General features: G+C 57.4%; 53 protein-coding genes (2 of these 53 running past the window's edge). 32 read left to right on the top strand and 21 right to left on the bottom strand.

Features of this window, described 5'->3' with window-relative positions:
- The 8 genes from aroB to mtnK form a co-directional block, all read left to right on the top strand.
- Positions 1-1,610: the 3' portion of a 3-dehydroquinate synthase gene (aroB, locus tag J4P41_RS01365; RefSeq protein WP_426065842.1), read on the top strand. 73 nt of this gene lie to the left of the window's left edge; 1,610 of the gene's 1,683 nt are visible here — the last part of the coding sequence; its start codon lies off the left edge, out of view; the stop codon is at positions 1,608-1,610.
- A gap of 320 nt (positions 1,611-1,930) precedes the next feature.
- A complete protein-coding gene (locus J4P41_RS01360) occupies positions 1,931-3,076 on the top strand; it encodes an OmpA family protein (RefSeq protein WP_023944959.1) in 1,146 nt (381 codons plus the stop codon).
- Between the two features lie 144 nt (positions 3,077-3,220).
- Positions 3,221-3,784 carry a GtrA family protein gene (locus J4P41_RS01355; RefSeq protein ID WP_034881100.1) on the top strand — a complete coding sequence of 188 codons (564 nt, stop codon included), beginning with the start codon at positions 3,221-3,223 and terminating at the stop codon, positions 3,782-3,784.
- 83 nt (positions 3,785-3,867) lie between these two features.
- Positions 3,868-6,507 (top strand): alanine--tRNA ligase, encoded by a 2,640-nt coding sequence (gene alaS, locus J4P41_RS01350; RefSeq protein ID WP_426065841.1) that lies wholly within the window; start codon positions 3,868-3,870, stop codon positions 6,505-6,507.
- A 116-nt stretch (positions 6,508-6,623) separates the two neighbouring features.
- The gene (locus J4P41_RS01345; protein ID WP_010501191.1) at positions 6,624-7,307 is read left to right on the top strand and encodes a carbonic anhydrase; all 684 of its coding nucleotides are present in this window, start codon (positions 6,624-6,626) and stop codon (positions 7,305-7,307) included.
- A gap of 32 nt (positions 7,308-7,339) precedes the next feature.
- Entirely contained in the window at positions 7,340-8,164 is an 825-nt protein-coding gene (locus J4P41_RS01340; protein ID WP_426065840.1) for an endonuclease/exonuclease/phosphatase family protein, read from the top strand.
- Positions 8,165-8,239: 75 nt separating this feature from the next.
- The gene (locus J4P41_RS01335; RefSeq protein ID WP_426065839.1) at positions 8,240-8,932 is read left to right on the top strand and encodes a hypothetical protein; all 693 of its coding nucleotides are present in this window, start codon (positions 8,240-8,242) and stop codon (positions 8,930-8,932) included.
- Positions 8,932-10,122, top strand: a complete 1,191-nt coding sequence (gene mtnK, locus J4P41_RS01330; RefSeq protein WP_426065838.1) for an S-methyl-5-thioribose kinase — start codon at positions 8,932-8,934, stop codon at positions 10,120-10,122. Before J4P41_RS01335 ends, mtnK begins: the two co-directional genes overlap by 1 nt.
- Positions 10,123-10,196: 74 nt before the next feature.
- Here the strand turns inward: mtnK and J4P41_RS01325 are convergent, their stop codons facing one another.
- The 3 genes from J4P41_RS01325 to rpsD all read right to left on the bottom strand — a co-directional run bounded on the left by J4P41_RS01325 (position 10,197) and on the right by rpsD (position 13,491).
- Positions 10,197-11,744 (bottom strand): peptide chain release factor 3, encoded by a 1,548-nt coding sequence (locus tag J4P41_RS01325; RefSeq protein WP_023944952.1) that lies wholly within the window; start codon positions 11,742-11,744, stop codon positions 10,197-10,199.
- 207 nt (positions 11,745-11,951) lie between these two features.
- Positions 11,952-12,314 carry a hypothetical protein gene (locus J4P41_RS01320; protein WP_426065837.1) on the bottom strand — a complete coding sequence of 121 codons (363 nt, stop codon included), beginning with the start codon at positions 12,312-12,314 and terminating at the stop codon, positions 11,952-11,954.
- Between the two features lie 559 nt (positions 12,315-12,873).
- Positions 12,874-13,491: a 30S ribosomal protein S4 gene (rpsD, locus tag J4P41_RS01315; RefSeq protein ID WP_010501177.1), complete on the bottom strand. Its 618-nt coding sequence runs from the start codon at positions 13,489-13,491 to the stop codon at positions 12,874-12,876.
- Positions 13,492-13,838: 347 nt separating this feature from the next.
- Here rpsD and J4P41_RS01310 point away from each other — a divergent pair, with 347 nt between their 5' ends.
- Together J4P41_RS01310 and J4P41_RS01305 are read left to right on the top strand one after the other, a co-directional pair.
- Positions 13,839-14,309 (top strand): BON domain-containing protein, encoded by a 471-nt coding sequence (locus J4P41_RS01310; RefSeq protein WP_010501175.1) that lies wholly within the window; start codon positions 13,839-13,841, stop codon positions 14,307-14,309.
- A 57-nt stretch (positions 14,310-14,366) separates the two neighbouring features.
- Positions 14,367-15,611, top strand: a complete 1,245-nt coding sequence (locus J4P41_RS01305) for an MFS transporter (RefSeq protein WP_426065836.1) — start codon at positions 14,367-14,369, stop codon at positions 15,609-15,611.
- Here the strand turns inward: J4P41_RS01305 and J4P41_RS01300 are convergent.
- A complete protein-coding gene (locus tag J4P41_RS01300) occupies positions 15,574-16,956 on the bottom strand; it encodes an MATE family efflux transporter (protein WP_010501172.1) in 1,383 nt (460 codons plus the stop codon). The genes J4P41_RS01305 and J4P41_RS01300 overlap by 38 nt on opposite strands.
- Positions 16,957-17,043: 87 nt before the next feature.
- Between J4P41_RS01300 and cysS the strand changes: the two genes are divergently transcribed.
- The 4 genes from cysS to J4P41_RS01280 are packed head-to-tail and all read left to right on the top strand — an operon-like array spanning position 17,044 to position 21,036.
- Positions 17,044-18,402: a cysteine--tRNA ligase gene (cysS, locus tag J4P41_RS01295; protein WP_426065835.1), complete on the top strand. Its 1,359-nt coding sequence runs from the start codon at positions 17,044-17,046 to the stop codon at positions 18,400-18,402.
- 4 nt (positions 18,403-18,406) lie between these two features.
- Positions 18,407-19,183 carry an RNA methyltransferase gene (locus J4P41_RS01290; RefSeq protein WP_426065834.1) on the top strand — a complete coding sequence of 259 codons (777 nt, stop codon included), beginning with the start codon at positions 18,407-18,409 and terminating at the stop codon, positions 19,181-19,183.
- A 4-nt stretch (positions 19,184-19,187) separates the two neighbouring features.
- Positions 19,188-20,174 (top strand): ion channel, encoded by a 987-nt coding sequence (locus tag J4P41_RS01285; protein ID WP_231875851.1) that lies wholly within the window; start codon positions 19,188-19,190, stop codon positions 20,172-20,174.
- The gene (locus J4P41_RS01280; RefSeq protein ID WP_426065833.1) at positions 20,167-21,036 is read left to right on the top strand and encodes an aldose 1-epimerase family protein; all 870 of its coding nucleotides are present in this window, start codon (positions 20,167-20,169) and stop codon (positions 21,034-21,036) included. Before J4P41_RS01285 ends, J4P41_RS01280 begins: the two co-directional genes overlap by 8 nt.
- A 48-nt stretch (positions 21,037-21,084) precedes the next feature.
- On the opposite strand, the gene gltX is transcribed toward J4P41_RS01280, so the two are convergent.
- On the bottom strand, positions 21,085-22,419 hold the full coding sequence (gene gltX, locus J4P41_RS01275) for a glutamate--tRNA ligase (RefSeq protein WP_426065832.1): 1,335 nt from the start codon (positions 22,417-22,419) through the stop codon (positions 21,085-21,087).
- A gap of 290 nt (positions 22,420-22,709) precedes the next feature.
- On the opposite strand from gltX, the gene J4P41_RS01270 reads away from it, so the two are divergent.
- The 4 genes from J4P41_RS01270 to J4P41_RS01255 all read left to right on the top strand — a co-directional run bounded on the left by J4P41_RS01270 (position 22,710) and on the right by J4P41_RS01255 (position 26,095).
- Entirely contained in the window at positions 22,710-23,303 is a 594-nt protein-coding gene (locus J4P41_RS01270; protein ID WP_007282522.1) for a LemA family protein, read from the top strand.
- Between the two features lie 15 nt (positions 23,304-23,318).
- A complete protein-coding gene (locus tag J4P41_RS01265; protein ID WP_426065831.1) occupies positions 23,319-24,161 on the top strand; it encodes a TPM domain-containing protein in 843 nt (280 codons plus the stop codon).
- 106 nt (positions 24,162-24,267) lie between these two features.
- Positions 24,268-25,293, top strand: coding sequence for a Dyp-type peroxidase (locus J4P41_RS01260; RefSeq protein ID WP_426065830.1), 1,026 nt, complete (start codon positions 24,268-24,270; stop codon positions 25,291-25,293).
- A 1-nt stretch (position 25,294) separates the two neighbouring features.
- On the top strand, positions 25,295-26,095 hold the full coding sequence (locus J4P41_RS01255) for a family 1 encapsulin nanocompartment shell protein (RefSeq protein ID WP_426065829.1): 801 nt from the start codon (positions 25,295-25,297) through the stop codon (positions 26,093-26,095).
- Between the two features lie 79 nt (positions 26,096-26,174).
- On the opposite strand, the gene J4P41_RS01250 is transcribed toward J4P41_RS01255, so the two are convergent.
- The gene (locus J4P41_RS01250) at positions 26,175-27,587 is read right to left on the bottom strand and encodes a sugar porter family MFS transporter (protein ID WP_010501158.1); all 1,413 of its coding nucleotides are present in this window, start codon (positions 27,585-27,587) and stop codon (positions 26,175-26,177) included.
- Positions 27,588-27,872: 285 nt separating this feature from the next.
- Between J4P41_RS01250 and J4P41_RS01245 the strand changes: the two genes are divergently transcribed.
- A complete protein-coding gene (locus J4P41_RS01245) occupies positions 27,873-28,073 on the top strand; it encodes an entericidin A/B family lipoprotein (protein WP_026017390.1) in 201 nt (66 codons plus the stop codon).
- Positions 28,074-28,136: 63 nt separating this feature from the next.
- On the opposite strand, the gene ade is transcribed toward J4P41_RS01245, so the two are convergent.
- On the bottom strand, positions 28,137-29,834 hold the full coding sequence (gene ade, locus J4P41_RS01240; RefSeq protein WP_426065828.1) for an adenine deaminase: 1,698 nt from the start codon (positions 29,832-29,834) through the stop codon (positions 28,137-28,139).
- Positions 29,835-30,054: 220 nt separating this feature from the next.
- Here ade and J4P41_RS01235 point away from each other — a divergent pair, with 220 nt between their 5' ends.
- From J4P41_RS01235 to J4P41_RS01210, 6 genes are all read left to right on the top strand, one after another.
- Positions 30,055-31,278 (top strand): TIGR03862 family flavoprotein, encoded by a 1,224-nt coding sequence (locus J4P41_RS01235; protein ID WP_426065827.1) that lies wholly within the window; start codon positions 30,055-30,057, stop codon positions 31,276-31,278.
- Between the two features lie 4 nt (positions 31,279-31,282).
- The gene (locus tag J4P41_RS01230) at positions 31,283-32,725 is read left to right on the top strand and encodes a helicase HerA domain-containing protein (protein ID WP_426065826.1); all 1,443 of its coding nucleotides are present in this window, start codon (positions 31,283-31,285) and stop codon (positions 32,723-32,725) included.
- Between the two features lie 98 nt (positions 32,726-32,823).
- A complete protein-coding gene (locus tag J4P41_RS01225; RefSeq protein WP_426065825.1) occupies positions 32,824-35,202 on the top strand; it encodes a TonB-dependent receptor in 2,379 nt (792 codons plus the stop codon).
- Positions 35,203-35,212: 10 nt separating this feature from the next.
- Positions 35,213-36,325, top strand: a complete 1,113-nt coding sequence (locus J4P41_RS01220) for a glycerophosphodiester phosphodiesterase family protein (RefSeq protein ID WP_426065824.1) — start codon at positions 35,213-35,215, stop codon at positions 36,323-36,325.
- Positions 36,326-36,578: 253 nt separating this feature from the next.
- Positions 36,579-37,913, top strand: coding sequence for a hypothetical protein (locus J4P41_RS01215; protein ID WP_426065823.1), 1,335 nt, complete (start codon positions 36,579-36,581; stop codon positions 37,911-37,913).
- A gap of 84 nt (positions 37,914-37,997) precedes the next feature.
- Positions 37,998-38,348 (top strand): STN domain-containing protein, encoded by a 351-nt coding sequence (locus J4P41_RS01210; protein ID WP_426065822.1) that lies wholly within the window; start codon positions 37,998-38,000, stop codon positions 38,346-38,348.
- A 9-nt stretch (positions 38,349-38,357) separates the two neighbouring features.
- Here the strand turns inward: J4P41_RS01210 and J4P41_RS01205 are convergent, their stop codons facing one another.
- From J4P41_RS01205 to tkt, 11 genes are all read right to left on the bottom strand, one after another.
- Positions 38,358-38,885, bottom strand: a complete 528-nt coding sequence (locus tag J4P41_RS01205; RefSeq protein ID WP_426065821.1) for a type 1 glutamine amidotransferase domain-containing protein — start codon at positions 38,883-38,885, stop codon at positions 38,358-38,360.
- 56 nt (positions 38,886-38,941) lie between these two features.
- Entirely contained in the window at positions 38,942-40,384 is a 1,443-nt protein-coding gene (gene aldA / locus J4P41_RS01200) for an aldehyde dehydrogenase (RefSeq protein WP_426065820.1), read from the bottom strand.
- 153 nt (positions 40,385-40,537) lie between these two features.
- A complete protein-coding gene (locus J4P41_RS01195; protein WP_426065819.1) occupies positions 40,538-41,395 on the bottom strand; it encodes a LysR family transcriptional regulator in 858 nt (285 codons plus the stop codon).
- A 76-nt stretch (positions 41,396-41,471) separates the two neighbouring features.
- Positions 41,472-41,951, bottom strand: coding sequence for a YaiI/YqxD family protein (locus tag J4P41_RS01190; protein ID WP_426065818.1), 480 nt, complete (start codon positions 41,949-41,951; stop codon positions 41,472-41,474).
- On the bottom strand, positions 41,935-42,513 hold the full coding sequence (locus J4P41_RS01185) for a gluconokinase (RefSeq protein WP_034881086.1): 579 nt from the start codon (positions 42,511-42,513) through the stop codon (positions 41,935-41,937). Before J4P41_RS01185 ends, J4P41_RS01190 begins: the two co-directional genes overlap by 17 nt.
- On the bottom strand, positions 42,501-43,193 hold the full coding sequence (gene rpiA, locus J4P41_RS01180) for a ribose-5-phosphate isomerase RpiA (protein ID WP_426065817.1): 693 nt from the start codon (positions 43,191-43,193) through the stop codon (positions 42,501-42,503). The genes J4P41_RS01185 and rpiA overlap by 13 nt, the downstream gene beginning before the upstream one ends.
- Positions 43,190-43,930, bottom strand: a complete 741-nt coding sequence (pgl, locus tag J4P41_RS01175; protein ID WP_426065816.1) for a 6-phosphogluconolactonase — start codon at positions 43,928-43,930, stop codon at positions 43,190-43,192. Before pgl ends, rpiA begins: the two co-directional genes overlap by 4 nt.
- Entirely contained in the window at positions 43,927-44,787 is an 861-nt protein-coding gene (locus tag J4P41_RS01170) for a Cof-type HAD-IIB family hydrolase (protein WP_034881084.1), read from the bottom strand. Before J4P41_RS01170 ends, pgl begins: the two co-directional genes overlap by 4 nt.
- Before the next feature lie 82 nt (positions 44,788-44,869).
- Positions 44,870-45,868 (bottom strand): phosphogluconate dehydrogenase (NAD(+)-dependent, decarboxylating), encoded by a 999-nt coding sequence (gene gnd / locus J4P41_RS01165; protein ID WP_061932568.1) that lies wholly within the window; start codon positions 45,866-45,868, stop codon positions 44,870-44,872.
- A 3-nt stretch (positions 45,869-45,871) separates the two neighbouring features.
- Positions 45,872-48,742 carry a bifunctional transaldolase/phosoglucose isomerase gene (locus J4P41_RS01160; RefSeq protein ID WP_426065815.1) on the bottom strand — a complete coding sequence of 957 codons (2,871 nt, stop codon included), beginning with the start codon at positions 48,740-48,742 and terminating at the stop codon, positions 45,872-45,874.
- Between the two features lie 11 nt (positions 48,743-48,753).
- Positions 48,754-50,811 carry a transketolase gene (gene tkt / locus J4P41_RS01155; protein ID WP_010501118.1) on the bottom strand — a complete coding sequence of 686 codons (2,058 nt, stop codon included), beginning with the start codon at positions 50,809-50,811 and terminating at the stop codon, positions 48,754-48,756.
- A 121-nt stretch (positions 50,812-50,932) separates the two neighbouring features.
- On the opposite strand from tkt, the gene J4P41_RS01150 reads away from it, so the two are divergent.
- From J4P41_RS01150 to J4P41_RS01135, 4 genes are all read left to right on the top strand, one after another.
- Positions 50,933-51,946: an MBL fold metallo-hydrolase gene (locus tag J4P41_RS01150; protein ID WP_426065814.1), complete on the top strand. Its 1,014-nt coding sequence runs from the start codon at positions 50,933-50,935 to the stop codon at positions 51,944-51,946.
- Between the two features lie 36 nt (positions 51,947-51,982).
- Positions 51,983-52,486, top strand: coding sequence for an ankyrin repeat domain-containing protein (locus J4P41_RS01145; RefSeq protein ID WP_010501114.1), 504 nt, complete (start codon positions 51,983-51,985; stop codon positions 52,484-52,486).
- On the top strand, positions 52,483-53,553 hold the full coding sequence (gene hisC, locus J4P41_RS01140; protein WP_426065813.1) for a histidinol-phosphate transaminase: 1,071 nt from the start codon (positions 52,483-52,485) through the stop codon (positions 53,551-53,553). The genes J4P41_RS01145 and hisC overlap by 4 nt, the downstream gene beginning before the upstream one ends.
- A 132-nt stretch (positions 53,554-53,685) precedes the next feature.
- The gene (locus J4P41_RS01135; RefSeq protein WP_026017382.1) at positions 53,686-53,970 is read left to right on the top strand and encodes a hypothetical protein; all 285 of its coding nucleotides are present in this window, start codon (positions 53,686-53,688) and stop codon (positions 53,968-53,970) included.
- A gap of 27 nt (positions 53,971-53,997) precedes the next feature.
- Here the strand turns inward: J4P41_RS01135 and J4P41_RS01130 are convergent, their stop codons facing one another.
- Positions 53,998-54,789 carry a glycosyltransferase gene (locus J4P41_RS01130; protein WP_426065812.1) on the bottom strand — a complete coding sequence of 264 codons (792 nt, stop codon included), beginning with the start codon at positions 54,787-54,789 and terminating at the stop codon, positions 53,998-54,000.
- 19 nt (positions 54,790-54,808) lie between these two features.
- The gene (locus J4P41_RS01125) at positions 54,809-55,255 is read right to left on the bottom strand and encodes a hypothetical protein (protein WP_426065811.1); all 447 of its coding nucleotides are present in this window, start codon (positions 55,253-55,255) and stop codon (positions 54,809-54,811) included.
- On the opposite strand from J4P41_RS01125, the gene J4P41_RS01120 reads away from it, so the two are divergent.
- The 3 genes from J4P41_RS01120 to J4P41_RS01110 all read left to right on the top strand — a co-directional run bounded on the left by J4P41_RS01120 (position 55,254) and on the right by J4P41_RS01110 (position 57,531).
- Positions 55,254-56,537, top strand: coding sequence for an aminopeptidase (locus tag J4P41_RS01120; RefSeq protein WP_426065810.1), 1,284 nt, complete (start codon positions 55,254-55,256; stop codon positions 56,535-56,537). The genes J4P41_RS01125 and J4P41_RS01120 overlap by 2 nt on opposite strands.
- Complete coding sequence (locus J4P41_RS01115; RefSeq protein ID WP_426065809.1) at positions 56,534-57,046, top strand: hypothetical protein; 513 nt, start codon at positions 56,534-56,536, stop codon at positions 57,044-57,046. The genes J4P41_RS01120 and J4P41_RS01115 overlap by 4 nt, the downstream gene beginning before the upstream one ends.
- Before the next feature lie 68 nt (positions 57,047-57,114).
- Positions 57,115-57,531, top strand: coding sequence for a hypothetical protein (locus J4P41_RS01110; RefSeq protein WP_426065808.1), 417 nt, complete (start codon positions 57,115-57,117; stop codon positions 57,529-57,531).
- Here the strand turns inward: J4P41_RS01110 and J4P41_RS01105 are convergent.
- Positions 57,523-57,671, bottom strand: the 3' portion of a protein-coding gene (locus J4P41_RS01105) for a flagellar export protein FliJ (RefSeq protein ID WP_426065807.1). Its footprint extends 277 nt past the window's final position; 149 of the gene's 426 nt are visible here — the last part of the coding sequence; its start codon lies beyond the right edge, outside the window — the gene reads right to left on this strand; its stop codon occupies positions 57,523-57,525. The two genes, J4P41_RS01110 and J4P41_RS01105, sit on opposite strands and share 9 nt — an antisense overlap.

Below are 57,671 nucleotides of genomic sequence, written 5' to 3'. Positions count from 1 at the left end.
TCGTCGGCATGATGGGAGCCGGAAAAACCACTGTCGGCCGTCGCCTGGCACAGGTTTATGGCCTGCCGTTCGTCGATGCCGATGCTGAGATCGAACGCGCCGCCGGTTGCACGATTCCCGAAATTTTCGCCCGTCACGGAGAAGCCTATTTCCGAGCAGGTGAACGCCGGGTCATCCAGCGCCTCATCAAGGGGCCACCCTGCATCCTGGCAACAGGCGGCGGTGCATGGATGGACGCGCAGACGCGCCAGCTTGTGCGGAAGCATGCCGTTTCGGTCTGGCTGAGAGCGCCAGTCCACGTCCTTCTGCGGCGCGTACATGGCCGAGGGGGCAGACCACTTCTGGCTCAGGGCAGCCCGGAAGACATCATGACCCGTCTGGTTGGGGTCCGTTACCCCGTCTATGCGGAAGCTGACATCATCATAGATTGCGGAGATGAAACCGTGGAACAGGGCGTCCAACGTGTCTGCGAAAGCCTTTCGGAGCATACACATCCTCAGAAAGTCCATGTCGCACTGGCGCAGCACAGCTACGACGTTCTGATTGGCTCAGACCTCATTTCACGCGCGGGCGCCCGGATTGCTCCCCTCCTGCGCCAGAAGCGGGTCGTCATCATTACGGATGACACCGTCGCTGCCCTGCATCTTCCACGTCTGCTGGCGTCCTTCGCAGAAACCGAAATTGAGACCGAGGTCATTTCAGTCGTCGGTGGGGAAGAGAGCAAATCCCTCTCCTGCTACGGCGAGGTCATGACGCGACTTCTGTCTCTGGGAATCGAACGCGGCACAACCATCGTTGCTTTGGGAGGGGGGGTCATTGGTGATCTCGCAGGCTTCGTCGCAGCTACGGCACTGCGCGGCATTCCCTTCGTCCAGATTCCAACGACTCTTCTCGCACAGGTCGATAGTTCCGTCGGTGGCAAAACCGGCATCAATTCTCCCTCCGGGAAAAACCTGATCGGCGCATTCCATCAGCCCATCATCGTGCTAGCCGACAATTCAGCCCTCGCGACTCTACCCCGTCGACAGCGGGTTGCCGGTTATGCCGAAATTGTGAAGTCCGGTCTGATCGCAGATTCAGATCTTTTTGCCTGGTGTGAAGACAACGGCGGCGATGTCCTGAGCGGAGATCCGGCCGCACTCGCCGAAGCGGTTCGCCGTGCCTGTGTTTTCAAGGCCGCCGTTGTGGCCGCTGATGAAAAAGAACAAGCCAAGCAGAACGGACGGGCGCTCCTCAATCTTGGTCACACCTTTGGCCATGCCATTGAGGCTGAACTCGGTTACGACGGTCGTATCCTTCATGGGGAAGCCGTTTCCATCGGCTTGCATCTGGCGATGGCTCTTTCTGTAAAGCTTGGCCACGCGCCCGAAGAAGATCTCGCTCGCCTCGACAGCCATCTTCGCTCCCTTGAGATGCCCACCAGTTTTGACTGGTTTAAAGAATCGTTCTCAGCACAAACACTTCTCGATCACATGACTCGGGACAAGAAGATGCAGAATGGACGCATTTCTTTTGTTCTGCTGCACGGTATTGGAAAGGCTTTTACAAGTCGTGACGTTCCGATGGAAAGTGTGCGTAACTTGCTGATAAATGAAGGCTGCCAGCCATGAGGACTGTTACAGTCCTTTATGAAAGAGCCTAACTTTTTGTTTTTTCACTGCATTTGATTTTCACAAATCCAGCGGATGCTCTGGCATCCGCAGAAACGTTCAGCTATGGCAACAGGGACGCGAGGCGTAGATCGTAAACCGGGCGGAATGGAATGTGACTTTTTTGTCACTCCCTCCACCCCGAGTGGATCTGGGATGCTCTGTCTGGCTTTGTCCGAGGGAACTACCCGATCTATATGCGCTTATGCATCGCGCTGGGTCCGTTGGTCGAAGCAGTTCTGCCAATGGCTCGAAACGTTAGTCACTAAGAGGACGAAAACATGCGTCTCCGCACGGCACTCCTTGCCATGACGTCGATGGTCGCCGCACCGTCGCTCGCCATGGCCAGCACGGTCACTGGCCCGTACGTCAACATTGGCGGTGGTTACAACCTGGTTCAGAACCAGCACGCCAGCTTCTCGCCAACCACGCAGGCTGATGGCTCCACCAGCAATGCTGGCAGCAGCTCCCAGTTCCGTCACAAGGACGGCTTCACGGGCTTCGGCGCATTCGGCTGGGGCTTCGGCAACGGTCTGCGCGTTGAAGTTGAGGGCGTATACAACTACTCCCAGATCAACCACCGCAACAAGACGGCTGCTACGGGCTCCACGAAGGGCTCCGATCAGGCATATGGCGGCTTCGTCAACGTCCTGTATGACATCGATCTGGCCCACTTCGGCCTGAACGTTCCTGTCACGCCGTTCGTTGGTGTTGGCGCTGGCTACCTGTGGCAGCACTACAACCCGATCACGACGAACTACTCCAACGGTGCGGTTAACCGCGTCGGTGGTACGCAGGGCAGCTTCGCGTATCAGGGTATCGTCGGTGCAGCTTACGACATTCCGGGCGTTCCGGGTCTTGCTGTCACGACCGAATACCGCTTCATCGGTCAGCAGTTTGCTGATGGCGCTTACCGTTCCACCTCCTGGAACCGTAACGGCAGCGGCCTGCACAAGGGCAATGTGAACTTCGATCCGCGCTTCTCGCACCAGTTCATCCTGGGTCTGCGTTATGCGTTCGACACGGCTCCGCCGCCGCCGCCGCCGGCTCCGGTTGTTGTTCCGCCAACACCGACCCCAGCTCGCACGTACCTCGTGTTCTTCGACTGGGATAAGTCTGACCTGACGGGCCGCGCTCGTGAGATCGTTGCTCAGGCAGCCCAGGCTTCCACGCACGTCCAGACGACGCGCATCGAAGTCAACGGCTACACCGATAACTCCGCAGCCCATCCGGGCCCGCGTGGTGAGCGTTACAACATGGGTCTGTCCCTCCGTCGCGCCCAGAGCGTGAAGGCTGAACTGATCCGTGACGGCGTTCCGGCAGCTGCTGTCGACATCCACGGCTATGGCGAAAGCAAGCCGCTGGTTCCGACAGGCCCGAACACCCGCGAGCCGCAGAACCGTCGCGTCGAAATCATCCTGAAGTAATTCAGTTTGATAAGGCGCCGGGGCCCTCGGGCTCCGGGTTTTCTGAAAAAGGCGTCCTTCGGGACGCCTTTTTTGGTTTCAGGGCATTTGCAGCTCCTCCCACTTCACGTTAGAGCAGCCCTCCCCTGTCACGGAGACGCCTCCTTGCGACGCAGCCGTATCTTTTATCCCCGCTCCCGTCCCGAAATTATCGACCAGTTCCTGCGCTTTGGCGTTGTCGGCGCGCTTGGTTTCTTCGTGGACTGGGCGAGCGTTGATATTCTCCGCCCCGAGATCGGACTCGTCGCAGCCACAATCAGCGCCTATTTTACTGCGGCTACCTTCAACTGGGTTCTGAACCGGCTCTGGACGTTCCGTTCCACTGGAGCAGACAACCAGCATCTAATCCTGCAATGGTTGCGTTTTCTGCTCGCGAATGCCTTCGGTTTTCTTCTTAACCGGGGTGCCGTTTTCATGTTGTACGCCGTAGTGCCCTTGACGGTCACATACCCTGTCATCGCCCTGGCAATCGGTGCAGGCTGCGGCATGCTTGCAAATTTCAACCTTTCCAGACGACTGGTTTTTCGCGCCAAGATTCCTGAGACCCCTCTGGAACTCGTGCAGATGGTCGTAGAAATTCCTGCAGCAGGCCTGACTTCCCCTGAACCTGAACCGCAAATACCGTTGCCTCAGGAAAATTCAGAAGTCTTTCAGCAGAAAGCTCCCTGACCCGTACATTTCCAAGCGGCTCACAATGGTCTAGGAGTAAGGCTAGTTTTCCCCGCCTTCTCCGGAACCTGACGCTTCAGCTCATGACCAGCACAAACGACATCCGCTCAGCCTTCCTCGACTATTTCGGGTCGAACGGCCATCGCATTGTTCCCTCGGCTTCCCTCGTGCCGCAGAACGATCCAACGCTGCTGTTTACGAACGCTGGCATGGTGCCGTTCAAGAACGTCTTTACGGGCCAGGAAACACGCCCCTACAACCGTGCGACCACGGCTCAGAAAGTCGTACGCGCAGGCGGCAAGCACAACGACCTCGATAACGTCGGCTATACAGCCCGTCATCACACATTCTTCGAAATGATGGGCAATTTCAGCTTTGGAGATTACTTCAAAGCTGATGCCATTGATTTCGCATGGACGCTGCTGACACGCGATTTCGGCCTTCCGAAAGAAAAACTCCTCGCTACGGTTTACGCCGACGATGAAGACGCTGCCGATCTCTGGAAAAAAGTGGCCGGGCTGAGCGATGATCGCATCATCCGCATTGCTACGTCTGACAACTTCTGGCGCATGGGCGACACGGGACCATGTGGTCCGTGTTCAGAAATCTTCTACGATCACGGTGAGAGCGTCTTCGGTGGCCCTCCGGGCAGCCCGGATGAAGATGGTGATCGCTTTGTCGAGATCTGGAACCTCGTGTTCATGCAGTTCCTCGATCAGGCCGATGGCTCCCGCGACAATCTGCCGCGCCCATCGATCGATACAGGAATGGGCCTGGAGCGCTTTGCCGCCATCATGCAGGGCAAGCGCGACAACTACGACACCGACACGATGCGTGCGCTCATCGAGTCCTCCGCCGATATCATGAGCCAGGACGCAGACGGCCCGTTCAAGTCCAGCCATCGCGTTGTTGCAGATCACCTACGCTCCACGGCATTCCTGATTGCTGACGGCGTTCTGCCTTCCAAGGAAGGTCGCGGCTACGTCCTGCGTCGCATCATGCGTCGCGCCATGCGCCACTTGCACATCATGGGCGCCAAGGATCCGGTGTTCTACCGTCTGCTTCCGGCCCTGATCCAGCAGATGGGTGCAGCCTATCCGGAACTCGTGCAGCATCAGGCTCTCATCACCGAAACCATGAAGGGCGAAGAAGAACGCTTCACAGCCCTACTGGAACGCGGCCTGACCCTTCTGTCCGATGAAGTCAGCCGCCTCGGCGACAAGCAGGCACTTCCCGGCGATGTCGCCTTCAAACTTTATGACACGTTTGGCTTCCCGCTGGATCTGACGCAGGACGCCCTGCGTGAGCAGGGTCGCACTGTTGACGAGGCCGGCTTTGAAAGCGCCATGACCGAACAGCGCCAGCGTGCCCGTGCGGCCTGGGTCGGCTCCGGTGATACGGCTGCGGAAACTATCTGGTTTGACGCCCGCGACAGACATGGCGCGAGTGAGTTCCTCGGATATGTTTCTGAAAAAGCTGATGCCGAAGTTCAGGGCATTTTCCGTGGCAATGACGAACTGGCCGAAGCGCCTGCTGGTGCCGACACCATCGCCATCCTGTTGAACCAGACACCGTTTTACGGTGAAAGCGGCGGTCAGGTCGGCGATCACGGTACGCTCACGGCTGATGGCGTAAGGGTAGAAATCACGGATACCCAGAAGCGCAATGGCGATCTGATCGTTCATTATGGCAAAGTCGTTGAAGGCACACTGAAGCCTGGTATGGCCGTTCATGCCGAAATCGACCATGAGCGCCGCACCGCTATTCGTGGCCATCACTCGGCCACCCATCTGCTGCATGAAGCTCTGCGTCGCCAGATCGGCACGCATGTCACGCAGAAGGGCAGCCTGAATGCACCGGAACGTCTGCGCTTCGACATCAGCCAGCCCCGCCCACTGACGGACGAAGAGCTTCTGGCTGTCGAAGCCGAAGTGAATGCCCGCATTCGCGAAAACGCACCTGTAGAAACGCGCCTGATGACGCAGGAACAGGCTGTGGCAGAAGGCGCTATGGCGCTTTTCGGTGAGAAATATGGCGACGAAGTTCGCGTGGTTTCCATGGGCAAGGGTGAAGAAGGCCGCCCGGCCTATTCCATCGAGCTTTGCGGCGGCACCCATGTTGGACGCGTTGGTGAAATCGGTCCGTTCCGCATCGTCTCTGAAAGTGGTGTTTCTGCTGGCGTTCGTCGTATCGAAGCCGTCTGCGGTGTTGCCGCCGAGACACTGGCACTGGAAACCGAAAGCCGTCTCAAGCAGATCGCCGAACTGCTGAAGGTTCCGGTGTCTGACACCATCGCCCGCGTTGCTGCCCTGCTGGAAGAACGGAAGTCTCTGAACAGTCAGATTTCCGATCTTCAGCGCAAGCTGGCGACGGGTGAAGGCACCAGTGCCACAGAAACCGTTAATGGGATTACTCTCTCTGCCCGCAATCTTGGCGATGTCAGCCCCAAGGAACTCAAAGGCCTTGCAGACAGCATTTCCAAGCAGATCGGCTCCGGTGTTGTCGCACTCATTTCCGAAGCCGATGGTCGTGGCAGCATTGTCATTTCCGTGACAGCCGATCTGAAAGATCGCTTGGATGCCGTAACACTGGTGCGTGCAGCGTCGGAAGTCATGGGCGGTAAAGGCGGCGGTGGACGGCCAGATATGGCTCAGGCTGGCGGCCCAAATGCAAATGCTGAAGAAGTCTTTGCAATGCTGCGCGAGCGTCTGGCTACGTCGTAAAGCGTAACGACAAGGTATGTCAGGGCAGTAACAAATGATGAAGCCGTTCTTTTACTGCTTTACCTGTCCTGACAAAGCCTCCTAACTGCTCATTAGTTTATAGAAAGGAGAACACCATGGCCTGTGGTCGTGATACTCTGGCGAAACTGCTGAGCGGTGTCCGTACATTCGAGACGGACGTCTATCCGGAGAGTGCGGAGCTGTTTGAAAGTCTGGCCACCAGCCAGTCCCCCTCCACACTGTTCATTACCTGCGCCGACAGCCGGATCAGCCCGAGCCTCGTTACCCAGACCGAACCGGGCGAGCTTTTCATCGTCCGTAACGTCGGCAACATCGTTCCGGCCTACGGCGAAATGCTTGGCGGCGTGTCTTCTGCCATTGAGTACGCTGTTGCAGCTCTCAAGGTGAAGAATGTCGTTGTGTGCGGTCATTCCAACTGCGGCGCCATGAACGCCCTGCTGGACCTGAACGCCCCGAAACTGGATGGCCTCCCCACCGTCCGGAGCTGGCTGCGCAACGCTGAAGCCGCCCGCGCCGCTATGGGTGACCTGAAGGCGGAAGATGCCGGCCCGGCCGATATCCGCCAGCTTGCAGAATACAACGTCCTGCTTCAGCTTGCTCATCTTCGCACGCATCCTGCTGTTGTCCGCGCCCTGTCGCAGGGTGAACTGACGCTGCAAGGCTGGTTCTACGACATCCCGAATGGTGAAATTCTCGTTCTCGACGAGAAAACACGCACCACACGGTCGGTCGAAAGTGTCCTCGCCGAGATGGGCGCAACTGAGAAAGAAGCCGTCTGAGATTTTTTTCTCTACTTCTCCTCGCCGCACTGATGTGTGGCGAGGCTATTCCAGCTCCGGCCAGAGACATCAAACTCTCAACCTGGAATCTGGACTGGCTCTCCCTGAAACAGACGGGAGATCCTGCCCTTCCCGATGATGTCCATGGTCGCAAGCCAGATGATTTCATCCGGCTGCATCAGTACGCGACCCATCTGAACGCCGATATCATCGCTTTTCAGGAAGTGGACGGTCCGGAACCCGCTGCCCGGGTCTTCGATCCGCAGACCTACCAGATCATTCTATCCCAAGCCCCCGTTATCCAGCGCGTCGGCCTGGCCGTGAAACGACCGCTCCATGTGGCAGTCAATGAAGAACTGTCCGCTCTGGATGTGGCTGGTCCTGACGCCTCACACCATCTGAGAACAGGGCTGGACGTTACTGTTTCTGATGGAACCGAGCATCTCCGCATTCTGGTCGTTCATCTGAAAACCGGGTGCTGGGATCAGCCTCTCACTCAACGCAAACACTCCTGCCCGACGCTGTATCAACAGTTCCAGATTCTTGAAGACTGGATTGCCGAACGTCAGGATGAAGGCGAACCCTACGCTGTTCTCGGAGATTTCAATCGCCGGCTGACGCTCCATGATCCCCTCATGCAGCAGATTGAACATGATGCCCCCGTCCTGCTCACAACAGCCGGGAAAGCGAGCCCATGCTGGAGCGGCGAATACTTCATCGACCACATCATGCTCGGTAACGAGGCACGCTCCTGGCTCATCCCGGACAGCCTGCGGGTCATGACGTACCGGAACGACACCCTGCCAGATGGCCTCTCGGATCACTGTCCTGTTTCCGTGCGGCTTCATCTTCCCTGAGCTGAGACGTATTTGCCTCTCCAGACTTTTGCCGCATGAAGGACTGTACAGTTTCCAACCCAGCCAAGGTTCGTCATGTCACACCCTGCTTCCTGGCCCATTATATCCCTTCAGCCAGATGTGCATGTTCTGGCCGACCGCCCTCTTCCGGCCCTTACAGACGCACAGGAAGCAGCCGTTTCGCGTATCTGGGCTGACGCACTGAAATCGTATCCTGCACTTTATAACGGCCGCGTCTTTTGTGCAGACGACATCACCCCTTCCCATATCCATGGCCACTGGTCCGAATATCGTCGTGTCCTCGCACAAATGAAGCAGCCCGGCATTTACGGAGACACAGTGCTCAAACCATTGGCTGTCGTAGGGCTGATGTTTGCGCAGGACGGCGTTGTGATCGGCCGACGCGCGGAGACTTCCATCTACCTGCCCGGCTACTGGCAAGGCGCGCCAGCAGGGAATGTCGAAAGCCGCGCACAGGAAAACATCGTAAACCTAGCGACCCAGCTTCTTGCGGAATGTGAGGAAGAACTGGGCCTGACGCCTGCGGAATGCCAAGTCGGACCATACCTGCTCGCCTGCGAACATCCCTCCACGCACATTGTCGACATCGGGATGCGCATTGACGTAGCCCTGAGTTTTTCCGACCTTCAGACGCGATGTCGCGAGCAGGGGAATGCCGAATATGGCGCATTGCACCTGATCCGCCCTGACCACACACCCGAAGGCCCTGTCGTCCCCACACTGGCCGCCCTGCTGGAACTTTCCTGATGCCGTACTTTACTCTTGATGCGTCCAGCCTTCAGCACTGGCTCACAAACCACACTGACCTTGCCTCCCGCCTCGGCGGCTCTCCCGCAGACTGGACCATCCGCGAAGTCAGTGACGGCAATCTGAATACCGTTTTCCTTGTAGATGGTTCGGCCGGCTCTCTGTGCTGCAAACAGGCCCTCCCCCATGTCCGCGTTGCACCGGACTGGCCCATGCCTCTGGAGCGCGCTCTGTACGAAGCGCGCTATATACGGGCAACTGCGGATGCCGTCCGCCCAGCCGCACCCGAATTGTATTTCTATGATGCCGAGATGTTCCTCCTCGTCATGGAATGCCTGACCCCGCATGAGGTTCTGCGCACCGCCCTGATCCGCGATGAGGCACAGCCGGGATTTTCCGCCGTTATCGGCCAGTACGTGGCCCGCAGCGTTCACGCTACAAGCTGGATCAGCCAGCCCTTTGAACACGGCTCGAAACTACTGGCCGACTTCGCTGGCAACACCGCGCTCACCCGCATCACGGTCGATCTGATCCTGACCGATCCGTTCCGCCCCTGCTCGCGCAACCCTTCCCCCGAAACAGGCCTCCTTCCCGACGTGGAAGCCCTACAGGCGGACAAGCCTCTCCACCGCGCCGTCGGCAGCCTTCAGGAGCGCTTCCTGACCGCAAGACAGGCGCTTCTGCATGGAGACCTGCATACAGGGTCCATCATGCTGCATAAGGACGATGTCCGGGTCATTGATGGTGAATTCGCCACGATGGGACCAATCGGGTTTGATTGCGGCCTTTATCTGGGCAATCTGGCACTTCATGCCTGCGCCGCCCCACACAAAAACGCTCTGATTACGTCTGAAATCATAGCCTTCTGGAACAGCTTCACGACAGAACTCCGCACCTTTCTGAAAACAGGTGGCGGCGACGTCTGGGCGCTCTCCGATGAAACGCAACGCAGAGACCTGCTGGACAATTTTCTGCTCGACGTTTTGCGGGACACAGCCAGCTTCTGCGGTCTTGAAATAATCCGGCGCACAATTGGTTTCGCCCAGGTCGCGGATTATACGCTCTGCGCCACACCAGAAAGCCGCACGGCAGCACGCCGAAAAGCCCTTCAGACAGGGCGCGCACTTATTCTAAAAGCACCGTCTCTCCACACTCTGGAAGACCTGCTGAGCGTACTGACACTTCAGTAAGAACTGCCGGAAAGCCGCAAACAGCAGACATAAAAAAAGCCTCGCTCCCGAATACAGGAGCGAGGCTTGAAAGATCAGACCGAAACCAGACCAATCTGTTTGATGTCGTGGAACGCCAGATCGGGATTCATCTCGATGGTGCGACGCATCATGAAGGACGAACTGGCGAGGAAGACCGGATCTCCATCCAGATCATCCGCCATGGATGAGCGGTTCGTCATCATGAACATCTCGATCTTTTCACGATCACCGGTAATCCAGCGGGCCAGTGTAAATGGCGTGCTTTCAAAACCGATGGACACGCCATATTCGCCCTTCAACCGGGACTGAAGAACGTCAAGCTGAAGCGTCCCCACAACACCAACAATCGGTGGCAAGCCATCCTGCGGGCGGAAAAGCTGCACGACGCCTTCTTCCGCCAGTTCTACCAGAGCCTGACGCAGCTTCTTGGCCTTCATGGCATCATCAAGACGGACACGACGCAGGATTTCCGGAGCAAAGTGCGGGACACCCGTGAAGCGCAGTTCCTCGTTCTCGCTCAGCGTATCACCAATACGGAGTGTGCCATGGTTTGGAATCCCCACCACATCTCCGCCAAAAGCTTCCTCAGCCAACTGGCGATCACGTGCAAAGAAGAACTGTGGCGTATGCAGAGCAAACTGCTTGCCGGTCCGCACATGCTTGAGACGCATCCCGCGCGTCAGACGTCCTGAACATACACGGGCGAAAGCCATGCGGTCCCGATGATTCGGGTCCATGTTCGCCTGGATCTTGAAGATCAGAGCCGTGACCTGCTCTTCATCCGCCTTGACCTCACGGCTTTCCGTCGGCTGGGCGCGGGGCGCAGGACCATAAGCGACCAGTGCATCCAGAAGATCGGTCACGCCGATTTCCTTCATGGCAGACCCGAAGAACACGGGAGACAGATGCCCCGCGTCAAAAGACTCACGATCGAACTCGGGAAGCGCGGCCTCCACCAGTTCCAGATCTTCCCGAAGCTGCACCATCCGCGGATCGGCTTCGTCTACCGGGTCCTTGGTGTGCACTTCACGGGTGCGGATATCGAACGTGCCAATAAACGTCGCAGCACGCCCGATCGGCCATGTCGCAGGCGAGACATCCAGCGCCAGGGAATTGGAAATTTCATCCAGAAGGGCGAAGCAGTCCTGCGCCTCACGGTCCATCTTGTTGATGAACGTAATGATCGGAATATCGCGCAAACGGCAGATTTCGAACAGCTTGCGCGTCCGGTCTTCAATACCCTTTGCGGCATCGATTACCATGACGGCACAATCCACAGCCGTCAGGGTTCGATAGGTATCTTCGGAGAAGTCTTCATGGCCCGGAGTATCAAGCAGGTTGAAGACGCAGTTGCCGTATTCGAACGTCATGACGGAGGTCACAACGGAAATGCCACGGTCCCGCTCAATGCCCATCCAGTCAGACTTGGTGCGGCGGCGCTCACCCTTGGCACGCACGTTACCTGCAAGCTGGATGGCACCACCTGCGCGCAGGATACGTTCCGTCAGGGTCGTCTTACCGGCGTCTGGATGGGAAATGATGGCAAACGTACGCCGACGAGCGATCTCGCGGGTAATTTCAGCGCTCAGCGCCTCTGACATGATGCCTCCGGCAACGTAGAAAAAATCCGGGACTGGAGCTTTCGCGACGTCCAGACAGACACATGGCCTGTTAGCAAATACAGAGGATAGCCCTCATGGAAGCCTTACCCATCGGGAGGCGCAATGTGCAGAAGACCGCTTTTGCCGTCAAGCATTCCCTCGCTTAACGGGCCTTTTCCGCGAACTTTCGCTTCTACAAAGGGGATATCAGTTCACAGTATTCCCATGTGGCGCAATCCCCGTCGTTCCCATCGGACTGGCTTGGGCATACGCTTCCCCAAACTGCCCGATCGCACTCCCAGAAACGGGATCATGCACCGCAGGAACCCCGCCCACGCCCACACGATCTGAACCATTTCCGGAAAATTGACGCCTCAGAAACTGAAACACCTTACCACTGGCCGTCCAGGTCAGAGCGGGTGGCGCAATCATTCGAGGTTGAGGCGCTTCTGTATACGCGCCCGGCATGAGTTGCCGTGATGTTACATCATAGCGCCCTGAAGCTGGAGGCACGGCAAAAGACGGAGGCACAAAGGTGTTGATCCCCCTTGCTTCAGAAGGGTGCATCATGCAACCCACCAATACTGCCAGACAGAAACTTTTCAGCATCCCTGACCGCATCTGTCCGTCCCTGAAGTTCTACTTATTACCTACCATCTGAAACCCAAATTATGGCCAGTCAGACTTCGAACAACACCCGTCACAGTATCTACGGCTTTTCCCGCCGCAGTTCGCTCCATAACAGGAGGCCTGATCGGACATCTCTGGGATGAAACAATCACGATTCCATCCCTGCAGCGAACAAGATGTAAATGGGGCGGTGGCGGGGGATGATAATGCGTATCGGGAGCTACGAAGGTGTTGATTCCGCGTGCATTAGCTGACGCGCAGGCCGCAGCACAGATCAGAACCACACCCAGCCCAAAGCGCATCTTTCGCCGCCCCTCTTTGATTTGCCATATAAAGCATCATTCGGAGACTAATTGATACAATCATAGAGCAAGAACGTAAAATCCCGTGCGGCTCTTCCCATTCTTCTGCAAGCACAAAACAAAAAACGCCGGATGGGAGACCCATCCGGCGTTTTCCGATCGCGTTCTGATCCGGGCCCGAAAGCCCGGGACCTGAATTAGCGGGAGTAGAATTCGACAACCAGGTTCGGTTCCATCTGCACCGGATACGGCACATCGGAGAGAACCGGCGTACGCAGGAACGTACCCTTCATCTGGCGGTGATCGACTTCAACGTATTCCGGCGTGTCGCGCTCGCCCGTCTGCACGGAGTCGAGAACGATGGCGAGGTGCTTGGACTTCTCGCGCACTTCGATGACGTCGCCTTCCTTCACGAGGTAGGACGGGATGTTCACCTTCTTGCCGTTGACCGTAACGTGGCCATGGCTGACGAACTGACGTGCTGCGAACGGCGTGATCGCAAACTTCAGACGGTACACAACGGCGTCCAGACGACGCTCCAGCAGACCGATCAGGTTCTCGGAGGTGTCACCCTTACGACGGACGGCTTCGTCGTAGTACTTGCGGAACTGCTTCTCGCTGATGTTGCCGTAGTAGCCCTTGAGCTTCTGCTTGGCCATCAGCTGGATGGAGAAGTCAGAAGGCTTCTGCTTACGACGCTGACCATGCTGACCCGGACCGTATTCACGACGGTTCACAGGGGACTTTGCACGGCCCCAAAGGTTTACGCCGAGACGGCGATTGATCTTGTACTTGCTCTCAAGACGCTTTGACATGGGTTAACCCCTGTTCATACATCAGGCCCGCCCCATGCTGCATGGCGAGCCGTTTTGTTGCGCCGGTAGGCCCTTCCCCGAATTGGAAAAGACGGGCGCGCACCCAAAAACCGGAGCCTGCAGGGTACAGAAACCCACAATAATGGCCCGGTCGGTACGTCCTCGTTTCCGGCAGTGGACCCGCGCCTAACAGGTCTCATGCTCTTTTGTCAATCAAAGGCCGATTCTGGCCCCTGTTATTTTCTCGCAGCAGATGCTTATAAAGCGCGCAACCCCTCCCGGGGGGTTTGCGCTAACGGTCTGGTCCTCCCCTCTGATCGGGGAGCCATACCTTTTTGAGTTTGCCCATGAAAATCTATCGCTTCAATCCCAAGGCTGGTCGTATTGCCGAAGGGTCCTTCGAAGGACTGATCCAGTCCCTTGATGCACCAGCGCCGCCCAAGCCGGGTGAAAGCGCCATCAAGCGTGCCTTCAAGAAGTTCGGCCTCGCACAGATGCACATGTCGCATCTCGTAATTGATGACCGCACAATCTATCTGCGCGGCAAGGCGGACACCGCAAAGGCGCGTGACCAGATGATCCTTACGGCAGGCAACGTCGCTGGCGTGGCCGCTGTCGAGGCCGAAATTCAGGTGCCCCCCGGAACCCCCGATCCGAAGTTCCTGGAAATCAAGACCAGCCAAAACCTTGATGAGGTCGCCGAGAAGCTGCCGGAAGACATTTCGGGCGATGAGCTTCTTGATGCAAATCAACCGCTTGTCACAAGCAAGGATGACATTTATCCGGGACAGACAATCCGTCTGCCAACGGAGAATTGAACTGACCAGCCAGAACACTTCCCCGTGAACGTGTCCGGCTAGCATTTCAGGGTCCGGATGGTGGGTAGATTTCCCCCTCTTCCGGACCTTTCCCATATGGAACTCATCGAACCCGTCGATGTCGAGCGGGTGCGTCCCCCGCACGGTGTCGAACCAGCCATGTTCGCCCTCATGCTGGCAACATTTACAATCGGGACTGGCGAATTCGCCATGATGGGCCTGCTGCCCGAGCTCTCCCACTCCCTGGGAATTTCCATTTCCCGCGCCAGCTCCGTCATCTCAGCTTATGCGCTCGGCGTCGTGGTTGGAGCACCTCTCATTGCGGTTGCAGGTGCGAAGCTCCCTCGCCGTACACTTCTGCTTGCCATGCTCGTACTTTTCCTCGTGGGAAATACCGGCACGATCCTGATGCCGAACCTGCTCGACATTGAAGTCATGCGCTTCATCACCGGGCTTCCACACGGGGCCTTTTTCGGTGTTTCAGCACTCGTCGGCGCGTCCATGGTCGAACGGGCAAGACGTGGCCGCACGGTTGGACGTGTTCTGTCCGGCATCATGTTCTCTACCGTCGTAGGTTCCCCCCTCTCCACTTACGCCGCCAATCACCTCGGATGGCGCGCCGCTTACGCTGCAATTTCGCTCCTCGGACTGCTGTGTTTTCTGGCGATCTGGTACTTCGCCCCGCGTGACAAACCCCATCCGAATGCCAATGCCCTGGCCGAGCTCGGAGCCTTCAAACGCCCTCAGGTTCTGCTGACGCTCCTGACAAGCGCCATCGGCTTCGGCGGTCTGTTCGCGATCTACACCTTTCTCACCACGGCCCTGTCAGACGTCACACATTTGCCAGACTGGGCTGTCGCGCTCTACCAGATCGTGTGGGGCCTCGGCATGCTCGCAGGCAATGCATTCGGAGGCGCCATGGCGGACCGAAACATCAACCGAACGATCCTGGCCTCCTTCGCCGCAAGCTGTGTGTTCATGCTGGGTTTCTGGCTCCTGCTGCCCTTGCCGGTCGCCATGCTTCCCATCACGTTCCTGATCCCGGCCACGCTGATCGGCATTTCTCCGGCCATCCAGAGCCATCTTATGGAAGTCGCGGGAGATGCACAGACACTGGCCGCGTCCTTGAACAACTCGGCTTTCAACATCGCCAACGCCGCAGGCACATGGCTGGGCGCTTTCCTGGTCAGTTCAGGGCTTGGACTTGCTTCTATTGGCTGGGGATCTGCCCTGCTTTCCGCAGGTGGCTTCTTCGTCTACCTGATTACGATGGCACAGGCTCGGCTCTCCGCATCACGCTGAAAAGCCGGAAACCAAGAGCGACAGAACTGACCGTCAGAGCTGTCGCCATGCCAATCCACAGGCCTTCCGCCCCCCAGTGCTGCTGAAAGGCCAACCACCCACCAAAAACAAGCCCGATCAGGCCGTAATTTGAAACTGCAATCACCATCGGCCAAACCGTGTCGCCACAGCCTCTCAAAGCGCCACTGAAGACAACCTGAAGCCCGTCCACAATCTGGTAAATCCCGGCAATCTTCATCAGGGTAATAACAAGCGCCGCCGTTGCCGGATCAGGAGCATGCCCCGTGAAATACAGACTGACGATCTTTTCTGGCCAGATCAGCAGCAACGCCGAAGACAGCACGGACCAGACCAGCACAATCCAGATCCCGGTCCAGGCCGCACGGCGGCTCTGATCCATCCGTCCCGCCCCACGCCAGTACGCCACACGGACATTCGTTGACTGTCCGATCGCCAGACACACCATGAACAGAAGCGCACTGACATTCACCGCAACCTGATGGGCTGCGAGGCTCTGCGTCCCGAGCTCTCCCGCACGAAGGCTGGTGATCTGGAACATGAGAATTTCAGCAGCGGCCCCCAGCATCATTGGCAGGCCGAGCTTCAAAAGCTCTTTCATAACAGGCCAGTGTACAGCGGCTGGCTTCATGACAGCCCGGACACGTGGATGCATCAGGCACAGACCCGTCAGGGCAACACTGATCGCCCAGCCCGTCAGCGTCGTGGCCGTCGCGGACCCAAACAGCCCCATGGCTGGCAAACCAAACCAGCCATGGATCAGCGCCGCATTGGTGATGCCATTGCAGATCGCCATGGCCGGCATGATCCACAGCAGAAGCGTCTCCGCTCCAAGCGAAGGCAGCGCTACACGCAAAACACCAATCACCGCGAGATCAGGCAGCAGAGAATACAGCAGGATGCGGATGAAGTGACTTCCCTGCGTCACCACATCGCTCGGCTCAGACAGCCACGCAAACAGCGGCTGGACGTTCCAGAGCAGCAAAGCGCAGGGAACGAAAATCAGAAGCGCCAGAAGAAATGTCGCGCTCATCACGCTCCGGCCATCATGCGCCTCACGCCCATGATCTTCCGCACCTCGTCCATGCGACAGAAGCACGCCCGCGCCACCAAGAATGGTCTGACACGTCACCATAGTGGTAAAGAAGAAGGTATTGGCCAGACCACCGACAGCCACTTCCGCAACGCCCAGACCGCCCAGCAGAATGGTGTCCGTCACGCCCATCGACATTTCGGAGAGCTGTGACAGGGCCAGGGGCAGAGCGACCCTCAGAAGGGCAAGAGCATGTCCGCGGGGAGAAGTAGGATCTTTGAAGGTGCTACGCATAAGTCTCCCTATCGCAGGCCAGATCATACGCACAAGGGTAACAAACCCTGTTGCACCAAACCGGCGGCTGGCGCATTGATCGCCTCTATGGCCGATCCCGTCCCTCACGTGCTCCGTCTGCACGATACCCACGCGCGCGAAAAGCGACAGTTCACACCACTCGATCCGCAGAACGTCCGGGTCTATTTCTGTGGTCCCACCGTCTATGACCGCGCCCATCTGGGCAATCTGCGCGCCATGATGTGCGCGGATATCCTCGTGCGGCTGCTGCGCGTCCTGTATCCGCAGGTCACCTATGCACGCAACGTCACGGATGTGGACGACAAGATCACCGCGCGCGCCAAAGAGAACGGCGAAGATATTTCTGCCCTGACCGCCCGAACGACCGAAGCCTTTCATGAAGATTTGGCGTCACTGGGGATTCTGCCGCCGGATATCGAACCACGCGCCACACATCATATTCCCGAAATGCTGGATATGATCGGCCGCCTGATCGAGAGTGGCCACGCTTACGAGGCCGAAGGGCACGTCCTGTTCGCCGTCCGGAACTTCCCATCTTATGGCGAACTCTCTGGCCGCTCGCTGGATGACATGATCGCTGGCGCCCGCGTTGAGGTTGCGCCCTACAAGCGCGATCCGGGTGATTTCGTGCTCTGGAAGCCCTCCAACCCGGACCAGCCCGGCTGGGAGAGCCCCTATGGCCGCGGTCGCCCCGGCTGGCACATCGAATGCTCGGCCATGTCACACCGGTATCTGGGTGAAAGCTTCGATATCCATGGCGGCGGCGATGACCTGCTGTTCCCGCATCATGAAAACGAGCGCGCGCAGTCCCTGTGCTGCTATCCGGGAAGCAAGTTCGCCACGCACTGGCTCCATAACGGCATGCTGCTCTCCAATGGAGAGAAAATGTCCAAGTCTCTGGGCAATTTCTTCACCATCCGGGAGGTTCTGGAAAAGTCTCCGGCGGAACCACTGCGCTTCCTGTATCTGGGCGCGCACTACCGTTCGACGCTGGATTTCACGTGGGACAAGCTGGAAGAAGCACGTCGTATTCTGGATCGCCTCTATCGCGCCCTTGAGCGTGGAGACGCGCAGCAGGGTGCAGACGTTCCGGCAACGGTGCTGGATGCCCTGTGCGACGATCTGAACACACCGCTCGCCATCGCAGCCCTGCACCCGCTTGCAGACGCCGCCATGCAGGGCGATCAGGAAGCCGCATCCGGTCTGCTGGCCGCCGGAAAGCAGCTTGGTCTGTTTCAGGTTTCCCCGGCTGAGTGGTTCCGCTCAGGTGTTGATGCGTCCGCCATCGAAGCGCTGATCGAGGAGCGTCTGGCAGCCCGCAAATCCCGCAATTTTGCCCGCGCGGACGAAATCCGGAACCAGCTTGCCGCAGACGGCATCACGCTGGAAGACGGTCCCAACGGAACAACATGGCGGAAGGCATAATCCCATGACCGGACGTGATGGTGGTGCCGATCTGGAACCGATCGGCGAATTTGATCCCGTTGTCATTCTCGTGCGCCCGCAGTTGGCCGAAAATATCGGCACGACTGCCCGCGCCATGGCGAATGGCGGTCTGTTCCATCTGCGTATTGTCGCACCGCGGGACGGCTGGCCGCAGGAACGCGCCTGGCCTGCGTCTTCCGGCGCCCATCGCATCCTCGACAACGCGCAGGTTTTCGAAACAGTCGATAACGCCGTGGCTGACCTGCATCGTGTTTTTGCAACCTGCCCCCGCCCCCGCCATGTCGTGAAGCCTGTCATGACAGCGCGCGGCGCGGCGGCGGAACTTCGCGTGGCTTCCACGCGCGGCCTGCGCACCGGCATCCTGTTCGGGCCGGAACGCGCTGGTCTCGACGTCGAAGACATGGCCCGCGCCGATACGCTGGTACGTTACCCGCTCAATCCCAAATTCATGTCTCTTAACCTCGCACAGGCTGTGCTGGTCATGGCCTATGAGTGGTATCTGACCGAAGACATGACGCCCCCGCGTGATCTCATGACCAATGAAACGCATGTGGCGACCAAGGGCAAGCTGGAAAACTTCATGTCCCATCTGCTGCGGGAACTTGATGATTGTGGCTTCCTGCGCAACGAGCAGAAGAAGCCGGGCATGATCCGCAATCTGCGGCATTTCTTCACACGCGGCGAAGTTACTGAGCAGGAACTTCGCACGCTCCATGGCGTGGTCAGCGAACTGGTCAGCGCCAGAAAGGCAAGACGGTAAGACCATGATCCACTGGCGACACAGGCAACGGATGCATCCACGGCCTGAGGCGCTGGTGGTCGAAACGGCCAACCGCATCCGGGCCCATGTTCTGGAAGAAAACGGCCGGGGCGACATTATTCGCACCGGTCTGAAAGAGGGCTCCTTCGGAGACCTCTACCACCACCTGATGACCATGACATGGGGGACATTCTTCTGGGCGTCCCTCCTTTTGTATCTAGTCATCAATATCGGTTTTGCCGCTCTTTATTACATCATCCCCAACAGCGTCAGCGGCGTCCCGCATGGGGATTTCCTCGATGACGTGTTCTTCAGCGTCCAGACGATTTCAACCGTCGGATACGGTACGATGGCGCCAGTCGGACGGCTGACCAACACCATTGTGTCTTTCGAAGTGCTCGCCGGGATGATGCTCAACGCGCTTGCCACCGGGCTGGTGTTCGCACGTTTTTCCCGGCCCCGGGCCCGTATCCTGTTCAGCCATGTTGCTGTCGTGTCCTACGATGATCTGATCCCGACACTCACCATCCGCATCGCCAATCGTCGTCGCACGCTGATCCTGTCCGCCAATGTTGAAATGACCCTGACGCGCCTGATGCCGGACGATCATGGCCGACTGGTGCGCCGTTTCGACAGGCTCACGCTGATCCAGTCCCATGTGCCCATCTTCCGGATCAGCCTGAACGCCACACACATGATTGATGAGACCAGCCCGCTTTATGGCCTGTCCGCAGACACGCTCATTGACCAGAATGCAGAGATCATCATCACGATGGATGGAACAGACGAAATCTCCTCCCAGACACTCTTTGCACGACATGCCTACGAGATCGGCCATGTGAAACACGGATACCGTTTCTCGGACATGATCCATCACCGCCCGGACGGCAGGGTCGAGGTCGACTTCACCCGGTTCCACACAACCGAACACGGGGACCACGAACCGATTGATCCGTCCACAGCGCATGAAAGGCACCATCACCATGTCTGACACCCAGCACAGCTTTGGAAAAAATGGCCTGACGGCAACCGTTTCCGCTCATGGCGCAGAGTTGACCTCCCTACGCACCGCTTCTGGCCAGGACCTCCTCTGGAATGCTGGCCCCGCATGGGAGCGTCATTCTCCGGTCCTGTTTCCGATCGTCGGCAAGCCTCCTGAAAACACCACCCTCAACGGACAGCCCGTAACGCTGAAACAGCACGGCTTCGCCCGTGACATGACCTTCCGCTGGCTGGAGCGCACGGAAACCGGCTGTGTTCTGGAACTGGAAGACACTCCCGACACGCAAACGCTGTTTCCTGCTGCGTTCCGCCTGCATCTCATCTACCGGATGGAAGACACTGGCCTGCATGTCGGCTATGTTCTGACCAATCCCTCTGAAGACGCTACGCTTCATGCCTCGCTTGGCGTGCATCCGGCGTTCATGTGGCCACTCAAGCCTGACGCCGGACGCGCCGGGCATCGTCTGACTTTCGAGAAGGCCGAAGCCGCTCAAATCCGGCGCATCAGTCCGGACGGTCTGCTACCAGAGGGCGTCCCTTCCCCAATCACGGATCGTATTCTTCCGCTGGCAGACACCCTGTTCGAAGCTGATGCCATCATCATGCTGGATGCCCACAGCAAGGCCGTCGATTTCACAGGCCCGGACGGCAGCGGCCTCCGCGTCCGCTGGGACGGGTTCAAGGATCTTGGCATCTGGACCAAGCCGGGCGCAGGTTTCCTATGCATCGAACCTTGGTACGGCTACGCCACACCCGTTGGTTTCGCCGGAAATTTTTCAGAAAAGCCAGGTCTGCTTCATCTCCAGCCCGGCGAAAGCTGGGAAGCTTTCTGGAGCGTCGAGCCAATCTAAGACTCGACATTGGGAATGCCCCCAATCAAAGGGCATTCCCATCCTAAATCACGCGCCGATAGCGTCCTGAAGACGTGACACAGTCCGCGCATGGCCCATCAGGCCCAGCAGAACATGCAGTTCCGGCCCATTGTCCTCCCCCGTCAGCGCCAGACGGAGCGGCATGAACAGGGCTTTACCCTTTCGGCCTGACTTGTCCTTCAGAGCTGTCGTCCAGTCCTTCCAGGTGTCTTCACCCCAAGGCTCAGCGGGAAGAGTCTCGAGCGCCTGTTGCAGGAACTCACGGTCTTCCGGCTGTGATGGCGGGACAATCGTGCCCTGCGTCACATCCCACCAATGCGGGATTTCTGCCGTCAGATCGACATTGCCACGCACTGCATTCCAGAACTCTTCCGTCGCCTCGGCTGGAAGATGAGCCTTGGCGACCGAGAACGGCAGGCTGTGCAGAGCCTTGCGGTTCAGAGCAAGCAGTTGGCGCATATCGAACCGCGCGGCAGACTTGGAGACATGGGAGATTTCGTAGGCCGCAATGGCCTCTTCCATCGTCATGACTTCCGGATCATCAGACGTACCGACGCGCGCCAGATACGCCACGATGGACATCGGCTCGATCCCATCCTGACGCAACGATTTCAGGCCCAGCGCATCGAAACGCTTGGACAGCTTTCCACCATCAGAATCCAGCAGGAGCGGCAGATGCGCAAAGGTGAAGCGATCCGGCTTTGCACCCAGAGCTTCAGCAATGTCGATCTGGACACCCGTATTCGTCAGGTGATCTTCGCCACGGACGATATGCGTGATGCCCATTTCCAGATCATCAACAACTGAGGCGAGCGTATAGAGGATCGTGCCATCTGCGCGGATCAAGACTGGATCGGAGATTGCCGTCAGCTTGACGGAGCAATCGTCCATGACGAGATCCTGCCACTTGCGACTGCCATCCGTCAGCTTGAAGCGCCAGTGCGGCGTCTTGCCATTGGCTTCCGCACGCGCGCGCTGATCCGGCGTCAGTTTCAGCATGGCGCGATCATAGATCGGTGCCTTGCCAGCCCGAATGCGCATCTCGCGCTTGGCATTCAGCTCATATTCCGTCTCGAAGCACGGATACAGTCGACCAGAGGCTTTCAGCTTGTCGATCGCCGCTGCATACCGCTCCATCCGCGAGGACTGACGGGCTTCTTCATCCCAGTCCAGGCCAAGCCACGCAAGATCCTTGCGGATGGCCTCCTCATACTCAGGCTTGCTCCGTGCGACGTCCGTATCGTCGATCCGCAGCAGGAACTTGCCGCCATGACGACGGGCAAACAGGAAGTTGGCCACAGCCTGACGGGCATTGCCAACATGAAGATAGCCCGTAGGCGAAGGGGCGAAGCGCAGTTTCATGCCGCCTTAATGCCGCATGATTGCGCGTGATACCAGATGCTTGAAATCCCTTCCCCATAACAGGCTCCCGGCCCCGCAAAAGACCGCCAGAACTTCAAATAAAACCAACGCCTCACCATGATATAACGTAGCAAACGACCCCAATACTTCGGGTTTCATCGTACACGAAAAAGAAACGTTTTTTCGTTCAGTCCCATCTGTTGTAAAGATCTCAGGAACAGACTCTCACGACTGGCTCTTTCTTCTACCGTCAGAGTGATGATCCGATTTTTGATTTCAGAGGACTCTTGATGAAAAAACTTCTCATTCCGGCGATTCTGGTCATCGGGCTCATTATCCTGATGGGATCGAACTACAATCGCTTCATGGGTGCAGACCAGCGCGTTCAGGAACAGATGGGCCAGCTTCAGAACGAAGTGCAGCGTCAGTCAGACCTGATTCCCAACCTGGTCAACACGGTCAAAGGCTATGCCACACACGAGCATGACACCCTGACCGACTATGCCGCTGCCCGCTCCGGTGAAACGCCGCTGAATCGCATTGATCCACGTTCGGTCAGTGACGAAGCTCTTCAGAAAAAAATCCTGGATGCCCAGACGCGCAACGCTCAGGAGATCAAGGCCATCACCGCCGTTGCCGAGCAGTCCCCACAGCTTCAGGCCAACCAGAACTTCTCAAGCCTGATGGTGCAGCTTGAAGGCACACAGAACCGCATCACCGTGGCTCGTCAGCGCCTTCAGCAGGCCATTCTGTCCTACAACCAGACGGTCATGCACTTCCCCGGCAACCTTCTGGCCGGCGTGATGGGCTATCACCAGCGCGTCTATTACGAAGCCTCACCGGCTGCCCAGACGCCGCCCGTCGTCGATTTTTCAAAACACTGACCTGACAGAACTACCATGCAGACTGTGCTGACCCTGACCCGTTCCCTGCTCACGCGCAGTCTGCATCCTGTGTTCTGTGCGCTCGCCCTGCTGTACCTTCCCTTGGCTGGCACAGCAGAAGCAGCCCCGCTCACTCAGCTTGTCACTGACCCGCACAATGTTCTGTCAGACGCGGAACGGGACCAACTGATTGAGAAACTCACGACCCTCCGTGAAACGCTTCCGAGCCACCCGCATATCCTGATCGATCTTCCCGGCCACGTTGAGGACATCGACCAATATGCCAATGAGACTTTCCATGCTTCGGGCATCGGACAGAAAGGGCAGGATAACGGTCTGCTGATCGTTCTGGATATTCCGGACACACAGTCCCGCATTGAAGTCGGGTATGGCTTTGAAGGCGATCTGACAGATCTTCAGACACACACCATTCTCGTCGCGGCACGACCCGACCTGAAAGCCGGACACTATGCTGCCGCACTGAACGGCATGGTCGATACGATCGGCGAAACACTGCGCAAGAGCGATACCTCAGTGCAGGAACCCGCAGTACCTGACGAAGCCGTCACGTTTTCCAACACGGCCATGCTTCTTGGCGGTGGTGGACTGGTACTGTTCCTTTTCGGAACCGTCTTCACGATCCGGGCGCAACGCCGAGCAAGCCGGGGCGAGCCTCTGTCCGGACTGGACCGCTTTCTTATCAGTGTTCCATGGGATGTTCTTTTGAACCTCCTTATCAATATTCTCTCCGCCGCCGCCCGCAATAACTCTCGCGGAAGCGGCACCTCCGGGAACAGGAACAGCTACAGATCCGGTGGCGGAGATTCCGGCGGGGGTGGCTCGAAGGACAAGTGGTAACAGCCATTCGGGCATAGGATCTTCCGTCAGAACCTTGCCTTAATCCGTTTCCCTCCTATGGTGATCTCAGAACGCTTCAACACTTTGTAAAGAAGATCTGAGAGCCTTGCAGAATCCTCAACCTGTCGCAGCAACACTGACCAGTGCCTCTGTTTTCCTTGTCGCGACACTGGATGAAACTCTTTCCGACGGCACGCAGATCCGCGAGTTGCTCGGGGACATGTCCTCCCTGGTTCGTGGCGTCGGCTTTCGTATTCCCGATGGGCGCCTCTCCTGCGTAACGGGCATTGGCGCAGACGCATGGACGCGGCTTTTCGGCGCTCCCATGCCTAAGGATCTTCACCCGTTCGAGGCAATCAGCGGCGTTCATGACGCCCCCTCCACGCCCGGTGACATGCTGTTCCATATCCGTGCTGCGCGCATGGATCTGTGCTTTGAACTGGCCGCCACGATCGCATCCAGACTGGAAGGTGCAGGCAAGATCATCGATGAAGTTCATGGCTTCAAATATTTCGATGAACGTGACCTGCTCGGCTTTGTGGACGGAACAGAAAACCCGTCCGGTCAGGCGGCGCTCGACTGCACGCTGATTGGCGACGAAGATCCGGATTTCGCGGGTGGCAGCTACGTTATCATCCAGAAATACCTGCATGACCTGAAGAAATGGAACGCTATTCCGACGGAAGTGCAGGAACACATCATTGGTCGAAAGAAGCTTTCGGACATTGAACTCCGTGAAGCCGACAAGCCCAGCTACGCTCATAATGTTCTGACCAACATCGAAGAAAACGGCGAGCAGCTTCAGATCGTGCGGGACAACATGCCGTTCGGTGAAGTCGGCAAAGGGGAATACGGCACGTACTTCATTGGATACGCCAAATCCCCGTCTCGTATCGAACAGATGCTCCGTAACATGTTCATCGGAAAGCCGGTCGGTAATTACGATCGCATTCTGGACGTCAGCCGCGCCGTTACAGGCAATCTCTTCTTCATTCCCACGGCGGACTTTCTGGATAACGCTCCGGACATGCCTGCCCCTACGGCTGAACAGTTCCCTGCTCCCGCGCAAGCCGCCACAGATTCAAAACTATCCGGCTCACTAGGTATCGGTTCGTTGAAAAAGGATCACTGACATGAACAATCTCCACCGTCATCTCGCCCCGATTTCAACAGCCGCATGGGCGCAGATCGAGGATGAAGCCTCCCGCACGCTGCGCCGTCATCTGGCGGGTCGCCGCATCGTGGACACATCCGAGCCCAAGGGCGAAAAGTTCTCGGCCGTTGAAACGGGGCGCATCATCGCCATCGACGCTCCAAACGACGGGATCAGTGCGTCCCTGCGTCAGGTTCTTCCCGTTGTCGAACTGCGCGTCCCTTTTACGCTTTCGCGGGATGAAATTGATGCCGTGGACAGAGGGTCAGAAGATTCCGACTGGCAGCCCGTCAAGGATGCCGCCCAGAAGATCGCGTTTGCTGAAGACCGCGCCATTTTCAACGGCTACGCCCCGGCTGGCATCAAGGGTATCCGCGAAGCAACGTCCAACACGCCTCTCACACTTCCAGCAAGCATTCAGGACTATTCCCACGTCATCGCTGATGCCCTGAACGAGTTGCGTCTGGCTGGCGTCAACGGACCCTATTCCATCGTTCTCGGTGCCAAAGCCTATCAGGCTGTCAGCGGTGGCGATGATGATGGGTATCCGGTCCGCAGGCATCTTGAGAGCATGATCGACGGCAAGATCATCTGGGCGCCTGCCATTGAAGGCGCGTTTGTTGTCACAACACGTGGCGGTGATCTGGCACTCGATATCGGGCAGGATTTCTCGATCGGCTATCTGGGTCATACGGCCGAGACGGTTGACCTTTACATCCAGGAAAGCTTCACCTTCCGCGTGCTGACCAGTGAAGCCACAGTCGCCATCAATCCGGCCTGAGCCATCCGAAAAACTACCTGATAAACAAAAGGCCTCTCCGTTTCGGGAGAGGCCTTTTTCATAAGAAACTGGAGCAGCTTTACCGCCCAATATCCCGCAGGCGGTAGCCATTATTAAGACGACTTTCGATCGTCTCCAGAGAAACACCCTTCGTTTCAGGTACGAACAGCAGCGTCACGATGATGAACAGGGCGTTCAGACCGGCATAGAGCCAGAAGGTGTTTGAAGAGCCGAGCGTGCTCAACAGGCCAAGGAATGTCGCACCGACGATGATGTTCGTTCCCCAGTTGGTCACGGTTGAGCAGGTAATCCCAAAATCACGCCCCTGAAGAGGCTGCACTTCCGCGCACAGGATCCAGATCAGTGGGCCAGCAGAGAAGGCAAAGCCCGCGATGAAGCAAAGCAGAACCGAGATTGCGAGGTAATGCGTCAGAGAACTTGCATGGTCGCCCATTCCCATCAGCATGGCCAGAATACCTAGTCCGGCAGCCATAATGGCAAATCCGGCGATCAGCATCGGGCGGCGGCCCCAACGGTCAGCAAAAGCAATGGCAATGAAAGTCGCAAGGCAGTTCACCAGACCAACCGTTGCCGTTCCCCACATCTGTCCATCCTGGCCGAACCCGACTTCTGCGAAAATTCGTGGGGCATAGTACATGACCACGTTGATGCCCGTGAACTGCTGCACGACCTGCAGGCCAATCCCCAGCATGACAGACCGGCGGAAGTTCGGGTTTTCAAGGAACATGGCCAGACCGCGCTGCTTGGCCTGCGAGTTCAACTGGTCCCGAATATTCTGGATTTCCGCATGAGCATGCTGATGCGTATGGCGCAGCGTGCTGAGCGTTTTCAAGGCTTCCTCATCCCGACCGCGCAGCATGAGCCAGCGTGGGCTGTCCGGCAGGAACAGGGAGCCGATCAGGAACAGCGCTCCCGGAACACCGACAATGCCCAGCATCCAGCGCCATGAGCCGCTGTAAGACAGGACGGCATTGGATACGAAGGCCAGGAGAATGCCGGTGGTGATCATAAGCTGATACATTGAAATCAGACTGCCGCGACGGCTCTCATCCGCGATTTCGGAAATGTAGAGCGGAGCGACAAAACTGGCGATACCGATTGCCAGGCCAAGAATGGCGCGTCCGATGATCAGAATGGCCACCGAGTGCGCAACAGCGCAGAGGATCGCCCCGATGACGAACATGGCCGCGCTGTAGGTCAGGGACTTGCGACGCCCCAATGCATAGGACATGCGGCCTGCGAGCAGGGCGCCAACCGTCGCACCAACCATCATGGACGACACAATCCAGGACAGTTCGAAATCGGACGCCTGAAACTCGGTCTTGATGAAGCCCAGAGCACCGGAAATCACACCGATATCCAAGCCGAACATCAGCCCCGCAATGGCCGCCAGCGCAACAGCCAGCATCATACGTCCGACCATGGGAGGACGTACCGCAACGGGTTGAGCGTGAAATGTTGCATCACTCATGGAAAGGAACTCCGGCACCCTCGCAGGACATGCCGCTGAAAGGAAAGAATTACCCCTTCGTCATACGACGACTGGTTCATTCGCCCCCTATATAACATTAAATTAGTTACATCATCATAATTTTATGTGATTTGTGAGATTTCCATAACTGGAAATCAGTGTGCCCACCATGACGCATTACAGACATCCCATTTTCCGAACATCGGGAAAAAAGAAAAACGCAACTTTCCGGCAAGACAGACAGTTATGTTTGAACTGAAACATTCAGAAGAAGGACATGCCAGCATGACCAACAACCGCAAATCCACGTTCGCCCGCCTGATGCTCGTTTCTGCTCTGCTGACGGGAACGGCTGTCTCCCTGTCCGCTTGCAACACGACGCGTGGCGCGGGTCAGGACGTTAGCGCCGTGGGTCATGCGACGTCCAACGCAGCAACGAGCGCCCAGCAGGGCATCGCGAATGCGACTGGTGCATCCACGCACTGAAGACGTCCTTCAGGATTGTCGAAAAAGCCCGCCTCTCTACAGGGAGGCGGGCTTTTTTATATGTTATACGAATTCCATGGTCCGAACATCGATCATGCCAAGATCCGTGATCTTGAGATGAGGAATGACCGGCAAAGGCAGGAAAGCCAGTTGCAGGAACGGCTCCTCCAAAGACACGCCCATCTCTTTTGAGGCCTTGCGCAGAACAAGCAGGTCGTCCCGAACCTGCTCGAACGGCGCATCACTCATCAGACCGGCGACAGGCAGTCGCAGTTCAGCCAGAACCTGACCATCGCGCACCGCGATAAAACCACCACCAGTCTCTTCCAGCCGGTTTACGGCAACCGCCATATCGGCGTCGTTGGTGCCCACAACACAGATATTGTGACTGTCATGCCCGACAGACGACGCCAGGGCGCCGTGTCTGAGGCCAAACCCTTTCACAAAGCCACGCCCAATATTGTCGTTATACCCGTGACGCGCGACGACACAGACCTTCGTAACATCTGCCGTCAGATCAGGCAGAACCTGACCCTCTGCTTCCGGCAGAGTAAGACGCAGATACTCTGTAATGATTTGCCCCGGAATAATTCCCATCACTGGGCGATCCACGCCAGATCCATGAATTTCCATATCCGCAGCCGTCACCGCTCCGGGAAGCTTCACGCTGCCAAGCCCAACAGGCGGGATAATATCACGTTGTGCGAACAGATCGTCGCTAACCAACCGTCCTGCAGAGATCACATCTGAGACCAGACATTTTTCCAGATCATCCAACAGCACGATATCCGCCCGCTTGCCTGGCGCGATCTGCCCGCGATCCCGCAGACCAAATGCGTTGGCAGCAGACAGCGACGCAGCACGATAGGCGGCCAGAGGCTCAACACCCAGTTCGATTGCCCGGCGGATCAGGAAATCCAGATGGCCTTCATGCGCGATTTCGAGTGGGTTCCGGTCGTCTGTGCAAAACGCGAAGAACGGGGATGTCGCCACATTAAGGAGGGGAACCAGAGCTTCCAGATCCTTGCAGACCGATCCTTCACGGATCAGAACTGTCATACCTTTCCGGACTTTTTCCAAAGCTTCCGCAGCAGCCGTCGCCTCATGGTCCGTGGAAACGCCTGCCGCAAGATATCCGTTCAGAGCTTTACCGTGCATCAACGGCGCATGACCATCAATATGGCCACCGGCAAAAGCCGCCAGCTTGTCCAGACATCCCGGATCACCATTCAGAACACCCGGGATATTCATGAACTCCGCAAGCCCGATGACCTTTGGATGATCGCGATAAGCCACGAGATCGGCCGCATCCAGCGTTGCACCTGATGTTTCCATCGGGGTTGCAGGAACACAGCTCGACAGATTGACCCGCAGGTCCATCACTGTCCGTTCTGCAGCTGCCAGGAAGTAGTCAAAAGCGGCACGACCCAGCACATTCGCCATTTCGTGCGGGTCGCAGATGGCTGTCGTTACACCATGGGGAAGCACACAGCGGTCAAACTCAAACGGTGTGACGAGCGATGATTCAACATGCAGATGCGTGTCGATAAAGCCCGGAACAGCAATGCGCCCTTTGCCCTCAATCGTGACGCGGCCCTCATAATCTCCGTAGGTGCCGACAATCCGGTCTCCGCAGAGTGCGATGTCCGTCGGAACAAGCTCGCCCGTTACAAGATCGAACAGGCGGACGTTCCGGATCACCAGATCGGCTGGTTCACGCCCCTGTCCCTGAGCGACCCGGCGCTGGATTGCGTTCTGCATTTTCTAAATCTCCGAACGTCAGCAGTGACCATTTATAGCGCCGGAAGCCGCCCGCACCAAAAAAATGATACCAAGTCAAATAATAAGAGGGCGCCGCCCTTGCCGACGCCATCATACACCCTTTCTTTGCGACCAGTTTCCTCAGAACTGGGTTCCAGAACATTCTCTCTTCAGGCGCGACTGCCTGACAAACAGACAAACCCGTGGCAATCAGGCAGTCATGAGCCGTTTCCTTACGTCCCCTTTCGTTGCCATCATCGGCGCAGGTCCTGCCGGACTGTTCGCTGCCGAATACCTTTCAGCCCACGGATGCCAGGTTGAAGTTTTTGAACAGATGCCGAGCGTCGGGCGGAAATTGCTTATGGCGGGTAGAAGCGGCCTGAATCTGACCCATTCCGAACCCCTGGATCGCTTTCTGGCGCGCTATGGCGCGGCACAGGGCTGGCTGTCTCCTGCGATACACGCTTTCCCGCCGAATCAATTGCACGAATGGGCAGAAGGGTTAGGGCAGCCTTGTTTCAGCGGCAGTTCAGGGCGCGTCTTTCCCAAAAGCATGAAAGCCTCCCCGCTCCTGCGCGCATGGCTGGCACGTCTCGCAAAACAGGGCGTCATCCTCAGGATCCGCCATCGCTTTACGGGTTGGGAGGGCAAACACATCTGTTTTGAAACTACAGAAGGCTCTGTCACTGTCAGCCCAGACGCCATTATTCTGGCCATGGGTGGTGCAAGCTGGTCCCGTTTGGGATCAGACGGAAAATGGGCTGACCTGTTTGCCGCCGAAACAGCTCCCTTCGCCCCCGCCAACTGCGGATTTACGCCCGACTGGTCAGAGGACTTTTTGAGCAGACACGAAGGCAACATTCTTCATTCCGTCGGCCTGTCCTTCGAGAACCAGAAAAGCCGTGGAGACCTGACAATCACTGCGCGTGGCCTCGAAGGATCTGCTCTTTACGCGCTATCCGCACGCTTGCGGGAAGCGATTGCCAGAGACGGCAGCGTAACCATTCTGCTGGACCTGCGCCCTACCCTTTCGGAAGACGCGGCCCTGAAACGATTGCAGGCCCAGCGCCCACGGGAAAGCCTCTCCAACCGTCTGCGAAAGGCATTCGCGCTGGACAGCACAGCACGCGAACTCCTGCGCAATGCAACATCCAAAGACGCCACGCCGCATCAACTGACACAGATCCTCAAGGCACTTCCAATCACTCTGACCGGAACAGACACGCTGGATCGCGCCATCTCTACAGCGGGCGGATTACGGCAGGATGCGCTGGACGAGCATTTTATGATCCGCTCCAGACCTGGCGTTTTCGCTGCCGGAGAAATGCTGGACTGGGAGGCTCCGACCGGGGGCTATCTCCTACAGGGATGTTTTTCCACCGGCCTCGCCGCTGCAAAGGGCGTCCTTGGGTGGCTAGAATCGTCAGTTTCGGGTATCCGCTGACGCTATGACATCCATCGTTCTCGGACAGGGCCGCGACGGCTCAGACACCTGCATTGATTTGCCGGAACTGCTGGCTACGCGCCTGCTGGTTCAGGGCAACTCCGGCTCGGGCAAATCCCATCTTCTGCGCCGACTGCTGGAACAGACCGCAACACTCGTCCAGCAGATTATGATCGACCCGGAAGGCGACTTCGTCACTCTGGCGGAGCGCTATGGCCATCTGGTGATTGACGTTGAAGATCAGTCTGAAGCCAGCCTTCGTGCCGCTGGAGAACGTGTCAGAGCCCACCGTGCATCGGTTGTCCTCAATCTGGAGCAGGTGGAAGCCGAGATGCAGCTTCGTGCGGCCGGAGCGTTCCTCAACGGTATGTTTGAGGCGCCGCGTGCGCACTGGTATCCGGCCCTCGTTGTCGTGGATGAAGCCCAGCTTTTCGCACCTGTCGCCGGGGGTGACACTTCCGATGAGGCTCGCCGTCTCTCGCTGGGGGCCATGACAAACCTCATGTGCCGTGGCCGTAAACGCGGTCTGGCCGGCGTCATCGCTACCCAGCGTCTCGCCAAGCTGGCCAAGAACGTTGCAGCCGAAGCATCAAACTTTCTGATGGGCCGAACCTTCCTGGATATCGATATGGCCCGCGCCGCTGATCTTCTGGGCATGGAACGCCGTGCCGCAGAGTCTTTCAGGGATCTAGCGCGCGGACAGTTCATGGCTCTTGGTCCGGCACTGTCGCGTCGGCCAAAACTTCTAACCATTGGCCCGGTAGAAACAGCAAGCCATAATACCGGCCCACTACTGGTTCCTCTGGAACCCGTCGTGGCCGAAGATCTGCGGGACATCATTCTCGAACCCGTTCATGAGTTCTCACCCCGCCCTCGTCGGGAGACGCGCCCGCCGCCACCTGATCTTCTTGCGCAGCTTGATGCCTATGGTGCAACTCGCGAGGCAGAGGAGCCTGTTGCTACGGCAGACATTACGGAAGTCGATATTACCCAGCTCTGGGACATGGTTGCTGGCGTCGCATCTGAAGACGGCGCGGACTACAAGCCGCTTGCCACATTATATCAGGACTTCCAGTTGCGCGCCCGTATTCAGGGTCTGTCACGCAACATTCTGGATCTGGGACGCTTCCAGCGTATCCTCGCCACCATCCGCGCTGGTCTGGATCAGGAAAGAGCAGAAAGCGAGGACTGGCAGAAAGCCGAAGCTATTGCGGCAACGCTTCCTGAAGATGTTCAGGGTGTCTTCCTGTTACTGGCCCGTACAGCGCTCGATTCGGAAACCTGCCCCGATGACAGTGCTCTGGCCCGTGCCTACGGTACCCATTCCCTGGGCCGCGCCCGTCGCCAACTGGCTTATCTTGAGGAGCGGGAAGTCATAGTGTTGCAAGAGACTCCGTTTGGACGTCGCGTCGCAATCGTGGGCCTAGGCTGGCAAACGGCGTCATAAAACTGTCACGCCACCTTCACATGAGGTTCACACACATCTCGAAGTATTACGCTTAGCTTCCGCCCGTTTCGATTCTGGCTCGTTACGGGAAAATTTCCATGCTTTCAAAGTCCAAGCGCAACAAAGGGTTGCTCTTTCTGTTCTGCTCGCCGCTGGCCGTGTGCATGGCACTGCCGCCCGCTCATGCTGCTGATGCGGCCAAAACAGGCCGGAAGCATGCAGCATCCCATAAAGCCGCAGACGTAGCAGGCGGTTCCGAACAGCTTGTCATTACGGCCAAGCGCACCCGTTCCGAGCAAACACTGGGACGCGTTCAGATGCAGCGCATCCTGCCAGGTATCAACCCCATCAAGGCCCTCCAGATCCTGCCAGGTGTTGTGTTCAACAACGCTGACCCATGGGGCAACAACGAGCAGAATTCTTCCCTTTACGTGCATGGTTTTGCCAAGGAACAGCTTGGTTACACGCTGGATGGCATCCCGCTCGGCGATCAGGCTTACGGCAACTACAACGGCCTGTCTCCGCAGCGCGCCTCCATTAGCGAAAACATCGGATCGGCCTCTATCGCCACAGGTGCCGGTGGTCTTGGCACAGCCTCGACGTCGAACCTCGGCGGCACCATGGAATTCACGACGCAGGACCCGCTTCACAAGCGCGGCGCCCAGATCGAACAGGTTTTCGGAAGCTGGTCCACATTCCGCACATTCGCACGTCTCGATACGGGTGAGTTTGGCAACGGCAACTCAGCTTACGTTTCCTTCGCCCGTCAGGATGCCCGCGCGTGGGACTTTGCCGGTCATCAGGGCGGCTATCAGGTCAATGCCAAGTTCGTTCACCACGGCGCGCACGATCATTTCTCTGCATTCTTCGACTGGTCCCAGAAGGTTGAGCCGAACGAAGACAGCGTGACCCTGCCGCAGGGTTACGGCACATATGTCCGTCCGTTCACATATCCCAACTTCAATTACGCAAAATCCTATATCAACTCGGCAGCGTACAAGAATGCAGGCCTGAACTATCGTAACTACTACTCTGCTGCCCAGCGCGAAGATTTTCTCGCCTATGCCAAGTGGACGCATGATTTCAGTGCTAACCTGCATTGGGACAACTCGATCTATTATCATCATGATCTAGGCGAAGGCATCGTCGCTGGTCCGATCACCGCAGCAGGCCTTCCAACGCTCTTTGCGGCCTACTTCCCAGGCCAGGATCTCAGCTCTGTTTTCGGTGGCTCCGGCTACGCAACCCGTACAACGGAATACTGGGACAATCGTGGCGGTCTGATTTCCACGCTGCGCTACCATCTCGGCAAGCATTCCATCGAAGTGGGCGGATGGTATGAGCGCAACAACAACACGCAGGCCCGTCGCTGGTATCCGCTGGACGCCAACAACCCAACCACGCCTTATGAGCGTCAGCAGAACGCCCTGATCGACCAGTACACGAACAATTTCTACACCAATACGTTCGTGACGCATCTTCAGGACAACTGGCAGATTTCCAAGAACTTCTCGCTGGCTGCCGGCTTCAAGTCCGAACTGGTCTACACAAACGGCACCCTGCCTGTTGCTGCAAAAGCCGGCTCGCTATCTCCGTCCTATGCCGTCACTGCTCCGGGTGGCACGATTGCAGCCGAGCGCCCGTTCCTGCCGTCCTTCGGTGCCGTGTGGAACATTACGCCGAACGAGCAGTGGTTCGCCAACATTCAGGAGAACATGCGCTCCTTCCAGGACGCAGGTTACGGCAACGCCACCCCATGGGGCGCCACCAGTCAGGCTGCTTTCGAGGACTTCAAAAAGAACGGCAAGCCGGAAACCTCATGGACTTACGAAACCGGTCTGCGTGAACACCGCCAGATTCATCTTGGCCCGCTGACGTCCATCGAAGGCCAGGTTTCCTACTACCACGTTCACTTCTCGAACCGTCTGCTGGCCGTCGCCACCACACAAACCCTGTCCTCCATCATTGGTTCCGCCACAACACTGGCAAACGTGGGCTCCGTCACGACCGATGGTATGGATTTCTCTTTCACTTCCCACTTCGGCGACCATTTCTCGCTCTACAACGGCCTGTCTTACAACAAGTCCACCTATAACGACGACTACAAGACCGGCACGACAACCATCCGCACGGCTGGCAAGAACGTGGTCGGCATGCCGGCATGGTCTGAGAAGTTCGTGTTCAGCACCAACTGGGGCAATGCTTACGGCCAGTTCATCGGCGTCGTGACCGGCAAGCGCTACGCGACCTACACGAACGACATGTACGCGGCTCCTTTCGCGCAGTTCGACATGAACGCGGGTTACACGTTCCATGGCATCCCGCACATTGCAGCTCTGCGCGTTCAGGGTAACATCACCAACCTGACCAACACGCGCGCCTGGTCTACCATCAACGCGACCCAGACCTCCGGTCAGTTCAGTGCCTTCCCGGTTGCCCCGCGCAGCTTCTTCCTGACTCTGAACGCCACTCTGTAAGGACTGCTCCATGCTGACGCGCCGCCGCACTCTGGGCCTGCTTTCCGCAGCCCTTCCTGCCCTTCACCTGAGCCGCTCCGCAAAGGCGGCTCCTTCTCTGGCGCCAAAGCCACTGGTGTTTGCCCATCGTGGCGCGTCCGCCCTTCGTCCTGAACACACCCTTGGCGCCTATGCCAAGGCCATGCTGGACGGCGCAGATTTCATCGAACCCGATCTGGTCATGACTAAGGACGGCCATCTGGTCGTTCGCCATGAAAGCAACATTGCTGATACGACGGATGTTGCGGACCATCCGGAATTCGCCGATCGCAAGAAGACCGTCACCATTGACGGCCATAAGCAGACTGGCTGGTTCACGACAGACTTTACCCTTGCGGAACTGAAAACCCTGCGTGCCCGTGAGCGTCTGGCCACCCTGCGCGTCCATAACACCCGCTACAATGACCGCTTCGAGATTCCGACCTTTGAAGAAGTCATTGAAGTTGTGGCCGCTCAGGCAGCCGCTACCGGAAAGACCTTCGGTCTGATCCCGGAGCTCAAGCACTCCACACATTTTCACAGCCTGGGACACGATCCTGAAGCGATCTTCCTCAAGACCATTGCGGCGCACGAATACACCCGCCAGGCTCCACTCGAAATCCAGTCTTTCGAGACGGCCAATCTTGCCCGCATCCGCGATCAGGCCCTCGCCATCAATCCTCAGACGCGCCTGATGCTTCTGATGGGTGAGCGCAAACAAACCCCACCCGATCTTGCTGCAGCAGGCAAAACAACCACCTTTGGTGATCTGATGACGCCGGATGGGCTCAAAGACGTTCGCCGTTACGCAGACGTCATCGGCCCTTCGAACACGGATCTGATCCCGCGCGATGCCAAGGGTGCATGGCTCGAACCGAGCACACTCGTTGATGACGCTCACCGTGCTGGCCTGCTTGTTCATTCCTACACGGCCCGCCCGGAAAACTATTTCCTTCCCGCCCAACTTCGGAACGATGCTGGCCCCGCAGCCCGCAATCCAGCGGGAATGATTGCAGAAGTCCGCCGGTATCTGGACCTGGGCATCGACGGCTTCTTCACGGATGATCCGGCACTGGGCCGCCAGCTTGTTGATATGACCTTTTAACCCACTCTTTTCCGCGCCCTGAACAAGCGGTGTTTGATCAGCCCTTCACCAACCGGCGGATCAGACACCGCTTTTTTTATTCTGACCCAGATCCTGTCGACAAAGACGGATGACGTTTCAATTTTGTCAGTTTATGTCTTTTTGTATGAAATTATTTCATTTTAAGCCTTTGAATGGTGCAATCCTTTCCAGCCGTACAGCCATAAGGCTGGCAGGAAGAGTTTCCGCAATATCGGCCCTTATCACTGCGATAATGCTTGGAATAACGCCCGCCCGTGCCGCGTCTATAGATGCCTTTACACCAGATATGGTTGAACAGGTGCCAGGTGCACCCCCGACTCTTCACGTCGAAGACAATTACGGAATTTTCGAAGCACTGGCCCACGGGGATGAAACCCGCCTCCAGTTTATCCAGACGGAACTGGCACATCTGATCCAGAGAGAGCCAACATTCTCCCATAAGACTATGCTGGGCTTCTGCCTGAGTGCCATTGCCCGCCTGCACGGAGACTATGACACCAGCAATCTGCTTCTGAAGACCATGGCCAGCAAACTGGGACCGATTGGCGACCCGGAGAAAACCGTTAATCCGCTCGATTTCATGATTGAGCAGACTCTGAGCGGAAACCTGCTTTTGCAGGGCCACATCCGCGCATGGGCACTTTCACAGGAACAGATCGAACGTCAGTATTTCAAGCCTCTCCGTGCATATTACCATATGCCCAGCCTTGAGTTCAGCAATGCACAACCCATGACACTCAGCGTCTCTGCTGAGAGCATTCCAAACCAGGGTGTACGATTGCCATTTCTGGATACGGTCAATTTCAATACAGCCCGTTCCAGTTTCACTCAGCAGGGTGTCAAAGCAGCGTCTACAAATGTCATCCTGGATGGAGAGACTGTTCCGGCGCTGATTGGCACCGGTACGCTGACAGGTCTTCTCCCGGAAAAATTTGCTCGTACACATAAGCTACGGATCATCGGTCACTCCGATGCCATATCGGACGGGTCAGGCCCCCGATACTCCGGAAACTTCGTTGTTGTGCCTTCACTTGTCATTGGCAAAACCGTTTTCCTGAATCAGCTTTTCGCTATCTCCCGAAACAACGAAACCGTTATCGGCCTGCAACAGCTAAGCCAGCTTCGGCACGTCACCATAACGCGCGACACCATGACCTATGGCCTGCATGCGCCATTCCAGTGCACGGCCGATCTTGTGACGGCCTCCATAAGAGCAGGATATGCAAGCCAGTGGCTTCTCCCTCTTCAGCGGGGAACACTGTCTGAATGGGCCATGGTCGATACTGGGGATAACAACGAAACGGTTCTGCATATCCGGACATCACATTTGCCCACTGACGCGTCCAATGCAGTCAGCCATGAGTTTTACGATAGCGCTGCCGGGCGTCAGTCCAGCCAGATGGTGACAGTTCCGACGACATTTTCGATAGGTTCTGTCTCCATTGTCGATCAGGCCCGATACACTCTTGGCTCCACAGGTAGCATTCCTCCTGCCCTCACTTACGGCCTGCTCAAATACGGATCGCTTCAGTTCGATTGGCCAGGACACAAGGCCTGTTTCAATTAAAACATGTCTGGAATGATGAAAGCCGCCCATGATCGGCTTTCTTTCCGCTACTTCTCCAGAAATAGTTTATCTGAAGGAAGCAGCATGGCTTATCGAATTCTTGCTTTTTTCGTCCTGATCCTTGCCTGTCCAACCGTTGCATCAGCAGCCTGCACGAGAGATGCCCTTCCCATGTCGCTCCCCGTTCAGCGCATGGACGAGCGCCTGCAGGATCTGGCTCACAAAACGGGATGTTTTATTCAGGTAGATCTCGCCTCTCTTGAGAAGCTGAAGGCGCCAGCTCTATCAGGCACACTGACAGCCAGACAGGCGTTACGGCAGTCGCTCAAAGGAAGTCGCTTGAAGTCTCGGTTTGTGAAGGATCATTGGCAAATTACATCAACACGCAGGGTGGACGATCACCCCATTCATGATTCCTTCGTCCAACCTTGGTAGCTTCAGTCTCTAGCTGAGTTTGAAATGCCTGATGATTGCCTTGTTGAAAGCAGGGAGATCATCCGGGCAACGGGAAAATACATAGGGGCCGTCTGTTACGACTTCGGTATCCACCCAGTCCGCGCCCGCATTCTGAAAATCGGTTTTGATAGCCGGCCAGGACGTTACAGTTCGACCGCGCAGTTCATTCACTTCAATCAGCGTCTGCGCACCATGGCAGATCGCGGCGATCGGCTTGTTGGCTTTTACGAACTCCTTCACAAACGCCACAACGTCTTTGTTCATGCGCAGGGCATCCGGAGACGCCAAGCCCCCCGGAAGCAGAAGGGCATCAAAATCCGAAGCCTTGGCATCAGCGATGGCCAGATCTGCATGGATTTTGTTCGACGGATAAATATCCTTATTCACGGCCTGAAATTCACCCGCTTTCAAGGAAATGACCGTGACGGTCGCACCTGCTTTTCCCAAAGCTTCCTTCGGGGATGTCAGTTCGATTTCTTCCAGGCCATCCGTGGCCAGCGCAGCAACTTTAACCATGTTTCCGGTCCTTTCATGAAGAAAGGCAGCCCCATCCGGGACTGCCTCCAGAGAAATCAGGCGTTGAGATAAACTGTCTTGGTCTGCACATAGGCTTCCAGACCGTGCTGTCCGTCTTCACCGCCGAGGCCGCTTTCCTTGTAGCCATGGTGGAAGCCCTGCGGGGCTTCACCGCCTGGACGGTTCACATAGACCTCACCGAATTCCAGTTCGCGGGTCATACGGAGAATACGGCCCAGATCTTTCGTGAAAAGATAAGCCGACAGCCCGTAACGGCAATCATTGGCCCAGGCTAGCGCCTGATCGAAATCCTTCACCTTGATAAGAGACATGACCGGGCCAAAGACCTCGTTGTGGACGATATCCATATCCTGCGAGACATCCGTCAGCAGTGTTGGGGCATAGAAATGGCCCTTGTCGTACACCCCGCCCGTCAGGCGCTTGCCACCGGTTTCCAGCTTCGCACCCTGCCTGACGGCCTTTTCCACCATTTCATGAACTTTCTTCAGTTCATCTTCGCTGACCTTTGGCCCCATATCCGTTTCCGGATCTGTCGGTAGCCCGACCTTCAGATCAGCGATTTTCTGGCGAACCTTCTGAACAAACTCGTCATAGACCGCTTCATGAATGTAAGTCCGCTCATTGCAGGTGCAAACCTGCCCCGTGTTCATGAAACGGGACTGCACGGCGGCCTCGGCCGCTTTTTCCAGATCAGCATCTTCCATGACGAGGAAAGGCGCCTTACCGCCCAGTTCCAGTCGGACTTCCTTCAGCGTTTCCGCCGCCGCCGCCATGATCTTCTTACCCGCTGGGGTCGAACCCGTCATGGTGATGAGCTTGACGTCTGGATGGGCCACCAGCGGGACGCCGACTTCCGGTCCGTCACCCGTGACAATATTCACGACACCCTTGGGAATTTTCGCTTCCTCAACCAGCTTCGCCAGATGAAGGGATGCGAGAGGCGTCAACTCGTGAGGCTTCACGACGATCGTGTTGCCAGCGGCGATGGCAGGAGCAATCTTGCGGGCACAGAGCGCCAACGGAAAATTCCACGCCGTGATGGCTCCAATAACGCCCAAGGGAACACGGTCGATCAGGATTTTCTCATCCGGCGTGCTGCCTGGAATGATTTCGCCCTGAAGCCGCAACGTATTTTCGGCGGCAAACCTTAAAAGCCCGATCGCAAAATCAACTTCAACACGAGCCTCCTTGAGCGGCTTGCCCATTTCAGACGTGATGATTTCAGCCAGCTTCTCTTTGTCCCGCTTCACGAGATCCTTGAGAACATGGACGTAGTCCGCACGCTCGGTCGCGGTTTTACGGCTCCATGCAGGGAATGCGGCCTTGGCTGCCGCTACCGCCCGGTCGAGGTCTGCTTCTCCACCCCGGGCAGCCTGCCCTACCGTTTCTTTGGTTGCAGGGTTCTCGACGGAAATCCATTCACCGGTTTCCGGAGCGACCCATTCATTATTGATAAAAAGATCGTATTTCGGTGCCATTGACTGCTCCTGTATTCAGGGCGACGCGTCTTGCGCTGTATTGTGTCAGACGCATGAGACCGCCACCGGTTCAGTCGATGATCAAAGACTGATAAAGAGCAGTGATTATTAAAAGTGATGATAAATTAGCTTATCATTCACTTTATGTGAACATCATATCAAAGCTTGCAGACTATTCACAAACATCTGACCAAGCGGTCCCAGACCAGGCTCCCGCCAGACGGCATAAATATCGCTGCCTTGCAGATCCTCTGGATACAGCACGTTGACTTGCTCACACCGCTTTGCCTGCAACGTTGAAAGGACACTTTGAGGAATGCAGGAAATCCCTAATCCAGCTTCCACACAGGCCAGAATGACATCATAGGATTCGATGGTATGAATAAGCCCTCCACCAACGCCCCCCTGCTCCAGCCATGCCTCGAAATACCGCCGGTACAGACAGTCCGTGTTGAACAGGAAAACCGCCTGACCAGAGCGTAAAATGTCCTGATTTTTTGGCAAAACAATCGCCAGATGCTCGCGAAAAGCAAAAGCACTGCTCATCATCGGATGTTCGATCGGCCCGTCTGTCAAAGCCAGATCGATTTCCCCATCCATCAGCATCCGCTCAAGCGTATCTGTTGGACGGATCAGGATCCTGATTTCCACACCCGGTGCTGACGCCAGAAACCTAGGAACGCGGTCCGGCAGATAGGTCTTCAGCGCCACATCCAGTGCCCCGACGGTCAAAACACCCTTGGGCGATCCCTCGGAAAACAGATCCGTCAAGCCTCGAGCCTGATCCACAACCGCCTTCGCTCGCTGATGAAACAATCGTCCTTCCGGCGTCAGAAACAATCGGTTCTTTTCGCGGGTAAACAGGTCCTGCCCCAGCAGCTGTTCCAGTTCCCGCAGCCGCGCTGTTACGTTGGACGCCACACAGTTCAGCATGCGTGAGGCTGCCACCACCGTCCCCGTTTCAACGACCGCGCAGAACATTTCAAGCTGGGCAAGACGCAACGGATTCATGGGGGGATTTTTCCTCAGCGTCGGACTCTTATCCCCAGATTCATGGAACATCTCCGGGGACGTCCCTGTGGATCATTTATGAGGGACTGGGGATCACTTTGGAAAGGACAGCTTTCCTGCGGAGTCGCACGATGAGCGTATCGAGAGCGGAAAGAAACCGGCTTCGATCCGCTTTCCCGAAAGAGGGATTGTAGGTGTTCACGGTGCCGGTTTCGCGCAGATCATGCATCAGATCCCGCATGGCCGAGACCATTCCAACCGAGCGTTCATCAATCTCTTCGCCATTCGGTCGAAGAACTGCCGCGCTCTTATCCAGACACCGGACGGCAAGCGGCACGTCATTGGTCACGACGATATCGAACGCGATCGCCTGTTCCGCAATCCAGTCATCCGCAACGTCGGGACCTTCCGGCACCACAACGCGCTCGATCAGAGGCGACTGGGGAATATTGATCCAGCGATTGGCAACAACAAGCGTCTGGAGGCCATAACGGCCTGCCACACGGTAGATTTCATCTTTTACAGGGCAGGCATCTGCGTCAACCAGTAGCCGCATGAACTTCCTTCTGGTTTTCTTCGTCCCGAAACTGGCGGATTAACCGTTCAAGAATAACATCCGGATGGTCTTCACCGCAAACATGAATGACCGGTTCATCATCTCCCGGCTCTTCCAGCGTCGCCAGTTGGCTTGGCAGGAGGCTGGGCGGCATGAAATGCCCGGTTCGATGCGCCATACGATCTTCAAGCGTGTCCGGCTTAACGCGAACATGCACGAACTCGACCGGCAAGCCACGACGCAACTGTTCCCGATACACGCGCTTCAGTGCAGAACAAGTCAGCACGGCACCATGCCCCAGTGCAACTTCGTGCTTTAGCCATTCATGACAGACTTCAAGCCACGGCTTGCGATCTTCGTCCGTCAGCGGCTGCCCGGCACTCATCTTGTCGACATTGCTCTGGGGATGAAGGGAATCCCCTTCTTGAAAATGCCAGCCGAGACGGGTGGCAAGGCCGGTGGCAATTGTTGTCTTGCCCGTCCCGGAAACCCCCATAACAACCAGAAACCGCGGCCTGACTCCCATGGCTCCAACAGACTGAACAGTCCCTATGGTTCCCATCGCTCCACTCCCTGTTCTGTCGCAACCAGAACTTCAGACGTCATGTTCAGGAACATGCCATGTTCCACTACACCCACGATCGCGTCTATCTGGCGCGCCAGTTCTTCCGGGTCCTCAATCGGGCCGAACGTACAATCCAGAATCATGTTGCCGTTGTCACTGACAAACAGGTTTCCGTCACGGTCGGTCCGCGGCTTAACGCCCTTGGCACCGCAGGCTGACAACCGTTCTGCCGTGCATTCCCAACCGAAAGAAATCACTTCCACGGGAACCGGAGCACGCTCGCCAAGGTGATCGACCGGCTTGCTGCCATCCACGATGACGACGAATTTCTTCGCGGCCTGTGCAACAATCTTTTCCCGCAGAAGTGCTCCGCCAAGGCCTTTGATCAGGTGCAACGGCCCACGCTGGACTTCATCCGCCCCATCAATGGCAATATCGAGCCGACGATGAGCCGCAAAATCCGTCAGTGGAATACCGGCTTTCTTCGCCTTGCGGGCACTGTCTTCGGACGTTGGAATCCCCACAATGTGAAGACCTTCCGTGATCCGCTCACCCAGTCGCTCGATCATGTAAGTCGCGGTGCTGCCCGTTCCGAGGCCGACAACCATCCCGCTTTTGACCATATCTGCTGCTTGCCGGGCTGCGGTACGCTTGTGGGTTTCCATATCCGAACTCATGCCGCGTCTCCCGTTGCGGCACGGTCCGCCAGAATGACAATACGACCTTCACTGGTCACATTCGCGGATGGCAGACTCTTATCCCCGTCCCGCAGACGCTTGAGCATCTCAACCTTGGAGGCCCCGGTCACAAGGAAAACCACCAGAGCGCTGGAAGCGATCGCCGGATATGTCAGTGTAATGCGTTCATGCGGTGCAGTCTTTGGAGCCGCCGTTCCCACCCATGCCGTCTTTTCCTGCAGCACAGGCTCACCTGGAAACAGCGAGGCAGTATGACCATCTGTTCCCAGACCCAGCATCACGAGATCAAACAGCGGACGAGCCGGATCAAGTCTGGTCGCGCCATAGGCCGTCTCAAGCGTCTTCTGGTAGGTCTTTGCATCGGCTTCGACAGTTGAACCTGTCGGCATTGGATGGACATTGCCTGCGGGAACCGGCACGCGGCTGATCAGCACAGACTGCCCAACTGCATGATTGCTGTCCGGGTGTCCCTCGGGAACATGCCGCTCATCTCCGTAGAAGATCTCGACGCGCTCCCAGGGAATACGCTTTGCAAGTTCCGGTTCGGCCAGGAGTTCAAACAGGCGCTTGGGCGTTGATCCACCAGATAAGGCAACACGGAATTTTCCGTCCGTCTTGGCGAGAACACCTTCTACCAGAAGATCCGCCATCCGAAGGGCGACTGCTTCTGAATCAGGCAGTGTTTCCAGCGTTGCTGTACGGATATCGCTCGTCATGTGTTGCGGACCCTTGGCAGAATGTAACGCTCGACAGCTTTGGCCCAGCCATCGCGTTCATTGGTGTCTGTAAAAACCTGGGCAGCGGCTCTTACGTCTTCTTCAGCCTGCCCCATCGCAATACCCAACCCTGCGACGGCAAACATCGGCAGGTCGTTATGGGCATCACCCAGGCAGGCCACTTCATGGGGCTCCACGCCATGGGCGCGGGCCAGTTCACGCACGGCTTCGCCCTTGTTGGCAAGCGCAGGCGTAATGTCGAGCAGCATTTCTGAAGAACGCCGCACACTTGCCTCCCCCCGGAGCATGGCCGCAAGTTCCGTTTCGACACGCTGAAGCAGATCGTAGTCGTTGCTAACGCCCATGACTTTGCCGATCCCGTCGAATTCATGACGAAGATCCGGCACCTGATGTGGCGTCAAACCGGTAATGCGGCGTTCATGCTCCACAAACGGTGTCGCGACATCACTGACCATCCAGTAAGACTGACGCAGCAGCCAGGTCTCGATCCCGTGAACATGCAGCATGTCATGCACCACGGAGAGAACATCCCGGGAAAGGACACGGCTGACCGTTGGTGTTCCATCCGGCGCAAAAATAATGCCACCGTTGAAACCAGCGTTTTGACCGCTCAAGCCGAGTTGTGAAATGTATTTTGTCATCGCAGCCGGTGGCCGCGCACTTGCCAGACAGAGCGGAATACCGCGCTTCTGAAGCTCCTTTGCCATCGCCATCGTAGACGGAGCGATTGTCTTTTCCGGTGTCAGGAGCGTTCCATCCATATCGGAAACAACCATCCGGATCGTATCCGGCATTGGGGGAAGTTCCGCGTGAATGGTATCGAGATCAATGGACATGCAAGCCCCTGTCGGTCGGCCATATTGAATGGGGGAATGAGCATACTGCGCTCACTCCCCCTTGCCCATCCGTCAGAAGGGCTTATTTCGGCTCGACGTGACCGCCAAAACCGAAACGCTGCGCCGAGAGGATCTTCTCAGCGAAGTTGTTGCCCGACCGCGAACGGAAACGGGTGAAGAGAGCCGCCGTCATGACAGGCGCCGGCACGTCTTCCTCAATGGCGGCTTCGATCGTCCAGCGACCTTCACCAGAGTCAGCCACTTCACCGGAGAACTCGGAAAGTTCACCCGACTTAGCGAGGGCTTCTGCCGTCAGATCCAGCAGCCAGGACGACACGACACTGCCGCGACGCCAGACTTCGGCAATATCCGCCATGTTCAGATCGAAGCGATCGCCTTCGGCCAGAACAGGAGAGTTTTTGCTCTTCATGATATCAAAGCCTTCCGCGAAGGCCTGCATCATACCGTATTCGATGCCGTTGTGAATCATCTTCACAAAGTGACCTGAACCGGACGGACCACAGTGCAGATAGCCCTGCTCAGCCCGCGGATCGAGACCCGGAGCATCACGGTTCGGCGTAACGGGAACATCGCCCTTGCCTGGAGCCAGAGCAGCCAGAATTGGATCGATATAATCCGCAGCCTCCTTAGGCCCGCCATACATCATGCAGTACCCGCGTTCGAGGCCCCACACGCCGCCGGACGTCCCGACATCAACGTAGGAAATACCCTTTGCAGACAGTTCTTCTGCACGTCGGACGTCATCCTTGTAGTAGCTGTTGCCACCGTCGATGATGACGTCACCCTTGCCCAGTAGCGTGCCAAGCTGTTGCACGCAGGCTTCGGTAATCTTGCCAGCAGGCAGCATGACCCAGACGACACGATGCGTGTCCCCTTCGAGGCCCTTCACAAGGGCCTCGACACTGTCCACACCCGTAGCGCGTCCACCTTCGGCACGCTGCACGATGGAGTCCGTAACGGACGCCGTGCGGTCATGCACAACAACATCATGTCCATGACGGGTCAGGCGGACGGCAATATTGCCGCCCATACGACCCAGACCAATGATACCGATACGCATGCCTTATGCTCCTGCAATCGCTTTATGAATGGCCGCAGCAAGGGTCTTCAGGCCCTCTTCCAGCGATCCATCGATATGCACCCGCAGGGCACGACGCCCACGGGCTGAAAGAACCTCAAAATCACCGCGAGCCTGTGCCGCCTTGACGACACCAAAGCTGAAGCCATGTCCCGGAACCGGAACATCAGCCGCGTCCTTCGCAGTCACCTGAAGGAAAACACCACTGTCCGGTCCACCCTTGTAGGCCTGCCCCGTCGAGTGAAGGAACCGGGGACCAAACTCGGCTGCCGTAGCAACCTTGAGTGCGTTCCGCAGATCCATACGGACGTCCTGCGCCCAATCACGTGTCTCCCGGTTACGCTCGATGTAAGCCAGAAGGCCCACATAGTCGCCCGGTCCAACACGCTCAAAGTGCTTCTTCAGAATGGAGACCGTATCGCCTGCCCCAAGAGCCGCAGCATTCTTCTCATCCGCGTAGAAGGAGAAGTTTCCATCAACGGCAAACGGTGCCTCAGCCGGGAGAGAGCCGGTTTCAGCATAGGCTGTGGTCAGCTTGCGCGTTTCCACCTTGCTGAACTCGACATCTGGCTGATCGAACGGATCAATGCCCAGAACCGCACCGGCAACAGCCGTGGCGAATTCAAAGACAAAGAAAGCCTGACCAATCTCATTCTTGTCCGACAGACGGACCGTCACGACCGGAGCTCCCGCTTCGCGCAGTGCACCCAGACGACTGTCAGGCGTGTCACCTTCAAGCAGCAGGTCCACGAAAACACGGTCCTTGCCGTAGACGTCAGGCGTACCGAGTTCTTCCTCGTCGATCGGAACGAGACCCGTGCCCTTCTTGCCGGTACTTTCGGCAATGAGCTGCTCGAGCCATGCCCCGAAGGACGCGATGCCCTTGGAGGCCAGGATCGTCACCTTGTCACGGCCAAAGCACTTGGCCGAATGACCAAGGATCAGACCCAGCGTCACACCCGGATTGACGTGTGCCGGCGCACTTGGACCACAGCTCTCGACCATCAGGTTCGTGATCGTCAGGAACTTACGAACGTCCAGACCGCTGACAGCGGCAGGCACCAGACCGAAGTTGGACAGCACGGAGAACCGGCCACCAATCTTCGGATCACCGTAGAAAATCCGCCAGAAGCCGTTTTCTTCGGCGACTTTCTGCATGTGGGAGTCAGGGTCCGTAATGGCGATGAAGTTATCGCCCGGAGCCTTGCCCAGAGCCTGACCGGCAACCGTCCAGAAATGCGCGAACAGAATGTTCGGCTCCAACGTGCCGCCAGACTTGCTAGCCACGATGAACAGGGTCTTCTTGAGATCGACTGCCTTCTCGTATGTCCGGACCTGCTGAGGGTCCGTGCTGTCGAGAACATGCAGCTTCGGCCATCCTTCCTGCTGCCCGAACGTCTCGGCCAGCACTTCCGGGCCAAGACTCGAACCACCCATACCCAAAAGAAGAATGTCAGTGAACCCACGGCTGCGGACATCACGAGCCAGAAGTTCCAGCTCTTCGATGTGCCACAGACGGTCCTGAACGATGGTCAGCCAGTTCAGCCAACCGGCTTCCGGGCCATTCGTCCAGACAGAGGCGTCCTTCGCCCAAATGCGACGGACCAGACCTTCCTTGCTCCACGCCTTCTCGGATTCCGCAACATCGTCGCGGATATCAGAGGGAAGGTCAGCTGTGACGTGGAGCAACCGTTTTCCCAGCACGGACTCCCGCTTTTCAGCGACCGCACCAAGAAGGGTATCGAAGGATTCAGAGAAGGACGCACAGCCATCCTTCACCAGCTTTGCCGTCACACCGGCCAGATCCAGACCAAGGCGCTCGGCCTCAGCAAGAACGTGACGGGCTTCTTCAACGTTTTCCGTCAGGCTCTCACGAAGCTTGCCGTGATCGCGGAACGCATCGAACGTTGCGGGCGGAATGGTGTTGACCGTCTCCGGACCAATCAGCTCTTCGACGTACAGGACGTCAGAGTAAGCCTTGTCCTTCGTGCCGGTGCTGGCCCAGAGCAGACGCTGCGGGTTGGCACCCTTGGCAGCGAGTGCCTGCCAGCGTGCGCTCTTCTTGACGTCCAGATAATACTGGTAAGCGATCTTGGCGTTCGCAATGGCAACCTTGCCACGCAGAGCCTTGAGCGCTTCCGCATCCTTGTCGCCAGCGGCAACACGGCGGTCGATCTCGCCATCAATCTTCGCGTCGATACGGCTGACGAAGAAGGAGGCCACGCTGGAGATGTGGGAAATGTCTTCCCCACGGGCTGCGCGGGCTTCAAGACCGGAAATATACGCTTCCAGAACGGCCTTGTAGGCTTCCAGAGAGAACAGCAGCGTCACGTTGATGTTGATGCCGTCCGCAATCGCTTCGCGGATCGCACCCGTGCCTTCTGCCGTGCCCGGAATCTTGACCATCAGGTTCTTGCGACCGACAGCCTTCCACAGGCGACGGGCCTCCGTGATGGTACCCGCAGCATCAAATGCGAGATACGGAGAGACTTCGAGGCTGACGTACCCGTCCAGGCCCTTGGTCTTTTCGAACACCGGATAGAGAACACCGCAGGCAGCGCGGATGTCATCAATCGCGAGGTGTTCGTAAAGATCTCCAGCAGAGAGACCTTCCCCTTCGAGAAGCTTGCGGATCTGGGGATCGTATTCCGTCCCCTTACCGATGGCTTTCTCGAAAATGGCTGGGTTGGAGGTCACCCCGCGAAGCCCGTCTTCCTCGACGAGCTTCTTGAGGCTGCCATCTTCCGTAAAGCTGCGCTGGATAAAGTCCAGCCAAGGGGACTGGCCATGCTTTTCCAGATCCCGCAGGACACTGCCCACTTTATCTAGGCCGGTATTAGAGATTGTGTCTGCCACAGGCTCTCTCCTTACTTGCTACGGGCAGCCTGACGCTTTGCGGCGTCAAAGACTGCTTCCGGCGTAAACCCGAACTTGGTCAGAAGTGCAGAGGCCGGAGCCGATGCACCAAACGTATTCATGGCGATGATCGCGCCGCCGAGACCGACGTAACGGTCCCAGCCAAAGGCTGCTGCCTGCTCAACGGCCACACGGCCAATCACGTCAGGCGGCAGGACAGAGTCGCGGTATTCCTGAGGCTGCTCTTCGAAAAGATCGAAACTTGGGAACGATACCACGCGAGCCTTCACACCTTCTGCCGTAAGCTTCTCATAAGCTTCGACAACCAGCGATACTTCAGAACCCGACGCCATCAGAATCACATCCGGCTTACCGTCACAGGAGGCCAGAACGTATGCACCCTTGGCCAGACCGGAAGCCGCTGCGTACTTGCTGCGGTCAATTGTTGGCAGATTCTGGCGGCTCAGAGCCAGAACAGCAGGCTTGTGCGTCAGCGGGATCAGCGTGCGCCAGGCTTCTGCAACCTCGTTGGCGTCGGACGGACGGATCGTCATGATGCCTGGGGTCGCGCGAAGTTGAGCAAGCTGCTCGATCGGCTGATGGGTCGGACCATCTTCACCGACGCCGATGGAGTCATGCGTGAAGATGTACGTCACCGGCAGTTCCATAATGGCCGACAGACGGATCGGAGCCTTCATGTAATCAGAGAAGATCAGGAAGCCGGAGCCATAAGCCCGAATACCGGACAGAGCGATACCGTTGCAGATGGAACCCATCGCATGCTCACGCACACCGAAATGCAGGTTGCGACCACCATAGGTACCACCCCACTGCGGCGGCTGGAACGATCCACCACCCTTGATGTCCGTCTTCGTAGATGGCGTCAGGTCAGCGGAGCCACCAATCATCCAGGGGAGGTTCTTGGCAACGGCATTCAGCACCTGGCCAGAACTTGCACGCGAAGCAACGCCCTTTGCATCAGCTTCGAAAACCGGGATGTCCTTGTCCCAGCCTTCTGGCAGACGGTGCTCGAAGATCGCTTCAAGCTCGGCAGCTTCCTTGGGATGCGCTTCCTTGTAAGCCGAGAACAGTTCACGCCACTGGGCATTGGCAGCCGCACCGCGCTTGCCAAGACCTTCTGCGAAGTGCTCCTTCACACCGTCCGGCACATAGAAGTCACCAGCCCCTTCCGGCCAACCATAAGCGGCCTTCGCGCCCTTGATCTCGTCCGCACCCAGCGGTTCACCATGAGCCGAAGCCGTACCGGCCTTCTTGGGAGCACCATAACCGATGACCGTTTTCAGAACGATCAGGCTTGGACGGTCCGTTACCTTCTTGGCTTCCTGAAGCGCCTTCAGGATCGCATCGACGTCGTTGCCGTCCGTCAGCGTCTGAACGTGCCACTTGTAGGCCTCGAAGCGCTTGCCAACGTCTTCCGTCAGAGCAAGGTCCGTCGAACCTTCAATGGAAATCTGATTGGAATCGTAAACCCAGGTCAGGTTACCAAGACCAAGATGTCCAGCCGTGGAAGCCGCTTCCGAAGCCACGCCTTCCATCATGTCGCCATCGCCACAGAACACCGTGACGTGATAGTCGAACAGCTTGAAACCGGGACGGTTATACGTCTCAGCCAGCCACTTCTCGGCAATCGCCATACCGACTGAGTTGCCACAGCCCTGGCCCAGAGGGCCGGTTGTGGTTTCAACACCGGACGTGAAACGGTATTCTGGATGGCCCGGCGTGCGGGAGTTCAGCTGACGGAACTGCTTCAGATCCTCGATCGTCAGAGCCGGGCTCTCGACAACCTTGCCGTCCTGAATGTCACGAACGCCTGTCAGGAACAGCGTCGAGTACAGCAGCATGGACGCATGCCCGACGGACAGGACGAAACGGTCACGGGCTGGCCATAGCGGATCAGCCGGATCGTAGTTCAGATCATGCTGCCACAGCGCATACATTGCAGGAGCGAGAGCCATTGCCGTTCCGGGATGACCGGAATTCGCGCGCTCGACGCCGTCCATGGAAAGTGTGCGGATGGTATTGATACCGAGTTCAGGAAGGGTACTCATCGGTATAGGGTCTCCGGCTTGTGACGAGCGGGGGAAAGATCAATGATGCCCCCGCACCTTCTGCAGCCACGGCATGACGCGATATCACGTCTGACGCAATGCTTGATGGGTAAACCATATTGTGAAACACGCTCTTGTGCTCGACGACAACCCGCTACACTTCGACGGAACACGCTATTTCAACCCACCTTCATGGCGTCCAGACACCGCTGGCCCCGTGCGAACACCGGGTCAGCGCTTCCGAAATATCCTGAAATGGCAGCTCAGCCTGCGTCCCCGCTGGCCCGATGCCCTGCCCCCTCAGACACCCCACACCCTGACTGCTCCCGCGCCCGGTGAATGCCTCGCAACCTTCATCGGCCATGCCACCGTTCTGCTTCAGTTCGGGCGGCAGGGGCGTGAACCATTACGCATCATCACGGACCCGGTGTTTTCAGAACGCTGTTCCCCCTTCCGCAGTTTCGGCCCCAAACGCGTTCGTCCTCCCGGTATTCCTCTGGAGGCCCTTCCACCCATCGACATGATCCTGGTGTCGCACTGCCACTACGATCATATGGATCTGCCAACCCTGCGGGTTCTGGCCGCAAAGAACGACCCAGTGTGCATTTCCCTGTCAGGCAATCGTAGACATCTGGAAAAGGTCGGACTTCCCCGCATCGTCGAACTCGACTGGTGGGAAGGCACACAGGCTGAAGGTGCGCGAATCACGGCAACCCCAGCCCTGCATGGGAGCGCCCGCACACCGTTCGACCAGAACATGGCGCTTTGGGGCGGCTTTATGATCGAAGCCGAAGGTAAAAAAGCCTTCTTCGCTGGCGATACTGCCTGGGGCAGACATTTCGACGCCATCCATCGGCGCTGGAACACCATCGACCTCGCCATCCTCCCCATTGGCGCCTACGAACCGCGCAATTTCATGCGCCGTGTTCATATGAACCCGGAAGAAGCCGTGATGGCATTCGACACCCTCACGCCGGATCAGGCCATCGCTATCCATTTCGGAACCTTTCAGCTCACGGATGAGGCCATTCTGGAACCTGCTGCCCGGCTGGAAATCGCTTCCCAAGATCATCCAAGACGCTTCAAAGCGCTGGAAAATGGCGAGACCCTTACCCTTCCGTCATCAAGCCGCTAACCTAGGGCCACATTGTCCCCTCTGGTGGAAACCGTCATGAACGCACAGACCGTCAACTTCACCCCCGAACAGATTACCGCCCTGTTCATTGACGCCGCCCGTGAGGGTGACACAGATCTGCTGACCCAGTTCCTTGATGCGGGAATGGCCATCGACACGCCTGACAGCCGCGGTTACACGGCCCTGATCGTGTCCACCTATAACGGACATATGGAAGCGGCCCGACTGCTGCTTCAGCGAAATGCCAATACGGAAGCCACCGATCTCAAAGGCGCGACGGCCCTTTCAGGCGTTGCATTCAAGGGGCTGACGGACATCGCCAAAATCCTGATCGATCACGGAGCGCAGGTCGATCATGCCAATTTCTCAGGCCGTACCCCGCTCATGTTTGCCATCATGTTCGGCCGGGAAGATATGGCGCGCCTTCTTCTCAACGCGGGCGCCAACCCCGACCATCGGGATGTGGACGGCGTCTCTGCGCGTGATCTGGCCGAACGCCAAAACCTGACAGGTCTTTTCACTGAAAGAACAGGCGCATGAGCCGTTTCTGGAACCGTCGCATCCACGATCTCGATCCCTACGTTCCCGGCGAACAGCCGAAGCTTACGAATCTGCTTAAACTCAACACCAACGAGTCCCCCTATGGACCCAGCCCGAAAGTGCTGGAGGCGATCCGCGCCTCAGCGACAGACACGCTGCGCCTGTATCCGGACCCGACAGCAACGGCTCTGCGGGAAAGTATTGCCGAACGTTTTGACGTGTCGGCAGAGTGCGTTTTCGTCGGCAACGGCTCAGACGAAGTTCTGGCTCACGCCTTCCGTGCCCTGTTCCACGACGACGCGCCTCTCTATTTCTCAGACGTCACATACGGCTTTTACCCCGTCTATTGCGGCCTGTTCGAACAACCTTTCAAACAGTTTCCGCTGAATGACGACTATGAGATCAACATTGACGCCTATGACGGTCCATGTGGCGGCGTGGTTGTTGCGAACCCCAATGCCAATACGGGTCTGGTCCTCACGCTCGAACAGATCGAAACACTGGCTCTTCGCCATCCGGACCGAACCGTCATCATCGACGAGGCCTATGTGGATTTCGGCGCCGAGTCGGCCATCCCCCTCACAAAGCGCCATGACAACCTTCTGGTGGTGCAAACGCTGTCCAAATCCTATGCCTTGGCAGGGCTGCGGGTTGGCTTTGCCATCGGTTCTCCAGAACTGATCGAAGGACTGATCCGGGTTAAGGACAGCTTTAACTCATACCCCCTGTCCCGTCCGGCGCAGGAAGGTGCAATCGCTGCCATCAGGGATACGGACTGGCTGGCGGACATTACACGCAGGGTCATGGCCAGCCGCGCAACCCTTGTGCCAGAACTCGAAAATCTCGGCTTCCAAGTCCTGCCATCCTGTGCCAACTTCGTTCTCATGCGTCATCCGGCGCATCCGGCCGGATCGGTCGCCGCCGCCCTGCGTGAGCGCTCGATCCTGGTGCGGCATCTTTCAACCCCGCGTATCCAGAACTGGCTACGCGTCACGATCGGAACTGACGAGGCCTGCACACGCCTGATTGACGCCCTTCGGGCCATCATTCTGAGCAACCGATCCTGAACCAAGCCTGGGCGGACTGATCCGCCCTCACGATCATGACCTCCCAGAGGCCAACCGGTGCATCTTCGTGCACCGTTCTGCATTTCTGACAAATGCGGAGGCTTCTGGCATTTCGTGCTGAAAGACCAAGACATGCGCGCATTCCACGGACAAATGTCCGACAACCAGCCTATCCGCCGCAATCAGGCCGAAAAGGAAAAGCAGCTTCGGGACCTCAAGGAGACGCTTGCGTCCATGAAATCCCATACTTCCCCGGCGCTCAAGGAGAGCGTCCAGCGCCGCATCAAGGAGCTGGAAACGGAACTCCGTGCCGCTGCCCGCGAAAAAGCTACCCGTGACGCCAATCGGAGCGAGCAGCCGCAGGATCAGCAGCGCCAGCGCCGTGCGCCACGCCGCAACACCATTCGCTCCATGTAATTGCGATCGGAGCCGGGCTCGTGTCGATTACTGACCGGCCCGGTTCCAGGCATCCCCCATGCAGCGCAGCCGTATCGGGTGCATTCCGTCCGTTTCCGTCAGAACATAAAACGCCGAATAGTTTCCACTGGGACGTCCCGGACGGGACTTGAGAAAATTGAAAACACTTCGATCAGCCGTCATCCGTGTCTGATCTCCAGCCAAAGGCTGATTCCAGAGGTCGAGAACCTCCGGCACCCGGGTTCGATCAATCATCAGACAGTTCGGATCAACAAAACCCCCATACGCCTCACGAAACAGACCGCCACCCAACCCAATGGATTCCCATTGGTCTTCACAGACGGCTTTCAGCGTTCGGGGGTGAACGAACCATCTCCCGGACCATGCCCAGTCCTGCCCTTCAATCGCATCAAGCAGTGAGTGAAGATGGTCAGGAGCCCACCAGTTATCATCGTCCAGATAGGCAATACGGGGTGCATTGGAGAGTTGGCTCAGCACACTGCGCAAGACGCCGCCGTCCCACGCCTTCCCGAAACCACCATGCCGTTCGGATGTAGAATACCCCGGCCATAAAACCTGCACGGACCACCCGTCCGGCCTACCCTGACAGACCTGCTCCAGCATGTCCTGCGCCCCGCCTGGAGGAGCAACATCCACCCCAATCAGGATCTGAACACGCAGATGCCCCATCTGGGCAAATACTGAGTCCAACGCATGTTTCAAGGTGGGTCTCAGCAAACTGGGAATGACCACCGCGACATCAAAAGGACGCTGATCGGGCTGACCATCGTCAGCAAAAATGTGAAGTCCAGGACGCATGCCTCAAGATTACGAGACGTCAGGCCATCCGTCCACGGCGCGGCCCTCGCTTGGAAGCGGCTCGTCGTGTGGAAGCATGAAAATCAGCCGGTTTCCGACGTATCCATGACAGAAATGGTGCAAGCACCGCCTCCTGACGCAGGGCTTCAGGTTCATTCAGACGAACGGCCAGTTCCACTTCGCTAAAATGCGCGTGAATAGCATTGTGACAGACCTGATGCAGTCGAACTGTTTCCGCCTGAGCGCCGTCCTTCAGCTTTGGTATGAGATGATGACGTGAAGACCGCGCCGTCGACGGAATGGGTCTCCCACATAGCCCACAGCAGACGCCATCATACGCGCCCGGCGGCTCCAACCGTTTTTCAAATGCTCGGTTTCGTCCCATGAGCTGTGAGAGTGGGTCCATAGAGAGCGAAGCGCAAGTCTTGGCACCACTCTTGCACTTCCCTTCTCCAACCCCCACCATGACAAACAGATTTTCCATTGCGAAAGAGCAAGACGTGCCCGTTCCTTCCCCCTTTTCGCACGAACAGCTTCTGGACCGGCTTGGTGAAGTTGCCGTCCGCGTTGGCCTGAATATCAAGGCCGGGCAGCAGCTTCTCATCACGGCTCCGCTCGACGCCGTGCCACTGGTCCGCCGCGTCACGGAACACGCCTACAAGGCTGGCGCTTCCCTCGTCACCACACTGTACGCTGACGATGAAGCTACTCTGGCCCGTTACATCCACGCTTCCGACGATGCTTTCGACACGGCTCCCACCTGGCTCGCCAACGGGATCGCCCAGGCATTCCGGGACGGCGCGGCCCGCATGGCCATCACCGGCGCCAACCCGACCCTTCTCGCCGGACAGGACCCGGAGCGCATTTCCCGGGCCAATCGCGCCAACTCAGCCGCCAATCGTCCGGCCATGGAAATCATCACCCAGTTTGCTGTAAACTGGAACATCATTGCCTGCGCCACCCCCGCCTGGGCTGCTCAGGTATTCCCCGACCTGCCCGCAGATGAGGCGCTGACCGCCCTATGGAACGGCATCTTCAAATCATCCCGCGTTGATGTTGCGGACCCGGTTGCAGACTGGAAGGCCCATAATTCGCGCCTCCATGCCCGCGCCAAATACATGAATGACACGCGGTTTGACGCGCTGCACTTCTCCGGCCCCGGCACGGACCTGACGGTGGGTCTGGCAGACGGCCACGCATGGGCTGGCGGCTCCGAGGAAGCGCTGAATGGTGTCGTGTGCAACCCGAACATCCCCACAGAAGAGATTTTCACGACGCCACATCGCTCCCGCGTCAATGGAACGGTGTGCAGCACCAAGCCTCTTTTCCATCAGGGCACCCTGATTGACGATATTTCCGTCCGCTTCGAAGACGGCCGCATTGTCGAGGCTCACGCCAGCAAAGGCGAGAACGTTCTGCATCGTATTCTGGACACGGATGAAGGTGCCCGTCGCATTGGAGAAGTGGCCCTCGTGCCGCATTCCTCCCCAATTTCCGCCAGCGGTATTCTCTACAAGAACACCCTGTTTGACGAAAATGCGTCCAGCCATATCGCGCTTGGGCAGGCTTATACCAAGTGCATGGTCGACATTGAGGGCCTGACGCCGGAACAGCTTCTGGAACGCGGCGTTAATGATTCCCTGATCCATATCGACTGGATGATCGGGTCGGACAAGATTGATCTTGATGGTCTCAAGGACGGAACACGCACGCCTCTCATGCGTGCTGGTGAATGGGTGATTTCATGATTTTTCGACGCAGCTTTCTTGCTGTCTTCGTCTTGGCAACGGGGGCTATCACGCCCCTGACCGCCTTGGCTCAGGGCGCTCCAAGCCAGACACAGATCGACGGTCAATCAGATCAGCAGTCCGCACAGATCCCACCGCAGTTCCGTGCGGACGCGGAACGCGCCATGCGTTATGTATTGCCGGCAGACTTTATGCCCCGCGCGGTTTCTGCAATCAGCGAGCTTCAGGGACGCAACATTCAACCCCCGAATTCGCAGGGTCTTGGACTTCAGGACATGATCGCCCGCGCAAGCCAGGTGCCCGGTTTCCCGGATGTCTTACGGTCACACGGCTTCACGCCTGAAACATTCATTATTGGCATGACAACCTTCGGTATGACGCTGGCCGCCAGCAACGGTCAGGTTCCCGCCGGAATGCCGTCTCCCAACCCGTCCAATGTTGCGTTGTTCAAAGCTCATCCAGATCAGGTCAATGCTCTGATGCAGGCTATGGGAAACCCACCGCACTGATATTTACGGGCATATCCTTTGCAAAGGTATGCCTTCTTTTCCAGACATAGCCCTGATAAAACAGCGCCATGTCCGTGATGCTCGATCCCTCTACACTTCCATCTGTCAATATTCTTGGTCTGGCCCAGTCTGGAGCCATTCTACGCGCCGAACGCGAAACCGCGCCCGACGGAATACCAGCGTTCATCACGAAAGAAGGCTGGAACGAACTGGTTGCAGCCCATGCTGACGATCATACGGCGCCTCATACAGTCGTGCTTCCTGCGCTTGAAAAAGCCGTTGCCCGTATTCTGTCCCACGCCGCCGAATCAGCTCAGAGTGAGGGGAAGACTGCTCCTGTCATCAGCCTGGAAAGCGACCTTTTCCAAAGCAATTCCACCCTTATTCTGGCTTTTGTCCGGGATGAAACCCACCCTGTTGCCTGCGCTTTGATAGGCACTGCAGGCCATCTGGTCGATATGCTTCGGGGCGACGGATCAATTTAAAGTTCTCTGCCGTAGCGCCAACTCATCCAGAACGGCCTGTTCTTTACGAAGATGCTGCTGCTGAATTTCGACCCGCTGCTTCTCTTCCAGCTTTTCCACGGCCTTCAGGGCTGCCTGTGCCATCAGAAGAGCTGACCGGA

This window comes from Gluconobacter sp. NFX36, from assembly GCF_049887835.1.
Classification (GTDB): Bacteria; Pseudomonadota; Alphaproteobacteria; order Acetobacterales; family Acetobacteraceae; genus Gluconobacter; species Gluconobacter japonicus_A.
Note: the sequence above shows the minus strand (reverse complement) of the source record. Positions and strands in the feature narration are given on the sequence as shown.

What these genes read in the sequence shown, in the direction of transcription:
- J4P41_RS01235 (WP_426065827.1), top strand. Translation starts at nt 30,055, where the DNA reads ATGAGCCGTTTCCTTACGTCCCCTTTCGTTGCCATCATCGGCGCAGGT.
- J4P41_RS01270 (WP_007282522.1), top strand. Translation starts at nt 22,710, where the DNA reads ATGAAAAAACTTCTCATTCCGGCGATTCTGGTCATCGGGCTCATTATC.
- pgl (WP_426065816.1), bottom strand. Translation starts at nt 43,930, where the DNA reads ATGACGAGCGATATCCGTACAGCAACGCTGGAAACACTGCCTGATTCA.
- J4P41_RS01130 (WP_426065812.1), bottom strand. Translation starts at nt 54,789, where the DNA reads ATGCGTCCTGGACTTCACATTTTTGCTGACGATGGTCAGCCCGATCAG.
- mtnK (WP_426065838.1), top strand. Translation starts at nt 8,932, where the DNA reads ATGCCGTACTTTACTCTTGATGCGTCCAGCCTTCAGCACTGGCTCACA.
- J4P41_RS01225 (WP_426065825.1), top strand. Translation starts at nt 32,824, where the DNA reads ATGCTTTCAAAGTCCAAGCGCAACAAAGGGTTGCTCTTTCTGTTCTGC.
- J4P41_RS01230 (WP_426065826.1), top strand. Translation starts at nt 31,283, where the DNA reads ATGACATCCATCGTTCTCGGACAGGGCCGCGACGGCTCAGACACCTGC.
- J4P41_RS01170 (WP_034881084.1), bottom strand. Translation starts at nt 44,787, where the DNA reads ATGTCCATTGATCTCGATACCATTCACGCGGAACTTCCCCCAATGCCG.
- rpiA (WP_426065817.1), bottom strand. Translation starts at nt 43,193, where the DNA reads ATGAGTTCGGATATGGAAACCCACAAGCGTACCGCAGCCCGGCAAGCA.
- J4P41_RS01185 (WP_034881086.1), bottom strand. Translation starts at nt 42,513, where the DNA reads ATGGGAACCATAGGGACTGTTCAGTCTGTTGGAGCCATGGGAGTCAGG.
- J4P41_RS01210 (WP_426065822.1), top strand. Translation starts at nt 37,998, where the DNA reads ATGGCTTATCGAATTCTTGCTTTTTTCGTCCTGATCCTTGCCTGTCCA.
- cysS (WP_426065835.1), top strand. Translation starts at nt 17,044, where the DNA reads ATGGCCGATCCCGTCCCTCACGTGCTCCGTCTGCACGATACCCACGCG.
- J4P41_RS01220 (WP_426065824.1), top strand. Translation starts at nt 35,213, where the DNA reads ATGCTGACGCGCCGCCGCACTCTGGGCCTGCTTTCCGCAGCCCTTCCT.
- J4P41_RS01305 (WP_426065836.1), top strand. Translation starts at nt 14,367, where the DNA reads ATGGTGGGTAGATTTCCCCCTCTTCCGGACCTTTCCCATATGGAACTC.
- gnd (WP_061932568.1), bottom strand. Translation starts at nt 45,868, where the DNA reads ATGCGTATCGGTATCATTGGTCTGGGTCGTATGGGCGGCAATATTGCC.
- J4P41_RS01125 (WP_426065811.1), bottom strand. Translation starts at nt 55,255, where the DNA reads ATGGTGGGGGTTGGAGAAGGGAAGTGCAAGAGTGGTGCCAAGACTTGC.
- J4P41_RS01360 (WP_023944959.1), top strand. Translation starts at nt 1,931, where the DNA reads ATGCGTCTCCGCACGGCACTCCTTGCCATGACGTCGATGGTCGCCGCA.
- J4P41_RS01310 (WP_010501175.1), top strand. Translation starts at nt 13,839, where the DNA reads ATGAAAATCTATCGCTTCAATCCCAAGGCTGGTCGTATTGCCGAAGGG.
- gltX (WP_426065832.1), bottom strand. Translation starts at nt 22,419, where the DNA reads ATGAAACTGCGCTTCGCCCCTTCGCCTACGGGCTATCTTCATGTTGGC.
- alaS (WP_426065841.1), top strand. Translation starts at nt 3,868, where the DNA reads ATGACCAGCACAAACGACATCCGCTCAGCCTTCCTCGACTATTTCGGG.
- J4P41_RS01285 (WP_231875851.1), top strand. Translation starts at nt 19,188, where the DNA reads ATGATCCACTGGCGACACAGGCAACGGATGCATCCACGGCCTGAGGCG.
- J4P41_RS01245 (WP_026017390.1), top strand. Translation starts at nt 27,873, where the DNA reads ATGACCAACAACCGCAAATCCACGTTCGCCCGCCTGATGCTCGTTTCT.
- J4P41_RS01320 (WP_426065837.1), bottom strand. Translation starts at nt 12,314, where the DNA reads ATGATGCACCCTTCTGAAGCAAGGGGGATCAACACCTTTGTGCCTCCG.
- J4P41_RS01345 (WP_010501191.1), top strand. Translation starts at nt 6,624, where the DNA reads ATGGCCTGTGGTCGTGATACTCTGGCGAAACTGCTGAGCGGTGTCCGT.
- tkt (WP_010501118.1), bottom strand. Translation starts at nt 50,811, where the DNA reads ATGAGTACCCTTCCTGAACTCGGTATCAATACCATCCGCACACTTTCC.
- J4P41_RS01190 (WP_426065818.1), bottom strand. Translation starts at nt 41,951, where the DNA reads ATGCGGCTACTGGTTGACGCAGATGCCTGCCCTGTAAAAGATGAAATC.
- J4P41_RS01335 (WP_426065839.1), top strand. Translation starts at nt 8,240, where the DNA reads ATGTCACACCCTGCTTCCTGGCCCATTATATCCCTTCAGCCAGATGTG.
- hisC (WP_426065813.1), top strand. Translation starts at nt 52,483, where the DNA reads ATGAGCCGTTTCTGGAACCGTCGCATCCACGATCTCGATCCCTACGTT.
- J4P41_RS01195 (WP_426065819.1), bottom strand. Translation starts at nt 41,395, where the DNA reads ATGAATCCGTTGCGTCTTGCCCAGCTTGAAATGTTCTGCGCGGTCGTT.
- J4P41_RS01215 (WP_426065823.1), top strand. Translation starts at nt 36,579, where the DNA reads ATGCTTGGAATAACGCCCGCCCGTGCCGCGTCTATAGATGCCTTTACA.
- J4P41_RS01255 (WP_426065829.1), top strand. Translation starts at nt 25,295, where the DNA reads ATGAACAATCTCCACCGTCATCTCGCCCCGATTTCAACAGCCGCATGG.
- J4P41_RS01340 (WP_426065840.1), top strand. Translation starts at nt 7,340, where the DNA reads ATGTGTGGCGAGGCTATTCCAGCTCCGGCCAGAGACATCAAACTCTCA.
- J4P41_RS01145 (WP_010501114.1), top strand. Translation starts at nt 51,983, where the DNA reads ATGAACGCACAGACCGTCAACTTCACCCCCGAACAGATTACCGCCCTG.
- J4P41_RS01325 (WP_023944952.1), bottom strand. Translation starts at nt 11,744, where the DNA reads ATGTCAGAGGCGCTGAGCGCTGAAATTACCCGCGAGATCGCTCGTCGG.
- J4P41_RS01300 (WP_010501172.1), bottom strand. Translation starts at nt 16,956, where the DNA reads ATGCGTAGCACCTTCAAAGATCCTACTTCTCCCCGCGGACATGCTCTT.
- ade (WP_426065828.1), bottom strand. Translation starts at nt 29,834, where the DNA reads ATGCAGAACGCAATCCAGCGCCGGGTCGCTCAGGGACAGGGGCGTGAA.
- J4P41_RS01120 (WP_426065810.1), top strand. Translation starts at nt 55,254, where the DNA reads ATGACAAACAGATTTTCCATTGCGAAAGAGCAAGACGTGCCCGTTCCT.
- aldA (WP_426065820.1), bottom strand. Translation starts at nt 40,384, where the DNA reads ATGGCACCGAAATACGATCTTTTTATCAATAATGAATGGGTCGCTCCG.
- J4P41_RS01280 (WP_426065833.1), top strand. Translation starts at nt 20,167, where the DNA reads ATGTCTGACACCCAGCACAGCTTTGGAAAAAATGGCCTGACGGCAACC.
- J4P41_RS01250 (WP_010501158.1), bottom strand. Translation starts at nt 27,587, where the DNA reads ATGAGTGATGCAACATTTCACGCTCAACCCGTTGCGGTACGTCCTCCC.
- J4P41_RS01110 (WP_426065808.1), top strand. Translation starts at nt 57,115, where the DNA reads ATGTCCGTGATGCTCGATCCCTCTACACTTCCATCTGTCAATATTCTT.
- J4P41_RS01135 (WP_026017382.1), top strand. Translation starts at nt 53,686, where the DNA reads ATGCGCGCATTCCACGGACAAATGTCCGACAACCAGCCTATCCGCCGC.
- J4P41_RS01205 (WP_426065821.1), bottom strand. Translation starts at nt 38,885, where the DNA reads ATGGTTAAAGTTGCTGCGCTGGCCACGGATGGCCTGGAAGAAATCGAA.
- J4P41_RS01290 (WP_426065834.1), top strand. Translation starts at nt 18,407, where the DNA reads ATGACCGGACGTGATGGTGGTGCCGATCTGGAACCGATCGGCGAATTT.
- J4P41_RS01115 (WP_426065809.1), top strand. Translation starts at nt 56,534, where the DNA reads ATGATTTTTCGACGCAGCTTTCTTGCTGTCTTCGTCTTGGCAACGGGG.
- rpsD (WP_010501177.1), bottom strand. Translation starts at nt 13,491, where the DNA reads ATGTCAAAGCGTCTTGAGAGCAAGTACAAGATCAATCGCCGTCTCGGC.
- J4P41_RS01265 (WP_426065831.1), top strand. Translation starts at nt 23,319, where the DNA reads ATGCAGACTGTGCTGACCCTGACCCGTTCCCTGCTCACGCGCAGTCTG.